Origin of the sequence: Streptomyces sp. MspMP-M5 (genome assembly GCF_000373585.1) — a bacterium.
In the GTDB taxonomy this organism is placed as follows: Bacteria; Actinomycetota; Actinomycetes; order Streptomycetales; family Streptomycetaceae; genus Streptomyces.
Genome location: NZ_KB891883.1, coordinates 55982 through 113652, shown reverse-complemented (window position 1 = coordinate 113652; position 57671 = coordinate 55982). Strand labels below are relative to the sequence as shown.

Sequence of the window (57671 nt, the reverse complement as noted above, 5' to 3'; positions counted from 1 at the left end):
CAAACCACCGTCCAGTGAACTCGCCCCGCTTCCTGACTTCCTACCTGTCTCCCTTTCGGAATTTCCCGCGGATTGGCAAATTCCGAGCCAGTCGAGGATTTGGTACCGCAGCTGCCGCCACGAAAAGGCCCGCAGGGTCTCTTTTGCCATGCGACGGGCATTGTCCCGCTGCGGAGAGGGAGTTGGAGGGGGACCCGACGGCCTGGACGTATCGATAGGTCCAGGTCAGCGTCGAGTTCCTCGCCAGGAACGGCCCTACGTCTGACCCGGTGGGTGACCTTGTGCGGAATGTGCCAGGCAGCTCCGCGCATTCGGTTGGCGGATGTGACACGATCACGATGGCCGGGTTTTCCATCCGATACTGTCGGTCGCGATGGCGGCCATAAAGTGCCCGCTATTCCGATTCCGGATTCGAGAGGGGTTCAAGCTATGGGTATGTCCATTCGCAACCAGATTCCCGGTACCGTCACCGCTGTCACCATCGGTGCGGCCATGGCTTCCGTGAAGGTGCGCCTGGCGGGCGGTCAGGACATCACCGCCGCCATCACCGCCGATGCCGTCAAGGACCTGGGGCTGGCCGAGGGCTCCGCCGTCAGGGCCCTGGTGAAGTCAACCGAGGTCGCCCTCGCAACCGGTCCGGTCGAAGGCGTCTCGATCCGCAACCAGATTCCCGGCACCGTCGCCGACGTCACGACCGGCGAGGCCATGGGCTCGGTGAAGGTCACCGTGGAGGGCGGCGAACTGACCGCCGCCATCACCAAGGACGCCGTCGAGGCCCTCGGCCTGGCCTCCGGGACCTCCGTCGTCGCGCTGATCAAGTCGACCGAGGTCTCCCTCGCCGCCGCCTGACCCTCCGGCCAAAAGGAAGGCAGTCCACGCCGCAAGCCATCTCCAGGGTGCACCGGACGTGCAACGGGGTAGGTCGAAACGACAGCACGGCACAGCACCGCACCACCCCGCCGCACACGTGGAGCTGCTTGTGAGGATCTTTGTGTCGTCCGACATGGAAGGCACCGCAGGCGTCGTCGACTGGACGCAGTGCCGGCCGCCGGAGCCCGAATACGCCCACTACCGGGGCCTGTTACAACAGGAGGTCAACGCCGCCATCGAGGGGGCCATGGCCGGCGGCGCGACCGGGTTCCTGGTCAACGACTCGCACGGGAAGATGGCGAACCTGCGCCCCGACGCCCTGGCCGGCCGGGCGCGTTACCTCTCCGGCCGGCACAAACCCCTGTACATGATGCAGGGCCTCGACTCGTCGTTCGACGGCGTCTTCTTCGTCTCGTACCACGGCTCGATGGCGGGCGGGCCGGCCACCCTCTCGCACACCTACAACCCGCTGGCGATCAGCGAGGTGCTGCTCAACGGAGTCACCGCGGGGGAGAGCGGGATCAACGCACTGGTGGCGCGCGGGCACGGCGTACCCGTGGTGCTGATCACCGGGGACGACACGACGGCCGCCGAGATCGAGCCGTTCTGCCCGGGCATCCACAGCGCCGTGGTCAAGTCGTCGGTGTCCCGGTTCGCCGCCGACAGTCTGCACCCCACCGAGGCCCGCGCACTGATACGCCAGGTCGCCCACGAAGCGGTGCGCGCCCTGCCCCAGGCCACCCCGCCGAGCATCGCGCTGCCGGCCACGCTCACCGTACGTTTCCGCAACCCCGATCTTGCGGAGATGGCCACCTGGATCAACGGCATCGAACGCGCCGACGCCGTCACCGTCCGCCTGACCGACGAGGACCCGATCCGCCTCTACCGCAGGTTCGTCACCGCCGTCCTGCTCACACGGGGCATCGCCGAGTGACCATGCATGCGGTGAGGCGAACGGGCGGGGTCGGGCAGGGATTTGCATCAAAGCCACCCACTGTGACGCGACGACTCCCGAACGTTGCCGCGTGGGCGCCGCCTCTCCCCGAGCGGGACGGGGCCGAACGAGTGACGATGGAACGGAACCGGAATGCCCTGCCTGATCAAGCTGGGCCCTGAGAGAGGGAGGCAGCATGACATTCCCCTCCGATCCCGCGGGCGGCGGCCCGCCACGTGAGCCCCGGCCGGAGGCGACGACCGCACCGGCCGACGAAGCCCTGGGCGCCATGGCGAACCTCGGCTGGCAAGCCCTGATCACCATCGGCCTGGCATCGATCGCGTTGGGTGTGGTCGTTCTGGCCTGGCCGGGCGAGACACTGCGCGTCGTCGGAGTGGTCTTCGGCAGCTACCTGTTGGTCAGCGGTGTCTTCCAACTCGCCGCGGCCTTCGGCGCGCACGTCCCCGGGCATCTGCGGGCGCTGCACTTCATCACGGGCGCGGTCAGCGTGTTGCTCGGGCTCATCTGCTTCCGGGGCACCCTGCAGTCGATCTTCCTGCTCGCCCTCTGGATCGGCTTCGGCTGGTTGCTGCGCGGCATCATGATGACTGCAGCGGCCGGGTCTGCACCCGCCATGCCCGCGCGCGGGTGGCAAATGTTCCTGGGGATCATCACCCTCCTCGCGGGCATCGTGTTGGTCGTGTCGCCGTTCTCGTCGATCGCCGTGCTCACCTTGGTGGCCGGAATCATGGCCATCGTCCTGGGCGCGGTCGAGGTGTTCCACGCCATCCGGCTACGCGTCGAAGCCGGTCGCCTCACTCCTGGAACCGCCGGCAGGCACCGCAAGTCCCTGCGGTCGCTGTTCCACCCGCACCCGCACCCGCAGCACTGACCCACCCCGCATTCCCCCAGCACTGACCCCGCAGCAGTGAACACCTGCTGCGGGGTCAGTGCTGCCGGTGCTGCCAGTCCCGCCGGGGGTGAGCCCGTTGAGCCAGCGGGCAGTTGGGTCAGTTCCGCCGGCTGTGTCGGCTGGGTCAGCTGCGGAGGAAGCTCTCCAGGGCGGTGGCGAAGGCCACTGGGACTTCGTACATGGGGTAGTGGCCGGAGTTGGCGAGGATCTCCAGTTCAGCCTGTGGGTAGTGGGTGAGCCAGGTGCTACGCATCGCCTCCGGGGTCAGGGCGAGGTCGTGTTCGCCGACGAAGACCTTCACGGGGTGGGGGCTGCCGGCCACTTTGGCGGCGAAGTCCTGGGTGGTCCACTCGGTCAGGTAGGCGGCGAAGGCATCCGGCCGGGAGACTGCGACCGAGCGGGACGTCATCGCATCCAGCCACCGGTCGCATGCCCGGTGGCCGGTGACCAGGTCGAGAATGGCCCGCCGATTGGCCGGGTTCTGCGCCGCGCCGTGGAACAGCTCGTAGGCGTCGCCCTCCAGCGCGTAGGTGCTGGCGGGGACCGGTGCGACTCCCACCAGCTTGCGCACCCGCCGCGGTGACTGGGCCAGTACGCGCTGCGCCGCCTTGCCGCCCATCGAGTGCCCGACCACGGAAAAGGTGTCCCAGCCCAGCTGGTCGGCCAGGGCGTGCGCGTCCGAGGCGATCTCGGCAAGCGTGAACTCGCCGGCCACGTCCTGCCGGTCGCCGTAGCCGCGGTAGTCAAGGAAGGCGTAGCCGAATTCCTCCGGATCCAGGTGGTCGAGGAACTGCCCCCAGGTCGCACTGGTGCCGAACCAGTCATGCAGGACCAGGACCTTGTGCGCGCCGTTTCCCATAGTGCGGTGACTAATCGTCATGCCGAGAGCTCCCGTCGCGTGGAGTGACGGCCGATATTTTCCCCGCCGACGCAGCCCTACTCCGCTTTCCCCCGGATGCCGACCATCGGCCCATCGTCCGAGATTTGGCATGTGCATGCCTATTCGCCGGATGTGACGTGGCTTCACGGCGCGGGATGTGGCGGCGAGTTCCCTGTCGGTGTCCATCGTGTGCCCGCCCAAGCCCATGAGAGAGGAAAGAGAAGGAAAAGAAGGGGGGTGTGATGGGTGGTGGGTTCATCGTCCACCGGGCAGGCCCCGTCATTCGATGTCGCCCCTCTCGACGGTTGCGCCAACCCCATCCAACTGCTTCTCCTCAACCGCATCTCCCCTGGCCACGCATGTGAACCCACGGCCGGCGCCACCCCGCAAGCACCACCAGTACCACGTGCAGCAACAACGGATATCCCTCCCTCATCACCACACACCAACATGCTTGAGATCTTTGGGGTATTCATGCCACACACGCCTCAACTGGCCGCCGCACAAGGGGTTTCGGCGAGATTGACGTGCGGTGCCGGGGCCGCATAACTTCCCACCCCAAGTCGGCCCGCCGAACAGAAGTTCCACCGGAATTCACCGATGGAACGTCCGGCATCGGCAGTCCGGCGTTGCAGGCTCCTTACCCCCCACCCATGGGAGCCGCCCGAGCACCGCGGTCATTTCCTGACGGCCGACGCGCACAGGCTGCTTCCCTATGCAAGGAGACTCCGTTGCGGACCTCGCCTGGATCCCGAACGCGCCGCTCCGGCGTACTCGCCGCCGCTCCGCTTCACTGGCGGGGTTGTCCCACTTAACTCGCCTGTCGTCCAAGGTCGTTGAGACGCCCACTTGCCGCAGGTCGACAGGTGTAAGTGGATGTCAGCGGGTCAGGCCCAGTGCGGGCCCGTCCGCCTCAGTCACCACGGTAGGGCAGACCTCGCAACGGTTCCGTACCGGTACCGGCCTACGTGACTCCGTTCCCCACCCCAGTCACGCACCACCGGATGCCAGGCACGCCTACCCCGTCGCCGTTCAAGCTCCGCCGGCCGGCCCCGGTCGGCGGCCCTGACCCGCATCGGGTCAACAGAAACATCGTCCCCCTGAGGAGACCCCCCACATGAACCCCTCGCACAAGAAGACGACGAACAAGAGAGCGCGCGCCGTCATCGCCGTGGCCGCCGGCGGTGCCATCGTCGCCGTGTCCGGCAGCATTGCCCTGGCCTCGGGCGCGCCCGACAACCCCACCACCGCACACCAGCACTACGCACTCGGTGCCAAGCTGCCGGCCGGCGGCAAGGTGAGCACATTCGCCACGCACACCTCAGTCGCCTCCCGCCTCGCGGCCCTCTCGCCGCACAAGGACGGCGCGCCCGCGAACGTTCCGGACAGCGTGGACCTGAGCAAGTACGCGATCGACCCGGGCAACCAGGGGCAGGTAGGTTCCTGCGTGTCGTGGGCCATCGACTACTCCGGCTACAGCATCCAGGAGAAGCAACAGGGCATCACCACCGGCCCGCAGGCGCCCATGTACACCTACGCCCAGATAGCCAAGGGCAACGACCAGGGCAGCACCCCGGACGCGACGTTCAGCATCGCGGAGTCGCAGGGCGTCGACTCGAAGGCGGACTACACCCAGGGCGACTTCGACTTCACCACGCAGCCGACCGACGCCGAGCGCCAGAACGCCGCGCACTGGAAGCTGTCGGGCCACACCCAACTGCACACCGGCAACCAGATCCAGGCCGACGTGAAGCAGGCCCTCGCCGACGGCGAACCGGTCGCCATCTCCCTCCCGGTCCACCAGAGCTTCCAGGACATCAACAAGCAGCAGGCGGCGGACTACTCCTATCAACCCGGCGGCGCCGAGGACCCGGTGCTCGGCGGTCACGAGATCACCATCGTCGGCTACAACAACCAGGGCGTCCGCGTCGAGAACTCCTGGGGCGGCAACTGGGGCGACGGCGGCTACATCAACCTGTCCTGGGACTTCCTGGCCAGTCAGGTCCAGGAGGCCAACGCCATCGGCAAACTCGTCCAGTAGCGTCGGCTGGACGATCGGTGGTGCCTGCGGGTCGCACACCGTTCCTCCTCCACCACGCCGTATCGCATCGTCCAACCCCTGATCGATAGTGGCCAGCAGGCAAGGCCCGCACAGGCCCGCACGGAGATCCCGTGCGGGCCTGTGCTGCCGGGCATGCGAGCGCCGAGAGCCTTCAGTTCCGCCATGGCGGATCGGGACCCGCGGATGTTGTTGGCCACGGCCGGCAGGTCGTGGAGGCCCGCGTCCTCGTACGTATCCAGGTCCCGGGAAGCAACTCCTCCACCGTCGTCCGCCGCGCTGCTTACTGGCCCACCCTTCCGTCGATGCACTCGCGCAACAGGTCGGCGTGCCCGCAGTGGCGGGCGTACTCGTCGACCCTGTGCACCAACAGCTCCCGAACCGCGATGCCGTCCCTCCCCACGCGCTCGCCCAGGTCCGGATGCTCGGCCAGCGCGGCGTCGGTCGCGGCCTGTTCGCGCTCCAAGTCGCGGAACGCCGCCTCGACCACGGCCGGTTCGGCAACCGCTCCGTGGAAGTCCGAGTCCCTCTCGCCGTACAGCTTCGGCAGTGGGGCGCCGTCGCTGATCCAGTTGCGCCAGTTCCGTTCCACTTCGGCGAGGTGTCGAACCAGGCCGAGCAGTGACATCGTCGACGGTGGTACCGACCGACGCGCCAGTTGCTCCGCATCCAGGCCCTCGCACTTCATCCGCAAGGTCAGGCGGTAGTCCGTCAGGACGTCTTGTACCGTCGCCAGCTCGCCGTCCGGACTGTGTCCATCGTTGTTGCGGGGGTCGTCGTCCGGATCGACCCACATGTCGGGGTAGACGGTTGCCGTGGTCCATCGCGCGGGTTGTTCACTCATGCGTTGCATGCTGGTGTGCGACGGTCCGAGATCGCTACCGGGTTTTCGTATCGGGAGCCGGCCGGGTCGTCGCCGTGAAGACGTACGCGGCTCTCAGCTCAGGACAGCACAGCGCCTGGCCCTATCCCGCCCCACGGCTCCTCCACAGCCGTCCAGGGCGACAACTTCCGGTCGAGTGGGAGCAATTGGTTGCGACGTGATCAGATCACCACGTCCTACATTGCTGAAAACCTTGGAGTGTGTCCCAAAAAATGGCCTTACGCAGAGCGATTACCGCTGAGCCGATACCTTCGCATGGGTCCGCGCTGGACTACGTCATCTGCCCGGCCCTCGAACAGGGCCACCAGGTCGCGCTCCACGCCCCAGTCATGTTCCGCCGCGAAGCCCGGCGACGCGGGGTGGAGTTGCCCGCGCACGTTGGTCGTTGCGCGGGACGTCGGCGTTCTCCGTTCGGGCTCGACTGTGCCGGCATCAGGTGCTTTCATCGATGACCAGCGGTAGTTGATCGAGCCGTATCCGCCGATGGGTGAGTACGGTCCGTACGCTCACCACGACGCCGCCGGGATGCGCATCTCGCACAGCGCACAGCCCCTAATGCCCGGCCCGCCGAAGCACGCAGTCACCGCACAGTCCTCCGCCTGGAACGCGGTAGTACAGGCAGCAACTGCGTCGGGAGAACTCCGGAACGGCAGGATCCAGCGTGCCCGAGTCGCGCAGAAGTGGGTCGTCGAGCACGGAGGCGGTCAGTGCCACGGCTCGCTCCGCCGCCTTCCTGCGGCCCGTCCGGCGACACCAACCATCCAGCACACGGAGGGCTCCGACCAGCGCCGAGGCCGCGTTGCCCCAGAGCAGCCGGGAAGAGATCGGGCACACGGTGCCGATGGCCCGGTGCAGCGGCACCAGATGACCCTGCAGAACCGTTGTCTGCAGTTGGCCCGTCAGGTCTTGCTCTGAGGTCGCCGGTAGTGCGGTCGAGGAGGGGAGCCAGAGTTCGTCCGGTACGCTCCGGGCCGGATGCCACCACAGTGTGTCGCTGCCGAGGTCCGGGACGCGTCCCGCCAGTACCGCCGGTGCGAGGGCGATCGACCACAGGCGTCCGGCGAGTCCCTGGTGAACGAGGGACGCGGCGACCCGACGCTCCGCTGTGCCGAGCCGCGTGGCCACGACTTCCACCCGCTTGTGCAGCGCCGGTGCGGAGTCCGAGTCCTGTCGGTACAGCTCGGGCAGGGGGAGAAAGCCCTGTTCCCGTGGTGCTCCGGTGTTGGTCCGTACGGAGAAGAACGCCCCCACGGTGGCGGTGCGGCAGAGGGTTTCCGTCATCGATTCCGGTGGCAACGGTCCTCCTCGGTTCGGGTTGGGTCGTCCGGGCCGGATCAGGTGGGTGTTTCCTGAGCCGTCTCGCGGTGCCCGACCCTATCGGCTCCTTGTCGGCCTCCACCTCGGGCAGGTGGATTGCCCTTGCCTCACCTGCCCAGGAGTTGGGAACGCCCAGCAGTAGTGATCGGGGCCGGCGCCACTGCCCAGCACCGAGAAGCGATATGTCTTGGCGTATCTCTGTGCGCCCCCGCCATGCTGCAATGCGCCGTGTAATACCGGTATTTGCTCTGGTGCGGAGAGGTCATAGCGAATTCCGTGGCTTGGGATGGGTACCGGTGATTCTGCGCAACGGGTTGTCGAAGGTGGCCACTCCACGTTCCCCGTAGACAGATGCAGTCTCCGCGAGGTTGATGGACACCGAGGCAAGGACCCGAAGCTTGGGACCTGGAAGCGTAGGGCGGGCCTCACACAGGAAAGGGATCCCCATGGTCAGAGGTTCGGTCGTCGGGTGCGAGGCGATAGCCATCGTGGGTATGGCCTGCCGATTCCCCGGTGGCGCGATCTCACCTCAGGCTTTTTGGACAATTCTCGACGAAGGCCGGGACGTGCTCTCGCCCTTTCCCACGGACCGGGGCTGGGAACGTGGTCTCTATGACCCTGATCCGGAGGCATCCGGCAAGGTCTCGCTGCCGAAGAGCGGATTCCTGCACGATGCGGCCGAATTCGATGCCGAGTTCTTCGGGTTGTCCCCGCGCGAAGCCGCGGCAACGGACCCGCAGCAACGACTGTGGCTGGAGATCTGCTGGGAGGCACTGGAACACGCCCGGCTGGATCCGCACTCTCTGCGCGGCAGCCGGACTGGCGTCTTCGCGGGGTTGACGAATACGGATTACGGTATGCGGTGGATGACCGGCGGCCGCGGGCTCGAGGAATATCAGGGGCATCTGCTGGTCGGCAGCACCAACGCGGTCGCCTCGGGCCGGGTGTCGTACCTGCTCGACCTGGCAGGGCCCGCACTGACGGTGGACACGGCGTGCTCGTCGTCCCTGGTGACCCTGCACCTGGCCTGCCAGTCGTTGCGGCGCCAGGAGTGCACGCTGGCACTCGCGGGCGGCGTCACTTTGCAGGCCACGCCCGGAGTTCTGCAGGATTTCAGCCGTCAACGCGGATTCTCCGCCGACGGCCGGGTGAAGTCCTTCGCGGCGTCCGCCGACGGTACGGCCTTCGGCGAGGGGGCCGGCGTGCTGGTCCTGGAACGATTACCGGACGCCCGGCGAAACGGGCACCGCGTTCTGGCGGTCATACGGGGCACTGCCGTCAACCAGGACGGTGCCAGCGCTCAGTTGACCGCCCCCAGCGGGTCGGCCCAGGCAGGCGTGATCCGCAGTGCGCTGGCGGACGCGGCCATGGCACCGACCGACATCGACGCACTGGAGGGGCACGGCACGGCCACCCTGCTGGGGGACCAGCATGAGCTGCAGGCGGTGTTGGACACCTACGGACAGCGACGCCCGCCCGAACGGCCCTTGTGGTTGGGTTCGGTGAAATCCAACATCAGTCACACGATGTCGGCTGCCGGTGCTGCTGGGGTCATCAAGATGGTCTTGGCGCTCCAACACGAACTGCTGCCACGCACTCTGCATGTGGATGCGCCCACCTCGCGGGTGGACTGGGGCAAGGGCACCGTCCGGCTCCTGACCGAGCCGAGGGAATGGCCCCACCATCCTGGGCGGCCGCGCCGCTGCGCCGTGTCGGGCTTCGGAATCAGCGGCACCAACGCCCATGTCGTGCTGGAAGAGGCGCCACCCGAGCTTCCGTCCACCACAGGCGCCCCCGCCACACCACTGCCCCTCATTCCTTGGGCCGTCTCCGCGAAGTCCCGTACGGCGCTGCGTGCCCAGGCACGCGCTCTGGCGGCACACGCCGAAGAGCACCCTGAGCTCAGCGCTCTCGACATCGGGTATGCGCTGGCCACCACGCGCAGCCACTTCAACCATCGCGCACTGTTCCTGGCCCGTGAGCGCGACGAACTCATCAGCGCAGTTCGCGCCCTCACCGAGGACACCCCGACGCCCGACACCTTCTCCGCCGCCACCTCGCTGCCTTCCGCCGGGCCGGTGATGATCTTCCCGGGGCAGGGCGCTCAGTGGCCGGGCATGGCGGCGGAGCTGTTGGACAGCTGCGTTCCGTTCGCCGACCACATGGAGCGTTGCACCGAGGCGCTCGCTCCTTTCGCGGACTTCTCCCTGATCGATGTGGTGCGCGAGCGGCCGGGGGCTCCGCCGGTCGACCGGATCGACGTACTGAGCCACACCATGTTCGCTGTGCTGACCTCGCTGGCCGAGCTGTGGCGCCACTACGGGGTGGAGCCGGCGGCCGTGGTAGGGCATTCGCAAGGGGAGATAGCGGCCGCGTATATCGCAGGGGTGCTCTCCTTGGAGGATGCCGCCAGGGTCGTGGGGATCCGCGGTAACGCTCTGTCGAAACTCGCCGGTGCCGGCGGCATGTTGGCGACAGCGATGCCGCTACCGTCGCTGCAGCCGCGGATCGAGAGCGCGGGGGGCAGCCTGTCGCTGTGCGCGGTCAACAGCCCGCACAGCACGGTGGTGTGCGGGAGCGACGACGCCCTGGACGCGATGGAACGGGAACTCACCGCCGTCGGCGTGCGAACCCGTCGCCTGGATACCGACGTTGCCGTGCACTCGGCCCAGGTGGAGCAGATCCGGGACGAGATCCTCAACGGCCTGGCGGGCATCACTCCCCACTCCGCGCGGATTCCGCTCTACTCCACGGTGACCGGGGGACGGGCGGACGGCTCGGAGATGAGTGCCGGATTCTGGTACCGCAACACCAGGGCACCCGTCTACTTCGAAGCCGCCACCCGGACCATGCTGCGGCACGGATTCCGGCACTTCATCCAGTGCAGTGCGCATCCGGTACTCATCGCCGCGCTCGAAGAGATCGCCGAGGACCAGAACACCGAGATCATGGCGCACGGCACGTTGCGGCGCGGCCACGGTGACCGGACACAGATGCTGCGGGCGATCGGCGAAGCGCATGTCTGCGGGGCAGAGGTGAACTGGACTTCCGTGTTCGCCGGCACCCGCGCCCAGGCAGTGGATCTCCCCACCTATCCGTTCCAGCGTCGGCGCTACTGGTTGCCGCTGCCCGACCTCGGTCCGCGAACGACTTCCCCCGCCGCGGATCATCCGCTTCTGGACACAGCCGTGGAGAACGCGGAGACGGGCCAGACGCTGTTCTCCGGTGTGATCTCGCGGGATGCACCTGCCTGGCTCGCCGACCACATGCTCATGGGAAGAGCGGTGGTGCCCAGCACCGCACTGGTGGAGATGGCCCTGCACGCGGGGGCGGTCTGCGGATTTCCCACTCTGGACGAATTGACCGTGCAGACCCCGCTGGTGCTCCCCGAACACGGAGCGGTACGGCTCCAGATCGCGGTGGCGCCACCGGAGGAGGGCCGGTGCCGCATCAGTGTGTTCGCGTGCAAGGACCAGGGCATACCGGCCGCGGGTGGCGCGGCCGGCACTCGGGCCGCCTGGACCTGCCATGCCGAGGGAAGGGTGTCGGCCCGGGAAGCGGTGGCGCACTCCGGTCCCGAAGCGTGGCCGCCACCCCGGGCGCACGCGGTCGACCTCAGCGCGCTGTATGAACGCCTCCGTGCCCGGGGCTACGATTACGGGCCGGCCTTCCAGGGAGTGCGACGGGTCTGGCGCGACGGCGACGTGCTGTATGCCGAAGTGGTCGCAGCGCAGGAGGCAGGGAATGACTGCGGTCGGTACGGGGTACATCCGGCACTTCTCGACTCAGCCCTGCAGACGCTGACGGCCGCTCACCTGTCCGGGACTCCCGAGGGCGCGGCGAGCCCCCTGGTGCCCTTTGCCTGGAGTGGGGTCTCTCTGCACCAACGGGGTGCGACCGCGTTGCGCGTCATGATCGCCCCCGCGCCTGGGGACCGCAGCAGGATGCGGTTCGCCGTCTTCGACCAGGCAGGTCGGTCCGTGCTGCACGTGGACACTCTCGTGGGCCGGTCCGTGACAGCCGACCAATTGGAGTTCGCCACCGGACGATGGCGCGCAGACCTGTACCGCCTGACGTGGGCGGACGCTCCTCCCGCCGCCGACCGTCCCGCAGCGGCTCGGTTGGCGGTTGTGGGGGACGGTATGGAGTGGCTGCGGGCCACCGGCACGGATATCGATAGCACTGCCCACCCGGACTGGACGGCCATCCGCGCGGCAGCGAAAGAAGGTGATGGCCTGCCCGAAACGGTGTGCTGCACCGTCGGCGGCGGAGACGTGCATGCCGCAACGCATCGCACTCTGCGCAGAGTTCAGGAGTGGCTGGACGACGAACGGTTCCGGTCCTCCCGCCTGGTGCTGGTGACACGGGAGGCCGTGGCGCTGGCCGCCGGCCAGGATGCGGCCGACCTCGCGGGTGCGGCCTGTGCGGGACTGGTCCGGGCAGCGGAGTCCGAACACCCCGGACGGTTCGCCGTGATCGACGTCGACGCTGATGCCACCCCTGCCGCCTTCGCACGCGCCCTGTCCCTACGGGAGCCGTCGACAGCGGTGCGAGGCAGCCGGGTGTTCGTCCCCCGGCTCTCCCGGGCACGCGTGGCCGCCGCCCACACGGAGCCACTGCTCGACCCTGAGGGCACCGTACTGATCACCGGGGGAACCGGTGCCCTGGGCGGTCTGCTCGCCCGCCACCTCGTCACCCGGCATGGCGCCCGCCACCTCCTGCTGCTCAGCCGACGCGGCGCACAAGCTCCTGGCGCCGCCGAACTGGCCGACCACCTGCGCGAAGCGGGAGCGCAGGTGAGCATCGTCGCGGCCGACGCCGGTGAGCGGCGAGCGCTGGCACAGGTGCTGGCCGACATCCCTGCCGCGCACCCGCTCACCGCGGTGGTCCATGCCGCGGGAATCGTCGACGACGGTGTGGTGGGTGCCATGACGGCGGAGAGGATGGACACGGTGCTGCGGCCCAAGGCGGACGCGGCCGTGCTCCTGCACGAACTCACCGAGCACCTCGACCTGTCGATGTTCGTACTGTTCTCGTCGGCAAGTGGGCTGCTGGGCAACGCCGGGCAGGCCAACTACGCGGCGGCCAACGCCTGTCTGGACGCGCTGGCCTGTCATCGGGCCAGCCTGGGTCTGCCCGCGACAGCGCTCGCCTGGGGCCTGTGGGAACCCGAACACGGCATGGGCGCGGGGCTGAGCGAGGCGAACCGTGCTCGCCTGGCACATCTCGGAATGACCGCACTGCCGGGGCGCGACGGCCTGGCTCTCTTCGACGCTGCCGTGGGCCTGGGAGAGCCCCTGCTCCTCCCCATGCGTCTGGACGAACTGGACGAACAGCCGCTGTCGACCGGAGGAACGGCACTGAGCCGGCCCGCGCTCTTCCAAGGGCTGGCAAGGACAGGCAGGACGCCTTCGGACAGGACTTCGCAGCAGGGCTCTTCCCAGCAGGATGCGTCCCGGGAGGAGACGCAGACGGCCGACCAGATGGAGACCATCCGCGGCCTGCCCCAGAGCGAGCAGGGAGCGGCCGTGCTGGCCTTCGTCCGCGAGCATGCGGCAGCGGTACTGGCGCACTCCCGGCCCACGAGCCTTGACGTCGACGCCCCCTTCACCTCGCTGGGCTTCGATTCCCTGATCGCGATTCAGTTCCGCAACCGGATCAACAAGTCCAGCGGCCTGGAGCTGCCCGCCACGCTGGTCTTCGAGCACCCGGACATCCGAGCGGTCAGCCACCTGATCCTCCAAAAGCTCCCCGCCCGCCCGTCCCGACCGGCCGACAAAGGTCAGGCCACCCCGCAGAGCGAAGTGGAGACCATCCAAGCCATGAGCGCGGAGGAACTCATCCGCCTGGCGCTGCCCGACACTCCGTCCTGAACACGATCGGAGAAACCTGTGTCCACCGTTGCGTCAGAGCGGCTCGTGGAAGCGCTGCGGGCGGCTCTCACCGAGAATCAACGACTCAAGGAACAGGCCGCCCGGTACTCCTCCCACCACGATCCCATCGCCATCGTGGGGATGGGCTGCCGGTTCCCTGGAAACGTCAACTCACCGGAGGCCATGTGGGACTTCGTCTCGGCCGGTAGGGACGCCGCAGGCCCGCTGCCGCGCGGACGGCACTGGGAGACCTGGAGGCCGGATCCCACGGGCCAGGCCGACCCACTGCAGGTCGAGGCCGGCTGCTTCCTCGACAACGCGGCTGACTTCGACGCTCCGTTCTTCGGTATGACGGCGACGGAAGCCCTCGTCACCGATCCTCAACAGCGCCTTCTTCTGGAGGTGGCATGGCAGGCACTGGAACATGCGCGACTTGATCCGGCAAGCCTCCGGGGCACCGCTACGGGCGTCTACTTCGGCGCCATGTACCACGACTATCTCACTCTCCTGACGTCCCTGCCCGACCGGGAGAAGGAGGCCGTCGAGTACCTCTTCACAGGCAATCTGGGCAGCCTCCTCGCCGGTCGCGTCGCCTACGCACTCGGCCTGGAAGGACCGGGCATCACCTTGGACACCGCGTGCTCCTCCTCGCTGGTGGCCCTTCATCTGGCCTGCCAGGCACTGCGCGACGGGGAGTGCACCCTGGCGTTGGCCGGCGGCACCACGGTCATGGCGACACCGATGCTGTTCAGTTCCCTCGGACACATCGCCGGTCTTGCCCGGGACGGCCGCAGCAAGTCCTTCGCCGCAGGGGCCGACGGGGTGGCCTTCGGCGAAGGCGCAGGCGTGTTGGTGCTGGAACGGCTGGCGGACGCACACCGTCACGGGCACCGCGTGCTGGCGGTGATCCGGGGCTCGGCCGTCCAGCAGGAAGGCCCCCGGAACGCCATGGTCGTCCCCGGCGAAGAAGCCTGTCGCAGGCTCATCCACCAGGCGCTCTCGCGAGCGGAACTCGGGCCCGCCGACATCGACGCCGTGGAAGGACACGGCAGCGGAACCCCGGTGGTGGATCCCCTGGAGGTCAAGGCACTCCTGGACACCTACGGGCAGCACCACACGCCGGAGCGCCCCCTGTGGCTCGGGTCGGTCAAGTCCAACCTGGGCCATGCGCAAGCCGCCGGCGGCGCCGCCGGGATCATCAAAATGGTCCTGGCTCTGCAACACGGCATGCTTCCGCCCACTCTCCACGCCGACGAACCCACACCCCACGTGGACTGGAGTTCAGGCACCGTCCGGCTTCTGACCGAGCCGCGTGACTGGCCCCACCAACCGGACCGACCACGCCGCTGTGCCGTGTCAGGCATCGGCATCGGGGGCACCAACGCCCACGTCATCCTCGAAGAAGCGTCACCGACACCGGAACACGTGGCGACCACCACCGCACCACTGCCCCTCATACCCTGGGTCATCACCGCCAGGACCCCCGGCGCCCTGCGCGCACAGGCCCGCAGTCTCGCCGCACACGCCGAACGCCACCGCCACCTCAGCGCCCTGGACATCGCCTACTCGCTGGCCACCACCCGCAGTCATTTCCCCCACCGTGCCCTTCTGCTGGCTCCCGATCGGGACGAACTCCTCGACGCCACCCGCGCCCTCGCCGACAACACCCCGCACCCCTGCGTTGTGATCTACCCGGGTGATGCCCGGCCCTCTTCGCGGCTCCTTCCCGCACCGGTGGGATCCGCGCTGGCGGAGCTGTGCCGTTCCTTCGCCGAGGGAGCTCAGGCGGACTGGAAAACCCTCTTCGAGGGAACCGGTGCTCGTGCGGTGGACCTGCCCACGTATGCGTTTCAGCGGCAGCCCTACTGGCCGCCTGCCCCAGCCCCACATCCCTCGTACGACGAAGCGAGCGGGGTGGTCGAGGCATGCTGACGCTGCAGGGGAAAGTCGCTCTGATCACCGGAGCCGCGCGCGGTCAGGGCGAGGCGGCAGCCAGGCTCTTCGCCGGTCTGGGTGGCCAGGTGGTCCTCGGGGATGTGCTGGACAAGGAAGGGCAGGAAGTCGCCGCCTCACTGGGAGACACCGCACGCTATGTGCATCTGGACGTCACCCGGGAATCCGACTGGCAGCACGCCCTGAGCGAGGCGACCCATGAGTTCGGACGGGTGGACGCCCTGGTGAACAATGCGGGGATCTTTCACATGAGGTCTCTGGAGAACGAATCCCTGGAGTCCTTCGAACGGGTGCTGCAGACCAACCTGCTCGGTGCCTTCCTCGGAATCCAGGCGGTGCTTCCGACGATGCGTTCCGCTCGCCAAGGCACCATCGTCAATGTCTCCTCGGCCGCCGGACTGATGGGCATTGCCTACAGCGGCGCCTACTCGGCGTCGAAATGGGCGCTCCGAGGTCTGACGAAGGTGGCCGCCCTGGAACTGGGCGAATACGGAATCCGCGTCAACAGCGTTCACCCCGGGATCATCGACACGCCCATGGTCAAGGGCGTCGCGCCGCCGGCCGGCCCCGGAAACCATCCCGGAGTCCCGCTGCGCCGTATCGGGCAGGCCCACGAAGTCGCCTCGCTCGTGGCCTTCCTGGTATCCGACGCCGCCTCCTACATCAACGGCGCCGAGATCAGCACGGACGGCGGATTCACCGCGGGCCCCACACCGCCGTCGCTAGACACCTGATGTTCCGAACTCGGGCTCTGTATCGAGAGAAAGCGGAGTGGCCATGCACGTCGGATACCACCTGGGGTGGCAGAACTGGCGACAGAACCTCACCGACGAAGGGATGTACCGCGCGGAACTGAAACTGCTCGACCAGGTCGAGGAGCAGGGGTTTGATTCGATCTGGTCGGTGGAGCACCACTTCGACGACTTCGCGATGTGCCCGGACGCGACGCAGGTGCTGTCGTATCTGGCCGCCCGCACCAGCACCATCGCCCTGGGTACGGGGGCGGTGATTCTGCCGTGGAACGACCCGCTGCGGGTGGTGGAGAAGCTGATCATGCTGGATCACCTCAGTGAGGGCAGGCTGCTGGTCGGCCTCGGCCGCGGGCTGGCGAAGCGGGAGTTCGACGGATTCCGGGTGGATATGAAGGAGGCCCGGGAGCGGTTCGACGAGGCGGCTCGTATGGTGCTGCGCGGCCTGGAGAGCGGTGTTGTGGAAAACGACGGCCCCTATTACCCCCAGCCCCGGGTCGAGGTCCGACCGCGCCCCACCAGATCGTTCGCCGACCGGCTCTTCTGCGTGGCGATGTCGCCGGACTCTCAGCTCATCGCCGCCGAACTCGGGGCGACGATGATGACCTTCGTCCAATACCCCGCCGAAGTACACGCCGCAGCGATCGCCCGATATCGTGCCCTGTTTGTCGAGTGGCACGGCCGTCCTCCCGGACCACCCGTAATGACCGACTTCACCTACTGCCACGCCGACCCGGCCGAAGCCGAACGACGTGCCAGAGAAGCGATCGGCAACTACTTCGTATCCGTGGTCCAGCATTACGACTTCGCCGGTGAGCACTTCGCCGGGATCAAGGGCTACACGGATTACGCGGCGGGCGCGGCGGCGATCCGCGAGGCCGGAATGGAGAACGCCGCCCGCGCCTTTGTGGACTCGCAGATCTGGGGCACGCCCGACCAGATCGTCGAGAAATACAGGAGGCGACTTGAGGTGACGGGACCGGTGCAGGCCAACGTCGTGTTCTCCCATGGCGGCCTCGGCTACGGCGAGATCGAAGCCAGCCAGCGCCTGTTCGCGGCCGAAGTACTCCCGCAACTCAAAGAACTCACCGCCCCGCTGCCCTCGGGGATGCCCTAGCGACCCGCCGCGGGCTCACCCGGCTCGGTTGCCGTGCGGCTGTGCGGCTGGGCGCAGGTGGATCACTGCGTCCAGGCCGCCGGTGGGATGGGGGTGGAGTTCGATGGAGCCGCCGCTGGCCTGGGCGAGTTGGCGGGCGATGGTCAGGCCGAGTCCGGTGCCGCCGGGGGAGGTGTTGGGCGCGCGCCAGAAGCGGTCGAAGGCACGCTCGCATTCGGTGGTGGTCATGCCGGGGCCTTGGTCGATGATGTGGAGATGGACGGGTGGGGCGGTCCGGTGGTGTGGGGTGGGAGCCGGGGTGCGGTGGAGGGTGATGGTGCTGCCGGGGGGTGTGGCGCGCAGCGCGTTGGCCAGAAGGTTGTCGAGGATCTGTTCCAGCGCTCCGGGGATGGCCTGGACGTGGCCGGTGGTTGCGCCGGTGAGGCGGAGGGTGACGTTGTGGTCGGTGGCGAAGGCCGACCACGTCTCGACCCGGTCGTGCACGACGGCGTCGGCGTTCACGGGGGTGGGGGCGGTGTGGTCCTCCTCCAGGCGGGCCAGGGCGAGCAGCCCGTGGATCATGCGCACGAGACGGTCGGTTTCGGCGATGGCCTGGTCGAGGTGGTGACGGGCGTCGGCGTTGATGTCGGGTTCGAGGTTCTCCAGGCGCAGGCGGAGCGCGGTCAGGGGGGTCTTGAGCTGGTGGGAGGCGTCGGCGGCGAACCGGTGCTGGGCGCGGAGGAGGTGCTGCAGGCGGGTCGCGGTGTGGTTGAAGGTGGCGGCGAGGCGGCGGAGTTCGCGTGGCCCGACGTCGGCCGCGGGTGGCTCGGTCAGGGTGCCGCCGGCGAGCTGGGCGGTGGCGCGTTCGAGCTTGCGTACCGGCCGGGTGGTCCAGCGGGCGAGGGTGAGCCCTATCGCGGTCATGGCGGCGAGGACGGCGAGCCCGGCGCCGGCCAGCAAGGCCCAGGCGGTGTGGATGCGTGCCGTGGTGTCGCGGGTGGGGGCGGTGATCCGGACGGCTCCGCGGACGAGGGGCCCGGAGGCGGCGGGCACGGTGACGTAGCGGGCCTCGCCGCCGGAGAGGGGGTCGCGGGTGGTGCCACTGGTGCGGTGGTTGTGCAGTGCGGCGATGATGTCCGGTGCCCCGGCGAGGTTCCGTGCCGGTGGGGGCGGGTCCGCCGGGGCGGTGGTGAGAATGGTTCCGTGCCGGTCGACGACGACGGCCTGGGTGTGGTCGCGTCGGATGGCGCCGTTCAGCAGGTGGGGCAGCGCACGGGTGTCGGCGTTCTCGATGTCCTCCTCGGCGAGTTCGGCCAGGACCACGGCGTCGCGTTCGAGGGTGGTGGTGAGCGCGGAGGTCCGGCTGCGGGCGTAGAGGATCCCGAAGGGGATCTCCAGGGTGAGCAGGACGAGCACGGTGAGGGTGAGGTAGCTGAGCAGGACGCGGTGGATCACCGGTGGTCCTCGCCTCCGTCGGCGGGCGCGGTCAGCCGGAAGCCGACTCCCCGGACGGTCTCGATCCAGGCGGGGTTGCCGAGTTTGCGGCGCAGGGCGGCGATGTGGACGTCGAGGGTCTTGGTCGGGCCGAAGTAGTTGGGGTCCCAGACGGTGTCGAGAATGTGCTGCCGTGAGTAGACGGCGCCGGGATCCTCGCAGAGGAGGGCGAGGAGGCCGAACTCCTTTGGAGCCAGCGCGACATGCTCCCCCGCGACGTGTACTTTCCTGGTCCGCCGGTCGATGACGAGGTCTCCGACGCGCTGCGGTGTGCCGTTGGCGGGCCGCATCCCGTCACCGGGGGCCATGTCGTGGGCCATCGGGTCGGTGAGGTGGGCGCGGCGGGTGACGGCGCGCATGCGGGCGACGAGTTCCCTGATTCCGAAGGGCTTGGAGAGGTAGTCGTCGGCGCCCAGTTCGAGGCCGACGACGCGGTCGGTCTCGTCACCCCGCGCGGTGATCATGATGATCGGCACGCGGGAGCGACTGCGCAGCGTACGGCAGACATCGATGCCGTCCATGTCGGGCAGCCCGAGGTCGAGCAGGACCATGTCGGGCACCGGAGCGGCGAGGGCGGCCGCTCCGGTGCCGACCCGGTCGATCGTGAAGCCATAGCGGCCCAGGCCCACGGCCAGGGGTTCGGCGATGGCGTTGTCGTCCTCGATGAGCAGCACCCGCATGGCCGCAGCGTCACACATCTCGGAGACCGGCGGTGGCTGGATCACGGGAGGCTTCCCCTTTCGGGTGAGCGGAAGCCTGGCAGGTCGCGGCCACGGCCCCGGCGGCCAGCAGGCCGGCCGACCCGCCGAGGACGAGCCCGTACCGGGCGCCGAAGGTCTGGGCGATCCAGCCGATCAGGGGGGCGCCGAGGGGGGTGCCCCCGAGGAGGACGAGGAAGTAGACGGACAGCACCCGGCCGCGCATGTCCGGATCGGTGCTGAGCTGGACGAGGGTGTTCGCCATGGTGGTGACCAGGACGGCGGCGACTCCGGTCGGAACGAGCATCACGGCACAGGCGACGGGCGTGGGCATGACGCCGGTCGCGGCTTCGAGCAGACCGAATGCCGCGGCCCATCCCACGAGCAGCCGCAGCGAGGGCGGTCGGCTGCGGCCCGCGGCCCGCAGCGCCCCGAGCAGACTGCCCGCGGCATAGGCGGCGGACAGCGCGCCGAACGCCGCCGCACCGGTGTGGAATTCGGTGGTGGCCATGAGGGAGATCGTCACCTGGAAGTTCAGGCAGAACGTACCGATGACGGCGGTCAGGGCGATCGTCCGGCGCAGTGGGGGAGTGGTGCGGATGTGCCGCAGGGCGTCGGTCAGCCGCACGGCGTTCGCCGCCCGGCGGTGGGCGGGGGCGCGACCGTGCGGGCGCATGGTGGCCAGCCCGGCGAGGACCGCCGCGTAGGAGACGGCGTTCAGCAGGAAGACCCAGCCGCTGCCGAGGGCCGCGATGACCAGCCCGGCCACGGCGGGTCCGAGGATGCGGGCGGCGTTGAACTGCGCCGCGTTCACGCTGACCGCGCTGGGCAGCCGTGCGCGGCCGACCAGCTCGCCGATGAAGGCGTTGCGCGCCGGCCCGTCCAGCGCGGTCGCCGTCCCAAGGGCGGTGGCCAGGACGTAGACGTGCCAGACACGCACCGTGCCGCCGAGCGTCAGCGTTCCCAGGAGCAGGGCCTGACCGGCCATGAGGCTCTGGGTGAGGAGCAACAGGGTGCGTTTGGGGTAGCGGTCGGCGATGACGCCTCCCCACAGGCCGAGCAGGCTCTGGGGGAGGAACTGAAGCGCCGTCACGATGCCGACGGCGGTGCCGCTGTGCCCGGTGAGCTGGAGGACCAGCCAGTCCTGCGCGGCCCGGTGCATCCACGTTCCGGTGTTGGACACCAACTGCCCGAGCAGGTAACGGCGGAAGGCACGGACGTGGAGTGCATGCGGCGCGGCGCGCTCGGGCGGTGCGGTCGCCGCCTCCGTGGCCTCAGCCGCGGCGCCGGACAACGCGGCCTCCCCCGGACGGCTGGGCGTGCAGGGCGGGTCGCGGCGCCCCGAAACCAGGGCGAGCGGAATCCGGGGGCCCGGAATCCGGGGGCGCGGTATCCGGGAACGCGGTGTCCAGGTAGTGGAATCCGGGTGCCGGGTGCATGAGGAAGTCGTGGTGGGAGATGTTCCACGCGTACGCCCCGGCCATCGCGAACGCCACGCGGTCGCCCGCCCGCAGCCGCCCGACGGGCACGCGTCGGGCCAGGACGTCCTTGGGCGTGCACAACTGTCCGGCCAGCGTCACCGGTTCGCCGGCGACGGCCGGTCGCGCCCACGACCAGGGCCAGTCCTCACGGGCCACGACCTCGAAGGGCTGGTTGTGGCCCTTGGCGGCCGGAGTGCGCAGATGGTGGGTGCCCCCGGCCAGCACGGCGAACGCCTCGCCCTGACTGTGCTTGACGTCGAGGACCCGGGTCACGTACCAGCCGCAGTACGCGCTCACCGACCGGCCTGGTTCGATGCGCACCGTCAGCCCGGGGCGCTCGTCCAGGACGCGGCGCAGGCCACGCCCGAAGACCTGCCAGTCGAAGTGGCGCCCCGGGTCGGCGTAGTCGACGCTCATTCCGCCGCCGATGTTGACTTCGCGCAGCCGGATGTCCCGGGAGCGGGCCCACCCCACGGCCCAGGAGATGACGTGCTCGGCGACCCGCAGCTGTTCCCCGGCATCCAGGCCGGAGGCCAGGTGAGCGTGCACACCCCGCAGCCGGATGCCGGGGTGGGCGGCCAGGATCCGCAGACAGGCATCCAGACGGGTGGGATCGATGCCGAAGGGACTGGGCCGCCCTCCCATCGCCAGCGACACCTCGCCCAGACCGACGGGCAGATTGACCCGCAGGAGCACCTCTACGGGGCGGCCCGCGGCAAGCTCGCCGAGCATTCGCAGTTCGTGCTCGCTCTCGACGTGCAGTCGCTCCACCCCGAGGTCCAGGGCCTGTGCCACTTCGGGCGCCGACTTTCCCGGTCCACCGAAGGCGAGGCGGGCCCGGGGCAACTCCTGGCGGGTATGCCGGAGTTCGCCGCCGGAGGCGACCTCGAAGCCGTCGACGACCTCCCGCAGGGCCTGCAGCAGCCGGGGATCCGGGTTCGCCTTGGCCGCGTAGAACACCTCCACCCGTTCGGGCAGCGCTTCCCGGATGGCGCGGACATGTCTGCGCAGTCCGGCCAAATCGTAGACGTATGCGGGGAGTTCGTCGTCGGCCAGGTGCCGCAGTCGGTCTTCCAGGTGTGGCATCACGGGGTCACCTGCCGGGGGAAGTCGTCGGACAGCGGACTGGGCAGTGGCACGTAGGTGGCGTGCCGGTCGGCCTGGCGGGCCCAGCGCAGCAGGAGGTTGGCCTTGGCGGGCAGTGGCACCCCGGACAGCAGCGCCCGCAGCCTGGGTGGGTTGCCCGTGTCGGCCGCGTAGGCCGCGATGTGGTCGTGGACCAGCCCCCACAAGGACGCCTCCAGCGCGGGCGCGGTGTCGGCCAGTGCGCTGACCATTTCCGCGACATGGTTGACCAGCAGGCAGTATGCGACGCGGTCCCAGCCGCGGGCGGCGCTGTAGGTGAGCGGTCCTCTGGTCTCCTCGTCCAGCGCGGCCAGCGTCCGGTGGTGGCGTTCGGGGACGAGCTTGGTGCCTTCCAGGTCGCGGAAGAGGACGTGTGCGGGCATGCCGTCCGCGCGCACGCCGACGACCACGTTCTGCAGATGCGGTTCCAGGACCAGGCCGTGCTCGAAGTACGCGGCCAGGACCGGCGGCAGCAGCAGTCCGAGATAGGCGTCCCACCAAGCCAGCGGATCGGAGCCCCGGCGGGCCAGGAGCCGGGAGACGTGCGCCGGGCTGTTGGGATACTCGTCGGCGACGGCGGCGGCCAGCAGGGGCGTGACGGCGGGCGGCAGATGCCGGCCGAAGCCCTCGCGCACGATCACCCCGAAACCCTCGTGGAGGTCGCGGCTGCCGTCGAGGTCGAGACTGCGGTAGCCCGGCTCGCCCAACATGCCGCACCCCGGGTACCGCGCGCGCAACGCCGCGAACACCGGCTGGACGACCTCGTGCAGGACGACGGCACCGGCCAGCTCGTAGGCGGAGTTCTTTCGTACGCAGTTGGTCAGGCGCACATTCAGACTGAACTTCAGGAACACGTCGGCGGCCGGCTCGTACACGGTGCGCACCGATGCCGTGGGCGCCACCAGGGGACCGCAGCTGCCCAGATCGTGCACGTCGCCGCGGGCGAGCGCCGCACGCAGGGCACGGTGGCCGGACAGCATCCGGTACTGCCACGGGTGGGCGGGCAGGACGAGGTGGCCCGGCCGGGCCGGCCCCAGGGCGTCCAGGGCGCTGGAGTCGCCTTCTCCGTAGAGCAGTTCGGGTCGTACGGCGAGATGGCGCAGGGCGAACCGGCTGCCGGTCTCCGGCCCGTACTCCAGCCACTCGTGCGGGTCGCCGCTACGGGACTTGGGGGTGGGGTGGAAGCGGTGCCCGTAGACGAGGGACTGCTCGGAGGCGAGATAGGCGTCGGGCGAGGGCCGGTGCGCGCGCCGGGCCGTCAGCACGGTGCGGATGGTGGCACGGCTGGCGGCGACCTGGGCGGTGAACTCCCCGTTGTCGGCGCCGGTGCACGAGGTGAGTTCCGCGCGGATCAGGTCCGCGAGCGCGGCCGAGCCGAGCGGGGACCAGGCGGCGCCCTCGCAGCGCTCGGGCGGCCCGCTGAAGCGGTGGGCGCCGATCAGCGACTGACGACGCAGCGCCACCCGCAGCAGCACTCCGCGGCGCGGCAGACGCACCAGCAGGTGCCCGTCGGCGACGATGACTTGGCGCTCGGGCCCGGAGACCTCACGAACCAGGCAGTTGAGCAGGGTGTGTGCGGTCACCACGTCCGCGGTGGCGCCGTCGACGTCGGAGGCGGCGGTGCCGGGGGCCGGCGTGCCGAGCGTCGGAGAGGTCATCGCCGGACCTCCCGTCGGGTACTGCCGCGGTGGGCGGCCACCGGGTTGGGCACCTCCACCCACTGGGCCTTGCCGGGGGTGCCGGCCAGCCGCATCGCGGTGGTGGCCTTCAACGGCCAGGCGGTGGCGAAGAACGCTTCCTCGTCACCGTCCTCGGCCCGCAGCGCGGCGAAGACCCTCCGGGCGACGCCGGCGATCACGGCCCACAGGTCGCCGGGATCGGCTCCGCGCGCCCGGGACAGCACTGCCACCAGCTCGCCGAACACGCCGCTCAGCAGCCCGCCGAACAGCTTGGCCCGCAGCGCGAACGGGTCCTCTCCCGCACGGCTCCCGGCCAGGCGCGGCAGTTCGAAGCCGCAGGCGGCCAGGCGCCGGCCGCTCACCCGCACGCCGTCCAGATCCCGGTACAGCACGCGTACCGGGCGGCCCTGCCGCAGCACCACCAGCGTGTTCTGCCCGTGCGCCTCCAGCGCGACCCCCATGGACAGCAGCGTCAGCGCGGGCGGCAACACCAACTCCGCGAACTCGCCGAGCCAGTCCACCGCTTCACCGGAGATCAGGGCGGCTTCGGTGGCGTAGACGGCGGTCAGGGGAGCCGCGATCTCGTCCGGGCCCGTGTACCGGTCGGCCGACTCCCGCACCATCGAGCCCAAGGACGAGCACGGCTGTCCGTCCACGCGCACGGCTCCGCCGCCCAGCTCCCGCAGCACGCTCAGCCGGTCCGCGTGACCGGACTTCTCGACGACCGCCGCCACCAGGTCGGACAGCACGGGACCGTCGGCGACCTCCGCCGGAGCGATGGTGCGTCGGTAGTTCGTCAGCTGCACGTCCAGCGATGTCTTGACGTGGCAGCCAGGCAGGGCGTCCAGCGGAGCGAGGGTCCGCAGGGACATCAGCGGACGCGCCGTGACCGACCTCCCGGACAGCGACAGGCCGGCGAACCGCGGGAGGACATGGTCGCGCTGCCAGGGATGCAGCGGCATCAGCACCGTGTCGCCGTCGCGCAGCTCCGCCGGCCAGGTGCCGGCCTGCTGCCACCGGCCGGCGGGCACGGCCAGCAGGGACATCTCGATCACGGGCCGGTACTCGGGTGCGTAGGCCAGCACCTCGGCTACCGACAGGCCGGTGCGGGTCCGGCAGCACGGGTGCTGGGGGTGGCCGTCGACCACGGCCTGCTCGGCGTCCACACTGTCGCGCACCACGGGCCGGCCGGTCCCGGCGGCGGCCCGGGCCAAGGCAAGGTTGGCCACGCTGTTGGCCAACTCGGCACTCAGCGTGCGGGCCGCCGGCGTGCGCAGGCCCAGCGCGGCGAGGAGCCGCACCGGGTCCGACACCGCTCCCGCGGGTGTTCCCACGGTGAAGCCGGGCGGCGTCCGAGCGAACCGCTCCGCGGCGGCCGCATCGCCCGACAGGCATCCGCCGCCCTCCAGGGAGACGGTCAGATCACCCCCGGTGCGGCGCCGGCCGGTGATTCCCGGCAGTGGCTCCCGGGCGAAGGCCCCCCACAGACGCCCCAGCACCGTGGCCTGCGCCCCGGGCAGGGAACGTAAGAAGGGCCCCGCCAACTCGGGCCGGGACGCTCGTACTTCATCAGCCGCTACCAGGAGCGGGTCGTCGTGCTCCATGGACGGGGACGGGCGGAGGTCTTGGAGGTCGCGCATCACGTGTCCCTTCGAGCCGGGTGATCTCGGGCATGAGCCATCCGCGCCAAGAGCCGCTGCGAGCTCCGCTCCGCCTCGGCTCTTCACGTGTTGACAACGCTACGCAGCGGCAGGTGAACACTCCGCCAGCAAAGGGAGAGGGGACGGACAGCACCAAGCCAAGAAACCGAAGCCCGTCCGTAGGAACCGGGCCGGGGCCGGCGTTCAGCAGCGGGCCGGCGGTTCGTCGGCGAGGTAGGGAGGTGCGGGCTCGTACTGGATGTAGCGGCGTACCGCGCGGGCGTGGTCGCGGCCGTGCAGCCGGCCGATCAGCCACAGGGCCATGTCGATGCCGGCGGACACGCCCTGGCTGGTGACCAGTCGGCCGTCGACCACATAGCGTGCGTCGCGGACGACGGTGATGTCCTCGCGTGCCTGAAGGGTGTCTTCGAAGGCATGGTGGGTGGCCACGCGGCGGCCGCGGGCCGGACCGGCCTCGTGCAGCAGCAGGGCTCCGGTGCAGACGCTGGTGGTCCAGGTGGCCTGGGCGGAGGTCTTGCTGATCCACTCGATGAGTGCGGGGTTGGACACCTGAGTCCGGGTGCCGTTCCCGCCGGGCACGAGCAGCACGTCGAGCGGCGGGTGATCGTCGAAGGTGTGGTCGGGCAGGACCCGCATGCCTTTGTTGCAGCGGATGATGCCCGGCCGTTCGGCGATCAGGACGGTGGTGTCCTGCTGCTCGGTGGTGTCCTGTTGCTCGCGGATCATGGCGGAGGAGGTGAACACCTCCCAGGGCCCGACGAAGTCCAGTTCTTCGGCTGCCTCGAACAGCAGCAGTCCATAGGTCGTCATGCATCCTCTTTCAGGTTCATGGATCGGAAACGGTTTCGGTACTCGGACGGCGCGACGCCGACGTGCCGGTGGAAGGAGCGGCGCAGTGTCTCCGCGGTGCCGAAGCCGCAGTGGTGGGCGATGGTCTCGACGGGGTCGTCGCCTTCGACCAGGGCCCGGCGTGCCGCCTCGACGCGCACCCGCTCCACGTAGGCGGCCGGAGGTGTGCCGAGTTCGGCGGTGAACCGGCGCTGGAGGTGACGGGTGCTCAGGCCGGCGTGTGTGGCCAGGTCGGATATGCCGTGCCGGGCCCGGGGGTTCGCGTGGATCGCGGAGACCGCGGCCCGGATCGGGTCGGTGGACGGCTGGCGCGACCACAGTGGCACGCTGAACTGCGACTGGCTGCCCGGCCGGCGCAGGAAGAGCACCAGTTCCTGGGCGACGGCGCGGGCGATGTCCTGGCCGAGGTCGTCCTCCACCAGGGCGAGCGCGAGGTCCATACCGGCGGTCACTCCGGCCGAGGTCCACACCCGGCCGTCCCTGATGAAGATCGGGTCGCAGTCCACCCGCAGTTCAGGATGCTGCCGGACCAGCTGCCCGGCCCGGGACCAATGGGTGGTGACCCGGCGGCCGTCGACGAGCCCGGCGGCCGCCAGCAGGAACACTCCGCTGCACACGGACGTGACGCGGCGGGCGGACTTCCCGGCCGCGGCGATCCACCCGGTCAGCGTGCCGACCTCTGCGGCGTGGTCGACGCCGTTGCCGCCCACGACCACCAGGGTGTCGATTCCGTCCGGTCCCAGGTCGGCCACGCCGTGTCCGGCGTGTACGGACAGGCCGCTGGACGACTGGACCGGTCCGGCGGTGGGCGCCAGGATCTGGCAGTCGTAACCGCCTGCGAGCTTTCCCGCGTACTGGAACACCTCCCGCGGGCCGACCAGATCCAGGGCCTGGAAGCCGTCGAAGACCACGAAGACAATGCGGCGTTGTTGCACGTCTTCAGCCTGCTGGCTCCGGCGTGAGGGCGTCAACGACACGCATCCCACGATTCGCGCCATCGCCCGAAAGCGCTTGCAGGCCCTGGCCGTTGCCGACTACGACGTGCCGGCGGCAGGGTCAGGCGGGAGCAGGGCCGGCGGTGAGGGGTTCGAGGAACTCCAGGCGGTTGCCGACCGGGTCCGTGGTGTGGAAGCGGCGGTGGCCGCGCACGCTGACGTTCCAGACGACCGGTGCGCCGTGGGTCTCCAGGCGGGCGGCGAGCGCGTCGAGGCCGGTGACCTTGATCGCGGGGTGTGCCTTGCGGGGCGGGCGGTAGCCGTCCTCGATCCCGATGTGGATCTCCAGCCGTCCGCCGTCCGCCGCGGCGAACCAGCAGCCGCCCCGCCGGGCGACCCCCGGCGGCCTGGGGATTTCCGTCATCTGCAGCGTGCTGAGGTAGAAGCGGCGCAGCACGTCCTCGGAACCGGCCGGGGCGGCGAGCTGGACGTGGGCGAGTGCGGTGAGCATGGCGAACGGGCCTCCGTTCGGTGAGGAGAGGGGGCCGGGGCGCAGTCGACGCGCCCCGGACCGTGGGGTGTTCGGCTGCCTCAGCTCCCGAAGGCGACCTGAGCGATCTTGATGACGACCAGGACCATCGCGATGAGGAGATAGGTGCGCAGCGCGCCCATGCCGATCTTGCGCGCGGTGGACATGGTCGGCCTGGTCAGGGTGGCGAGCGCGGGCATGCGCCAGGTGTCCCGGCCGGTGCGGTCGATCGGGTCCTCCTTGGTGCCCGTGCGGCGGCGGGTGAAGGCGTACCCGGCGGCCAGCACTCCGACGATGCCGCAGGCGGCCATGATGTCCAGGATCGCGCCCGCGGAGATGTCCGGGAAGAGGACCGAGGCGGTCAGGACGATCGACAGGGCGACCAGGACACCCACGACGGCCGAGGTGAACGCGTTGGTCTTGGGACCGTTGACCCAGGGGCCGAGGACGGCCTTGTCGTTGCAGAGGAGGAGCAGGAAGACGGAGGCGGAGGGCAGCAGCACCCCGGCCAGGGTCTGGACGCCTTCGGTGAGCAGGCCCAGCGGGGAGCCGGGGATCAGCACGATCGTGGCGGCGGCCGCGACCAGGCCGGCGTAGACGGCGTAGAAGCCCTTGGCGCCCTTGACGCCGCGGTGCAGGGAGTGCCGGATGCCGAAGACGTCGCCGATGGCGTAGGCGGTGGACAGGGAGACGGCGAAGGCGCCGATGATCGAGGCGTCCAGCAGGGCGATGGCGAACAGGACTCCGGCGAGCTTGCCGGCGTGCGCGGCCAGGCCGTGGGCGATGCCCGCGGTGTCGGTGAAGTTGCCGGCCTGGTGCGTCCCGGCGAAGGCGGCGGCGGTGAAGCCCATCATGGCCGCGGCACCGATGACCACCACCGCGATGCCGATGACCAGGTCCACCTTCTCGTACTTCATGAAGCGCGGGGTGATCCGCTTGTCGATCACGTAGGACTGCTGGAAGAACAGCTGCCAGGGGGCGACGGTGGTGCCCACGATGCCGATGATCAGCAGCATGACGGTCGACAACTCACCCGTACCGCCGGGCATGTTCGGGATGACGAAGTCCCGGGCCATCTGTGACGCGGCGGGGTGGATCATGAAGTAGATCGGCACCAGCAGCAGCGAGGCGGCGCACAGCGCGATGGCGATCCGCTCGAAGCGCCGGAAGGAACCGGTGAACGCGGACGCGACGATGATCGCGGCGGCCAGTACCACCGACGCTTCCCTCGGCAGGCCCAGGTAGCCGGTGGCCAGGGTGATGCCGATGAACTCGGTCACCAGCGTCAGCGCGTTGAGCAGGAACAGGTCGATGACCGAGAACGCGCCCCAGAACTTCCCGAACCGCTCCAGGATGAGCCGGGCGTGCCCGACGCCGGTGACGGCGCCCAGGCGCAGCACCATCTCCTGGTTGACGTACAGGACCGGTATGAGCAGCAGCAGGGTCCACAGCAGGTGTGTGCCGTAGTTCTGGCCGGCCTGGCCGTAGGTCGCGAACGCACCGGCATCGTTGTCGCCGACCATCACGATCAGACCGGGACCGACGATGGCCAGCAGGGTCTTGAGCCTGGCCGACAAACCGGTGCGGGGTGCGGTGTCGTCGAGCCTGATGGTGCCCAGGGCGCCCTGGATGTCGCCGACGTGGGCGTCGTCCAGGACCGCCGCGGGGGGCGTGCGGACGGCGGTGTCGTCGAGGGCGGTGTGGCCGACGGCGGTGTGGTCGATGGTCGTTTCCGTCATGCTGACGTACCTCCCAAATCCCCCCAGCAGGGGAGGTGTTGGGGGCACGCGGCGGCCATCCCCCCTGCGCGGGCGCGCAGGACGGCGGCCCGTCACGGCGCAGGGCCGTACGGGGCGCAGGGCGCGGAGGTGAATGCGCGCAGGGGGGTGGTTACCGCGTGCCGGAAGAGTGCGAGGACAAGCGGGTAAGGGGCCGACTGTGGCCCGGACTACTGCAACTGCAGTCCATGTCACTCGCCTCCTTCCGGTCGGGACGCGTACGCGCGTCGTCGTCGACTCGGCAAGGAGCGGACCGGCCCGCACGACTTGCGGCCGGTTCACCCCAACTCGTCAGAGCTTTGGCACTGCACGGCGTAATCCACTGTGGGGGAAGCCACTTGGGGTCACCCCTTAGGCCGGGGAGACCTGTCCTGACCCTGGGCGTCTCTCGACGTCGTGGGGTCAGTGGCCTGTGTCCGTGCAGACGCCTCACCGAACGAGGTGCCTCTTCTTCAAACCTCTCAGAGTGTAGACCAATACTTGCGCAGATGTGCAATCGTTTGGCCGACTCTTGACCGTCCGCCGAGCCGCTGAGGGCGCTCAGCCGCCTCGTCGAGCGCAGTCGTAGAGGGTGAAACTTCCGTCCGAGGCGCGGTCGTAGGCGGTCGGCGGGACGCCGGTGCAGTGGCTCTTCACCCAGGCCGTGGCCGGTGTGGACGGGCGGCGTGTGGTCAGCAGGACGTAGCGCAACTGGTGGGTGGAGACCAGGTCACGGAGTCCGCGCGGGGCCGGGTACGGGGTCAGGCCGGTGAAGCCGCCCATCACCAGCATGGGGTGGGAGGCCGCACGCAGCAGGGGCTCGGCGCCGTAGGCGGCCTGGGTGGCCAGCAGGTACTTCTCTCCGGAGCGGTGTCCGGAGAGGTAGTGCAGGAGCGCGGCGTCGCGGGCGGAAGGTTCGCCCAGGGGGTTTCGCAGGATCTTGGGCCGGCGATGGAGCGCATCGTGGTAGCCGGGGCCGACCGGCCCGGCCAGCGGCTCGACCGGCGAGCCGGGGTACCGCGGGTTCAGACAGGAGGCGGCCCAGACGGCCGGGGCGAGCAGGGCCGATGCCAGGCAGGCCGCGAGGGCGCTGGGGACCGCCCGGCGCGCGGTCTGCGGACCACTGGTCCACAGACCGACGGTCCCGCACAGGCCGAGCATCAGGACCATCGGCAGCAGCCAGGGTGCGAAGCGACTGTGCGGGCCGTCGATCACCGCGGCCCACAGTGCCGTGACGCCGACCGCGAGGGGCAGCGCCGCCCGACGCCGGCCGCCGGCACGGTACTCGGCCCAGAAGACGGCGGCTCCGGCACCGGACAGTGCGGCCAGGGCCGGCGCCAGTACGGCCGTGTAGTAGCCGTGATTGCCGTTGGAGTTGCTGAAGACCACGATGTGCGTCAGCAGCCATCCGCCCCAGAGCAGAAAACCCGCCCGTGCCCCGTCGGTGCGCGGGTGTCCGGTGCGCCACCACACGCCCAGCGCCAACGCCAGTGCGGCCAGCGGCAGGAGCCAGGCGATCTGCGGGCCCACGCTCTGGTTGACCAGCATGGTCCAACCGGTGTTGCCGGTGGTGCGGCTGGCGGCGGTGCCGGCGACGGCGCCCAGTGCATGCGGGTCGTGGCCGAAGCGGCTCAGCCCGTTGTAGCCGAAGACCAGGGTGAAGGGGTTGTTGTTGGTGGTGCCGTCGAGGTACGGACGGTCTGCGGCCGGGGTCGCCCAGACCAGCAGGAGCCAGGAGCAGGAGACGACGAGGGCGGTGGTTCCGGCGAGCAGCAGCCGCCGGGCCCGGTCCAGGCGGGAGCCGGGAGCCGCCAGTTGGTAGACGGCGGCGAAGACCGGCAGGACGAGCCATGCCTGGAGCATCTTTGCCTGGAAGGCCAGTCCCACCCATGTCCCGCAGAGGAGCAGCGGCGCCACCCTCCCGGTGGCGACGGCCTTCTGCAACGCCCCCGCCGCGAGCACCAGCAGCAGGACGAGGAGGGTGTCGGGGATGGTGTGCCGGTTGAGGGCGACGGTGATCGGGGTCAGGGCGAGGGCCAGCGCGGCGAGCAGTCCTGCCGTGGGGCCGGCCCAGGCACGGACGATCCGGTGCAGTGCCTGGACGGCGAGCACGCCCTCCAGGACCTGTGGCAGCACCGCCGCCCAGTTGTGCGGTCCGAGCAGCCGGACGGAAAGGGCCTGCGGCCAGAGCGCACCGGGGATCTTGTCCACGGTGATCGAGCCGCTCGGGTCCAGCCCGCCGAAGACGAAGGCATGCCAGTCCGCGGCCATCGACCGCACGGCCGCGCTGTAGTACGGGTGCACCCCGGCACGGTCGATGCCCCAGGCGTAGAGCACCGTGGCGGTTGCCAGGATCAACAGCAGGGCGGTCGACTCCCGGCTGAGGGCGGCCCGTCGGCAGTGCCTGGCGTGGACGGCCCGCGTGGGGCGGCGGCGGTCGGTGGGGTCGTGGGCGGGGGAGGTGGTGGCCACGGTGGGGTCTCTCCGGGGGCGGCGGGCTGGGGTGCGGGAGGAGGGCGTCGGCTTCACAGGCGGCGGGCCAGGCGCAGCCCCCGGGCGTAGAAGCCGTGGCCGTCGAGCGTGGCGCGGCCGGCCAGGTCGCCCATGGTGGGGCCGTTCGCCTGGGAGCGGCTGGAGTAGAAGCGCGGATGCCCGTCGTCGTCCGGCCCCAGGTACATGCCGCAGTGGTCGATGCCGTGCGGTCTGCCGATGTCGATGGAGAAGAAGACCAGGTCGCCGGGGAGCAGGGAGCCGAGGTCGGTGGGCTGCCGGCCGGTGTTCGGGATCAGCAGTACGCCGGGTGCCCGGGCGGCGATGGCGTAGGCCCGGCGGGGCAGGCCGATCCCCGTGCCGTTGGTGGCGTGCAGCGGGTAGCCCATGCGGTAGCCCCAGATCAGGCGCATGAAGCCGGAGCAGTCCACATCCCCGTAGCGCTCCTGCTCCGGGTGCTTGCGGGTGCCGTCCGGGAAGATCCAGGGCACGCCGAGGTAGTCGTAGAAGTCGGACTTCTCGTCGCGCTGGTGGAACGACCCCGGCGGTTGCCCGGGAACGTCCGGCCCGAAGTGGGCCCTGCCGGCGTAGCGCAGGCCCGACGCGGTACGCCGGTCGGGGGCCCCGTCGCCGTACTGGAAGGCCACCGCGAGGACGTCCGGACGGCGGTCGGCCAGGGCCTTGGGAAACCACTCCCGGAACCAGCGGGTTTCCTCCTTGCCCTGGTGCCACACGCCCGGCAGCAGCCGTACCCAGGCATCGCCGCGCACCACGGCGCCGGTGGTGCGCGGCTCGCTCCAGGTGCGGGCCGGGCCGGCCAGCACGGCGGTGCGTGCGCCGTCGGTGAAGGTGGCCAGCACCCGGCCGTCGGCGGCGCGCGCCACCGTGCGGGCGGGCGTGTCGCATCGCTCGAAGTGGTAGCCGCCGGTCGGTACCGGGAAGTCGTCGTCCGGTGCGCCGCTGTGGGAACGGTGCCAGGCATATCCGCCGACCGCTCCCGCGGCGGCCAGGCCGACGGCGGAGCCGAGGATCTGACGGCGACTGGGCCTGCGGGGCGGAGTGGGCGCGGTGCCCATGGAGACCTCCTCGACGTGCGGACGGGTGGGGTGGGCGGGGGCGGCCGGTCAGCCGACGGGCAGCGCCCCCAGCAGCAACCCGGCCACCAGCACCACATACGTGCCCAGGGTGACCGCGGTGGTGGAGATCACGGTGGCCGCCAGCGGTTGCCGCACCAGCTGATAGGCGATCAGGCCGGGCACGATGAACCCCAGGGTCTGGGCGGTGTAGAGCAGCGGGAACTCGTGCTGCAGCGTGAGCGCCACCGTCGTCTGCAGCAGCACGGCGGCGAGCACCACGGCGGCGAACAGCCGCTTCCCGTAAAGGATCACATGGCGCTGAAGGACCTTGGTCGCGAGGAGGGTGAGCGCGGTGACGCCGATCACCATCGCGGCCCGGGCCAGATCGGTGACGAGGGTCAGCGCCAGCCAGCCGGGGGTGATCATGCCGCCCGGAGAGAGGTTGGTGGTCAGGTAGCAGATCAGGGAGAAGACCAGCCCGAGGGCGATCCCCAGTGCGGCGGTCTGCGGAGTGACGTCGACGGGGATCACGGCTGTTTCCTTGCGGGCTGGTGCCGGGCTTCGGCCGGGGCGGAGGACGGGATCGGGACAGGCAGGCCGGGTGCCGGGGCGTTCAGCGACGCCACCCAGCTGTACGGCTCCGGCTCGGGCGGATGCGCCACCGGAAGCGGCTCGCCGACGTCGTCCGGGGGCAGCTCGGCCAGGCACTCCAGGAACAGCTCTCCCTGGCCGTGGATGTTGCCGATGGCCACCAGCGAGGAATCCGGGCCGACTTCGGCGAGGATCGCGCGGGTCAGCTCCGCCGCGCCGCGCCGCTCGCCGCCCAGGTCCACCACCCGCCCCGACGACCAGTCCGGCGGGATGCCGTCGCGGGCGCTCTTGGTCGGATGCCCGATGAGAAAGACCGTCTCCGGGGCCAGGTCGGGCACGATCGCGCCCATCTGCCCGTTGCGTTCCACCCGGTCCGGACGGCAATTGACGACCACGTTCAGCGGGCGGCGGATCGCCCCGAGCTGCTCCAGCTGCCGGACGTTCATCAGCGTCGACTCGGGGTCGTTGGCGGCGAAGACGTTGGCGAAACGCAGCCTTCTCCCGTCGGGGGTGCGGTAGCGCTCGACGGAGAGCACGCCGGGGTCCGGCGGCGCGTCCCACATACCGCGCAGTGCGGTGGCCCGGTCCACACCGAGCAACTCGGCCACCGCCAGCGCGATGGCGACGTTCTCCTTGAAGGTGAACCAGCTGAACCCGCGCAGTTCCTCGTCGGTGACCGACTCCGGATCGACCGTGATCAGCCGGCACCTCCGTTTGTCCGCCTCCTCCTTGAGGATCGGCAGCCGTTCCCGCTCGGCGGTGACACAGATCCCACCGACCGGCATCGAACGGGACAACGAGCGCGCCACGTCGTCCAACGTCGGGCCCATTTCGTCGAGATGGTCCTCGCGCACATTGCACAGCACGCCGATGGTGGAGCGGATCAGTTTCTCCTGGTTGATCTCCTGCAGTGCCGGCATCACCGCCATGCACTCGATCACCAGCGCATCCGGCCGGTACGCCGCCGCGCGCCGCACGATGCCGATCTGCTCGACGACATTGGCGATGCCCAACTTCCGGTACACGGGCTCCTCGGTGGCGTCCGGGTGGATGAACCGGGCGGCGGTACCGGTGGTCTTGGCCACGGTGACCAGACCACCGCCGCGCAGCGCCCCCGCGCACAGCCGGGTGATCGAGCTCTTGCCGCGGATGCCGTTGACCAGCACCCGAGCGGGAATCTGCGCCAGCGCGGCATAGTGGCGCCGCTGTTCCAGTACGCCGGCGACCACCAGCACGGCACAGGTCAGCAGCAGCACAACGTAGAGGAAAAGCACGTCAGTCGGTCCTTTGCTGCCAGGGCGCGCTGCGGCGCTGGGACGAGAGGGCGGAGGTGGGGGCCACGTCGGATCCGGCGCCCCGGTCCCGTTCCACCAGTGCCTGCCGGAGCAGTTCCAGGTTGCGGGTGACCGAGCCGCACTCGTCGTGGTGGACCGGGTACAGCACCGTGCGACGGTCACCACCGGCCAGCCGCTCCGCGCACCTGGTGAGGGCGCGCAGCGGCCTGGCCACGACGATGTGCAGCCAGATCAGACCGGCGACGCCCAGGGACAGGGCGAGCAGTCCGGCCAGCATGGTGCGTGCCTGGAGCTGATAACCCGTCAGCTCAAGGTCGGCGGCGGCCTCGGCGGAGACCACCCGCCAGCCGAGCGCGGCCACCGGACCGGTCCGCGCCAGTGGCGCGGCGGCCGCGACCGAGGGGCCCTCGCCCGGCGCGCTCGCCGCGTCCAGGACGGCCGATGCCGGGCCGCCCGCGCCGCCGGGCGCCGCCTCGGTCCTGGCCACGAGACGGGTGAGGCCCCGGGTGGGAAGCGGCTGGAAGCCACGGAAGTCGATGTTCGCCGTGAGCACCCGGTGACGCTCGTCGGTCACCCACACCCGGCCCAGCCCCGGCCGTGCGACCACGTCGTTCAACGCGCTGACGCCGATCTCGGCGACCACCGCGACCGGCGCGGCGCCCCCCTCGGCGTGCCCGGCCGCCGGAATCCGGGCGTGGGCGGCGATCGTGGGGTTCCTGCCGGACGTGCTGACCTGGGTGAGGCCCTCGCCGGCCGGCGCCTGGGCGAGCGCGCGCAGCGGCCGCTTCCCGGTCCGCAGCACGATCCCGCCGGCGCGGTTCAGCACGTACAGCGACCGGTACGCGGGATGGTCGGCGCGTTCCCGCCGCAGGATCTCCTCCGCCCTTTCCGGTGGCGCGCCGGAGAGGGCCGATGCCACCGCCGCGAGGTCGGCGCGGGTCCGGTCGAGGGATTGCCGGACCCGGTCGGCGGCGGCCGCGGTCCGTGCCTGCTGGTCGGCGACGCTGGTCGCCGGCACTGCCTGGGCGGCCGGTACCCGGTTGAACAGGAACAGCAGCGGCATCGCCCACCCCGCGATCACCAGTGCACAGACGACAAGAACGGACCGCACCCCGAGGCGGCATCGCACCGGTGGCACGGGTTCCGTCCCTGCCCCGCCGACGAGTTGACGACGTATCGACTCCAGCGCCCGGCCCACTCTCCCGGGCTCACCGAACGCCGCGACCGGCACCGGCCGCGCCAGCTCGCCCCGGGCCGCGGCTCTCTCGCCCCGTGCCGCGGAGATGTCGCAGACACCCTCGGCCAGCCGGGCGGCGGACAGATGCAGCCGCAGCAGCGGACGCTGCACGGTGCCCCACAGCACCAGGGTCACCAGCACGGTGATCACCACCAACGCGCCGGCGGCAGCGAGGGCGAACGGCATATGGCCGGCGCCGCCCTTCGCCGATGCCACCTCCCTGAACGTGAGCATCGTCAACCCCAGCCGGGAGCTGTCGTCTTGGCCGCCGTCTTTCCCGCCGCCTTCGCCGTCGTCGTTCCTGTTGTCCTTGCCGTTCGCCGCCGCGACCGATGCCCACCCCGCGACCCGGCGCAACCCGTCGTGCTCGTCGCCGAGCACGCTGCCGGAGGTGTCGCCGGCGGATCGTCCGGCGTCGGCCGTCCGCACCACGGCGGCGGGGCGGGTGCGGTCATCGGTGTCGGGGGCCGGTGCCTGGGCAGCGCCGGCAGCACCGGTCGTGGCGAGCACCTTTCCGTCCCCGTCCACCAGCTGACCGGTGCGCCCACCTCCGTACACCACAGGAGCGGGGAGCTTCTCCGCTACGACCAGCAGGAGTTCATGCCTCGCGTGGGGAACGGTCACCCGGGCGAAGAGCAACAGCCGCGGCCCGGCACCCCCTGACGAGACCAGCCGGGGTGCGGGGTCCGCGGTGCCTGGCCGCATCAGAGCCGCGGCATCCACACCGGCCGGCGGCACCGCTGCGCCGCTGGTCGCGAGGGGCCGGCCCGTGTGCGGGTCGAGCAGCGCACCGCCCAGCACCGCGGGGCCGGTAGGGGCGAGAGCCCTCAGTGCGGCCGCCGGAGTACTGCCGTCGGCAAGCGTGGCGGACGCCGCGGAACGGCGCACTGCCCTGGCTCCGGCGTCGATGGCGGCCCGGACCGAGGCCGCCGCGTCCTCGGCGATGCGTCGCTCCGCAACGCGCACCGCCTGCGGGACTTCCTGGTCATGGACGGTGCCGAGCGCGAGCGTGGGGAACACGGCGACTGCCAGCAGTGCGCAGAGCAGAGCAGCGATCGGTGGGCGGACACCTCCGAGCAGAGGCATGTCGGCACGGCGCCGCGCACGGTGGGGACGGGGCGCGTGAGCTACCGGGGGCAGGGCGAAGTCCTCTCGGCACGTGGGGGATGCGGGCGGATGGCCGTGACATGCCGTCGCGCCGTGCGGTCGTCGGGGACGGCCTTCGGCTGGTTCAGCGCACGAACGCGACCTCTGGGTAGCGGTGCGAGGGGTCGTCGAGCAGGTGACTGTGCCGGTGCCGCAGGTGCTGGTCGAAGAAGGCCGCGAGATAGGTGCGTTGGATGTCGATGGCGCGGTTGGGGTCGAGCGTGCCGAGGATCGGCACCAGTTGAGGCGGGGTCAACCCGTATGCGCCCGGTGCCTGGGGGAACAGGGCCTCGGCGTCGGTGAAGGAGTTGTGCTCGGCGCCGAGCAGCTTCAGGTCGAGCCGCTCTCCGTGCAGGTGTTTCCAGAACCGCGCCCAGCTCCCGTCGGTGTTGCGGTTGTGGTGTTGGGAACTGAACAGCAGGAAGGGGCGGTTGAGTGTCTGGTGAACCTCCGGCCCGAAGAGCTGGCCGTCCAGGTCCGCGCCGGCGCGGATCCTGGAGTCCGCGTGCATGGCGGCCGGCACCGATCCGCCACCGAGGGAGGCGCCGAACATCCCTATGCGGTCCATGTTCACGGCGTGGGTCAGGCCGTGCGGGAGGGGGGCGTGCTCCACGTCCGGGTTGTGGCCGTGGGCGAGCGCGGCCAACTGGTTGATGACGAAGTGGGTGTCCGCCGCCCGGACGGCGATCGTGTGGGACGCATGCGTTCCCGGCGGCATGGTGTTCACCTCACGCCGCCCGCCCGGGAACAGCACCTCGGAGGCGTCGTGGGTGTGGTCGATGGTGACGACCAGATACCCGCGGCTGGCCAGGTCCTGGACCAGCGCGGTCCCCGATGCCCGGCTGCCGTGCAGCCCGGGCGAGTAGAGCAGCACCGGCAGTTTGCCGGCCCGGCGGTCGACCGGGGCGCCGGTGTGACCGGCGGTGGTGGGCAGGGTCACCCCGCCCGGCAGCACCTGCTGACTGCTCGGGAGGCGCGCGGCGGGATAGTGACTGGTGTGCGTGGCCGGATACCACAGCGAGACCATCAGTTCGCGCGGCTGGTTTCCGGGCACCCACGGATCCGCGCGGGTCGCGTCGCGCAGGTGGAGGTCGACCGTGCCGACGCGATAGCGCCCGGTCGGCGCGGGGAGGGTCAACTGGCCCGGGACCGGCGCCGGATCCACGGCCGCGGCCATGGGCGCACCGGCGGTCTTCTCCGCGGCGGTAGCAGGGCCGATACCGGCTCCCAGGACGACGGCCAAGGTCCCGGTGGTGCCAACGACCCGGGCGCGCAAACGCTTCTGGCGCCTGCGTGCGTGTTTCCCCATGGGCAGCTCCTCTCCCCGATGACGAACGCCACCTGACCGGCGATCGGTTGGCGCTCATCGTAATAGGTAATTCGCCGTGGTCCGCCCAAGTGCCTTTCCTGTACGGAGAGTTCTCATTACCGCACAGTTGGCCCGGCTGGGCTCCCCATTCTTGAGCCATGCCATGCACGTGAGGGCGCAGAGCAGAAAAATCAACAGTTTGACTCTCGGTGCCGATCCGCTCTACCCAGTGCGACGTCACGAATTACGCAAACGCGCCCAGGGGGAGCCAATTTGCTGGTCCAGCAAGGGTTCTGCGCGTCGCATATGCCCCTGTGCATTTCACCGAACCCACCAGTAGCCGTGGCCGAGTTGATGGCAGGGCATTTGAACAGCCGGTGAAGATGCGGTACTAATTCCCTGCGGATCGCAAGCGGGAAGCCCGACCAGGCGCCGCCGCTATTCGCCGTCGTGTGCCCTGCACGCGGCCGGGCGTGTGCAGCGGAATTCTGCGGTAACGCGACGCGCACGCCGGACTCGCGATATGCGCGTTCCCCGCGTCGAATCTCCGGGGAAGGTGACCGCATTGCCCGCGCTCCCCACTCCCCACTCCCTGTCCCCGTTGCGACGAGGGCACCGGTCACACTGCCCGCCTGCCAGTCGGACCAGGAGAGGTTGCGGCCGTTTCGCGCCGAACCAGTGCCCGACGACCTTCTGGCCGCTGCTGGAGGACACCGTGATGTGCGATCCGACGTCCCCGGCCGCCGCCCCGACTCCGTTCGCCGGGGACCGGGGACCGGAGACAGGGGAGCCCGGACGCAGGTCTCAATTGCGCCCTATTGCAGGCCGGTTGCGGTGGCTACGGTGCGGCGGGTGGCCAACTCATATACCCCGCTCTCGCAGTACTACGACCTCATCGTGGCCTCGGGCTACTACGACTACCGCGCCTACGACGCCTATGCGCGCACCTTGCTGGCACAGCTCGATGACCGGAAGGACGTCCTGGAGATCGGCGTGGGAAGCGGGCTGGTCTGCGAACGCCTGCTGGAGCTGAGCGGGGCCCGTCTGCGGATCACCGGGATCGACGAAAGCGACAGCATGATCGCCCAGGCACGGGCCAGACTCGGCCACCGCGTACAGCTGATCCGGCACGACATCGCGGAGCTGACCGCACTGCCGGCCTTCGACGCCGCCTACTCCGTCGCCGGTGTCTGGTACCAGGTCGAGCACGCGGCGGACACCGCGCTGTGCAGCCACCTCCTGGAGGAGAGCGACGACATCCGGGCGCTGAAGAACCTCGCCGCCGCGGTCCGGCCCGGCGGGTCGCTGCTGCTCGCCGTCCGACAGGGCCACCGGACCTGTCAACGGCCGCTGCCCGGCGGACTGGTGTACACGCAAGAGGTCCGCAGGGAGGGAGATACGGACGGCGATGGGGAGGGCGAGGGGGAGGGCGCTCGGTATGTGAAGGACTGTTTCGTCCGGCGGGCGGGCGAGGTGGTGGCGCACCAGCGCCGCCGCTTCCGCGTCTACCCGCAGGACCGCGCCGACCAGCTGCTGGCGGAGTGCGGCTTCCCCTTCGAGGCGGCCACCGGTGACGGGCTGCTGCGACAGTACCGGCGTACATAGGCGGCTGGTTGGCCGTGCCGGTGCTTGGTGGGTCAGCTGTCGAGGGCGTGCAGGGTGCGGTGGGCGGTGGTGCGGAGATGGCTGAGGACGTCGGGGTCGGCGTCCAGGGTGTAGTCGGCGTCGAGACCGGTGAGGGTCTGGGCGATGTGCGTCAGGCGGTCGTCGGAGGCGTCGAGAAGGCAGGTGTGGTCGTCGAGGGGCCGGAGACGGGTGCTGAGACCGGGAGTGCGGGCACGTATCCGCTCTGCGGATGCCTGGACGGTGGCGATGGCGCGATAGCGGGTGGGGGCGGTGGAGAGCCGGGCGGCGACGAAGGCGGCGGGATCGTCGCCCGGGACCGGGCGGGGCGGGACGCGTCGGCCGGTGGGGAGGGCGCCGGTGATGCGGTCGAGGCGGAAGAGGCGCCAGTCGTCCCTACTGGTGTCGTGGGCGAGGAGGTACCACAGGTCCCCCGAGGCGACGAGATGGCACGGTTCGGCCCGGCGGCCCGTGGTGGTGCCGCGTCGGGTGGTGTAGTCGAAGGTGACGATCTCGTGATCGCGGCAGGCGACCGCGAGGGTGGCCATCAGCGCGGGGTCGGCACGCGGACCGCGGGTCTCCCAGGCGATGCCGGAAGCGGCGCTCTGGAGGGCGGTGACCTGGCCGCGCAGGCGACGGGGGAGGACCTGTTCGAGCTTGGCCAGGGCGCGCAGGGCGCTTTCCTCGATACCGGTCAGGCCGCCGGCGGCGGTGCGCAGGGCGATGGTGATGGCGACGGCCTCGTCGTCGTCGAGGAGCAGCGGCGGCAGGTCGGTGCCGGGGGCGAGGCGGTAGCCGCCGGCGTGGCCGCGGGCGCTGTCGACGGGGTAGCCGAGCTCCCGCAGGCGGTCGATGTCACGGCGGACGGTGCGCACGGTCACGGAGAGTCGCTCGGCGAGGTCGGCGCCGGACCATTCCCGCCGGGTCTGCAGCAGGGACAGCAGCCGCAGCATGCGGGCGGTCATGTCGCTCGTCATGAATTCCATGATGCCCGCGTCAAAGGACACAGGCTGTCCTGAATGGCTTCTACCGTGGGTCACGTCCGCACGGAGCAAAACGGGAGGTTTCCCCATGAAGATCGCTGTTCTCGGTACCGGTGGCGGTGCCCGCTGCCACATCGCCAAGCTGCTGGAACTCGGACACGAGGTGGTGGTCGGCACCCGCGACGTGCAAGCCACGCTGGCTCGCACCGAACCCGACATGATGGGCAACCCGCCCTTCAAGCAGTTCCTCGCCGAGCACCCGGCCCTCACGCTGCTGTCCTTCGGCGAGGCCGCTGCCGCGGCCGACGAACTGGTCATCAACGGCATCGACGGCCACAACGCGGTCGCGGCCCTGTCCGCCATCGACGACGCGCTGGCCGGCAAGACGCTGATCGACTACGCCGTCCCCTTCGTCTACCGGCATCAGCCGGAGCACCCCTGGCCCACGCCGTGGGGAATCATGCCGAAGCTGGAGCCGGTGGACACCGACAGCCTCGGCGAGCAGATCCAGCGCGCCCTGCCCCGGACCAAGGTCGTGAAGTCCTTCGTCACCCAGGAGCAGAGCACCGTCGTCGACCCGGCCAGTGTCGGCGGCGGGGAACACACCATGTTCGTCGCCGGCGACCATGCCGAAGCCAAGCGGCAGGCCACCGACCTGCTCAAGGAGTACGGCTGGACCGACATCCTCGACCTCGGCGCCCTGGTCTGTGCCCGCGGCATGGAGATGTACGCGCATATGCACTCCGCCATCGGCTTCGGCCTGGGCCAGCAGTTCGGCGGCCACTTCGGCATCAAGGTCGTCCGCTGAGCGGTCGTCCGACCGCACTGCACCCCACCCCCCACCGCACTGCACCCACCGCACCTCACAGGAGCCTTCTCATGCCCCACCAGGCCCCCGCCCCCCTGTCCGGAAAGATCCTCTGCCAGGCCATATGGGCAAGCGACGGTCGCCAACTGGCCGACTTCTACGCCGCCGCCCTGGGCACCGAGGTCCGCCAGACCTTCCCGGACGAGCACGGCAACGAGGCCGCCTGCGCCTTTTACGTCGGCGCGACGATGTACCTCTTCTACACCTCAGGCTCGTTCACCGCCCCCAACTGGCCAGAGGAAGACCTGCCCTTCCACATGGACCTCGCCTTCGACGACGTCACGGCGGCGGAGCAGCGACTGCTGGAAATGGGCGCCACCAGGCCCGACCATCAGCCTGGCGGAGACCACTGGACCGTCCTGCTCGACCCCTCCGGCCAGCCCTTCTGTATCCACGCGGCCCACTGACCCCCGCTCCATCCACGACCATGACTGCCCTGCCCCGCATCACTCCCGCCCAGCGCCGCTCCCGCCTCGTCCGCCGTCACCTCCTGGCACCCGCCCGGCGCAAGGAGACGGCGGAGGCGGTCGCCGAAGCGCTGATCGGCCTGCACGCCACCGACCCCGCCACCGTCTATCTCACCGCCGCGGCCCGCATGCACACCCCGACCGCGGCAGCCATCGACCACTCCCTCTACCACGCTCCCAACGGGGCACCGGGACTGGAACGCATCCGTTGCATGCGCCGCACCATGTTCGTCGTCCCCGCCCACCTGGCCCCGGCCGTCCAGTCCGCCACCGTCCGCGACATCCCTCGTCAACGCGCCAGCACCACAGCCCAGTTGGGCCCAACACCCCGACGGCCACCTCAACCACCACCTCCTGACCGAGCCCGGCAACGAGGCCCGCACCGCCCTCGAAACCGAAATCGACCGCACCCACGCCTTCCTCGCCGGCACCCGCGTCACCCCCTGCTACCGCACCCCCTCGAACGCAGCCTCACCACCTGACGCCACCCCAACACGGCAGGCCGCCCCCGCTGCTCTGCGGTATCCGCTCGACCGTCAGGTTCTCGCCGGCGGGGCCCAGATGCGGATGTGTCCGGACGGTGATGGACGACACCAGCAGCACATGTTCGACCCCTGCCCGGCGGGCGGCATTGAGGATTTCCGCGTCCGAGCCCCTGTGCGGTACAGGAACAGCGAGCGCACGCTCTCCAGCGCGGGCTTCAGCGAAGCGAGGTCGGCGAGGTCGCCCCCACGCGCCTCCACGCCTTCGGGAGGAGAAGCTCCGTGGACCTCGGAGCTGGGAGAACGGCGCGAGATCGTTCGGCCGGATGGGCCCAGGCGTGCACACAGGCAGGACATTCAAGAGCGCCCAAGGAGCCCCGGGAGGCGCAGCGCCACGGCCGCTCGCCGTCGGCGAACCGGGTGCCGGCTTCGCCAGACTGCCCTGGTCCGGCGCGTCAGGGATGCCTGTGACTTATCTCGTATTAGCCTCTTGTTACTGAACGGAGTCCCTATATCACGGATTGCACTGCTCGACCACCGGAGATGAAATGCGCAAGCTTCAAAAGGCCACCGTCGTGGCCGTCGTCCTCGGAAGTTTCGGCTTCCTCGGCGCTCGCACCGCCTATGCCGACGGCGGGCAGCAGGGCGGGAGGGGCGGCACTGGGTTCGAGATCAGGCAGGGCAGCTCGTGTCGGTCGCACGACATGAACGTCGATGTCCTCGGCGAAGTCGGAATCCTCAACGGCGTGCTGGGTAACGCGCTCGGCGGGGAGGGCTCCCCGGGTGCACAGAGCACCACCATGGGCTCGTCCATGGGCTGCAACAACACCTTCGACGGCATGGCGGCCACGGGAGGCACGGGAGGCGGCGGCGAACGGGGCGGAGGCTCGGAGGGCCGAGAAGGCCACGGTGGGGGCGAAGCCGGCGGCGGGGGCGAAGCCAGCGGCGGCGGGAGCGAGGGCAGCGGCAGGGACGAAGGCAGCGGCCGGGGCGGAGACAGCGGCCGGGGCGAAGACAAGGTTGGCAGCTCGGACGGTGGGGAGGGCCACGAGGGCAAGTCGGGCAACGCGGGTAAGGAAGGCGGGGACGAACGGATGGGCGGGGAAGGCCCGGTGCACGCGATCAGTGGGCAAGGCGGGGAATGACGTAGGAGACCTCATCCGCGGTGTGCGGCCCAGGTCGCCTGCGTCGACACCGTGTCCGGTACCGAACCCGCAGGTCCGGGAGGCGTCCGGAACTGGTCCTGGGATGTTCGGACTTGGCCGGAGGGTGGAGCGCGGATCAACGGCGGATTCCTGATCAACTGCGATCTGCCGTAGCACGCCCCGGGCGGCTCCCGCGTCGGCTGCACAGCCACGCGGGTGCCGCCTGTCTCCACTGCCCCCCGCCCACACAGCTATCTGTGACGGTCCCGCTATGGCTTCACAACTCGATTGGTGTGGCGCAGATGTGATGCTCAATCAGTTTTCGTGAGCCCGGTGCGCTTCTCTTGCGAGCCTCCGTTTCTCGTATGTGTTTTTCTGGTTTCCGGGACGTGGCGGGATATGGACGCTCAGGCAACGGGAATCGGGTTCCGGGGAAGGGAGTTTCCGGGAGTGCCTGGGGTGGCCCTGCGATGCGGCTCGGTTAATTTGCCTGCGTTGTAGGGGGATGGCCGGGCCCGCTGCTGGGGGAGCGGAGTGGGCGAGTGAGGGCGTCGGAGATCACGGAGCCCCAGGTCAGGGAGTCATCAAAACCTGATGACGATCCACTTGGGCGGTGGCGCGGGGGATCGCGGTACTACTCGGCGGTAATTTCCGCGAGGGGGAGCGGGTGGGGCGGAGAAAGCGTTGCGGGCCGGCTTTTCGTGCTGTGCGGTGTGCAATTCGTGTGAAGAGGGTCACGTTGCGTCAGGCTGTGTGGCTGCTGCTACGTTGAGGAGCGTTGCAGGGCGACCGAGGGGGCGCACGACCATTTGCCACGTCATTATTGTTGCGGAATCAGATCCCTGCCGGTGTGGTGAATCCGCTATACGGGGAGACCGGAAAACCGGCCGGTGAGTCGGCCGCATGTCGGCGGCAACGACGAGGAGTGCCACGTCAGTTGACGTCACCCCCGCACCCCAACCCCATCACTTCATCACCGTTCCACCGCGACGGTGCCTCGGGCGACCCCCGATGCCCGTCGGTTCGTATGCGTGCCCGACCGGCGCGTGACGGGAAAGGTCCATCCGTTGAGGAACACGGCGCCTGTGCCAGGCACCAGTCAGCATCCGTTACTCGAAGAGCTCTTCCGGGAGCAGGTCGCACGCCACCCCGATGCGCCTGCCGTGGTCGACGGCGAGACCACGCTGTCGTACCGCGAACTCCACGACCGCGCGGGCCGGGTGGCGGCCGGGCTGATCGCGTTGGGTGTGCGCCGGGAGACGCCGGTGGCCATGGCCTTCCCGCGTTCGGCCGACGCGATCGTGTGCACGTTGGCCATCGTGCTGGCCGGCGGCGCCTATCTGCCGGTCAACCCCGACTTCCCCGGTGAGCGCCTGGCGCACATGCTCGGCGACAGCGGCGCCGAACTGCTGGTCTGTGCGCCCGGACTGGCGGGAGCGCTGGGCCCCGCGTTACCGCAGGCGACCCGGGCCATGACGCTCGGGGCCCTGATCGCCGAAGGGGAGCGTGCCGGGATCTCCCCGCCGGCCGAGGCCGTGCCCGGCGTGGGTGAGCGGTCCCCGCTGGCCTACGTGATGTTCACCTCCGGGTCCACCGGTCGTCCCAAGGGCGTGCTGGTGGAGCAGGCCGGCATCGTCCGACTGGTCAGGGACAACGGCTTCTTCCGCTTCTCCGCGGACGAGCGGCTGCTGCTGACCGGCGCTCTGGAGTTCGACGCGGCGACCTTCGAGATCTGGGGGTGCCTGCTCAACGGCGCGACGCTGTATGTGACCGGCAAGGAAACGCTGCTGGTCCCCTCCGCGCTGAAAACCTTCCTGCACCACCACGCCATCACCGTGATGTGGATGACCGCCCCGCTGTTCAGCCAGACCGCGGACGCCGACCCCGCGGTCTTCGCCCGGCTGGGTGCGGTGGTGGTGGGCGGCGATGTGCTCCCCGCCCGCCAGGCACGCGCGCTGCGGACCGCGTACCCGGGATTGCGGATCATCAACGGCTACGGCCCGACGGAGAACACCACCTTCACCACCACCCACGAGGTACGTGACGAGGAACCGGGAGCGGTGCCCATCGGTCGCCCGCTGAACGGCACGACCGTGCGCGTGCTGGACGAGGAACGACGGCCGGTGCCCACCGGCACGCCCGGCGAGTTGTACACCGGCGGGAGCGGACTGGCCCGCGGCTATCTGGGCCGGCCGGACCTGACCGCGGAGCGCTTCGTCATGATCGACGGCGAGCGCTGCTACCGCACCGGCGACCGCGTGACCATGGACGCGGACGGCCTGCTGCACTTCCACGGCAGGGTGGACGACCAGGTCAAGATCCGCGGGCACCGGGTGGAGATCAAGGAGGCCGAGGCGGCTCTGCTGGGCTGCCCCGGTGTCCTGGACGGATGCGTGATCGTCGCGGCGGACGAGGCGGGGAAGCACCTCGTCGGCTATGCGGTCCTCGGCGCAGGCGCGGACGCCGAACAGGTTCGGACGGCACTGGCCGGGCGGCTGCCCGACTACCTGCGGCCGGACCGCCTGGTGGTGCTGGACCGGCTCCCGCTGAACGCCAACGGCAAGGTGGACAAGGCCGCACTTCCCGTGGTGGAGAAGGAGAGTGAGGGGGCGTCAGCTGGCGAAGACGCGTATGCCGGGTTGTCTCCGGAGCAGCGACGGCTTGCCGAGGTGTGGGACGTGGTGCTGCGGCTGAAAGGCCGCGCCGTACGGCCGGAGGACGACTTCTTCGCGTTGGGCGGCAACTCCCTGGCTGCCGGGGCGCTCATCGGGCGACTGGCCGTGCGGGACGGGGTGGCCCTGTCGTACCGGGAGGTGTTCGACAGCCGCACCCTGGCGCGGATGGCGGATGCCGTACGACGGGCCGGACCGGCATCGTCGGGGGCCGGTCTGCCGCCGGTCACGCCGGCTCCGGCCGGTGTCCCCACCGCACTCCACCCGCAGCAGTACGGACTGCACACCCATGCCCAGGTGGCCCCGGCGTCACCGGCCTACCACATTCCGCTCCGTATCGACCTCGACGGGCGGGTGACCGCGTCGGCGGTCAGGGCCGCGCTGAACGAACTGGTGCGTCGGCACGATGCGTTGCGTACGCGACTCGTCGTCACCGGCGAGGGCGTGCGGCAACTGACGGATCCGCATGCGGTGGTGGAGTGGGTGGGGCCACCCGACTCCGACGCGTTCGCCGGTGCGGACGACCGGTCGCTGCCGGCGTCCTTCGTCCGGCCGTTCGACCTGGAGAACGGGCCGCTGTTCCGGGCGCTGCTGATCCGCCTGGACGACAGTTGCCACCGGCTCTACCTCGACGTCCACCATGCGGTGTTCGACGGGGTGTCGTTGCGGATCGTCGCGGAGGAGCTGACGGAGCTGCTGTCCGGCGGCGTTCTGCCGGAGCCCAAGTGGGGCTACGCCGATGCCGCGCAGTGGTACGCCGAGCGGCTCGCCGAGGGGGCGTTCGCGGCGGACGAGCGGTACTGGACGGAGGTCCTGGCCGATCCGCCGCGGCTGGAGCTGCCCACGGATCACCCCCGGCCGCCCGTGCGCGCCGAGAACGGAGCGGTGGTGCGGCTGGCGCCGACACCCGAGCGCGACGCGGCGGTCCGGCGGATAGCCGAACGGTCCGGCAGTACGCCGTTCGCCGTGCTGCTCAGCGCCTACACCGCGGCGCTGATGCAGCTCTCCGGCCAGCGGGACGTGGTGGTCGGCAGCCCGATGAGCGGGCGCATCCACCCCGACTTCGAGTCCGTGGTGGGGATGTTCGTCAACACCGCCCCGCTGCGCCTCACCGTCGGTGAACCCGCCACGCTCGCCGACCTGTTGGACGCCGCCCACCAGCGGCACCAGGAAGCCCTGGAACACCAGGCGTACCCCTTCGACCGGATCGTCGGACAGTTGGGACTGCCCCGGGACACCGCCCGGCTCCCCCTGCTCGACGCCTTCTTCGCCTGGCAGAACATCGACTTCCACACCTTCGCCCGCGACGGGCTGCGGGTGGACGTCACCCTGCTGCATCCGGACTCCTGCCGCTTCGACCTGAACCTCCAGGCGTACCAGCGGCCCGACGGCACGGTGCTCGAATTGGAGTACAGCACCGCACTGTTCACCGCGTCCTCCGCGGAATACCTGCTCCACCGCGTGGCCGAGCTGATCGACGACCTCGACGCCGCCCCGCACACCCCCCTGTTCGACGCCTCGGCGGCCACGAGCGCGGTCACCCCCGCCTACGCCGATTTCTCTTTCTAGAAGGACCCCATGACCAGCGCACTCCAGGTCCAGCAGGCCCTCCGCAACCACCCCCGCCAGCAGGAGTTCTGGGAGACCCGCAGCCAGGGCTGGACCGAACCGGTCCAGGTCATCCGCGACCACCTGCGCCCCGGCGCCGGCGAACACCGCACCATCGGCGCCCCGTTGGACCCGGCGACCTCGGCCGCCCTGACCCGGATCACCTCGGGCGACGCGGTGCTGCTGCGCACCGTCGCCGCCACCGTGCTGGCGCTGCTCGCCGCGCGGACCACCGACCGTGACGACGTCGTCGTCCAACTGCCCGTTCCTCCACAGCACTTCGACGCCCCCAACCGCGCCGTCCCGCTCGATGTGCGCATACCGGCGCAGACCGCGGCCAAGCAGCTCCTCGGGGCCGTCCGCGCCGGATACCTCGACGCGGCGGCCCATCTCGACGTACCCGTACGGCACCTGTTGGAGCGCGCCGGCAGCCGCCCGACCGACTTCATGATCGCGGTCGACGGCGACCTCGGCCCGGAGGACGCCGACCAGGCCGGTGCCCCCCTGCTGTTCACCCTGACCACCGGTGCCGACCCGCACCTGGCCCTGCGGTACGACCCGACGCTGTTCACCGAGGCCACCGCGGAGCGCCTCCTGGACGTCTACCGCACGCTGCTGCACACCCTCACCACCGCGCCGGACACCACCACCGACGCCCTCCGTGCCCCCTCGGATGCCGAACTCGCCCTGCTGGAAGGTGAGTTCAACGACACCCACGCGGAGTTCCCGGGCGGACGGCTGCTGCACAGCTTCCTGGAGGAGCGGGCCCGCGAACACGGTGACCGGATCGCCGTCGCCGACGGCAGCGGGACCACGTACGCCCAGCTCAACGCGGACGCCAACCGCCTGGCCCGCACCCTGCGCGCCCGCGGCGTCACCGCCGGCAGCATCGTCGGCGTCTGCATCCCCCGGTCCGCCGCGATGCTCACCGCCATCTACGCCGTGCTCAAGGCCGGCGGCGCCTACCTGCCGATCGACCCCACCCTGCCCGGCAACCGCATCGCCTACCTGCTGGAGCACAGCCGCACGGAACTGGTGCTCACCACCGGCGACACCGCCCATGTGGTCGGCACCCACCCCACTCTCGACCTCGACGACCCGGCGAACCGGTCGGCCGAGGACGGCGACCTCGACCCCGTCACCGGGCCGGACGACGCCTGCTACGTCATCTACACCTCCGGCTCCACCGGCCGCCCCAAGGGCGTGGTCGTCGAGCACCGCGCCATCGTCAATCGCCTGTGGTGGATGCAGCGCCGGTACCCGCTCGGCGCCGACGACGTCATCCTGCACAAGACGCCGTTCACCTTCGACGTGTCGGTGTGGGAGATCTTCTGGTGGTCGCTGGCCGGCGCCTCGGTCGCCACGCTGCCCAACGGCGCGGAGAAGGACCCCGAGCGGATCGCCGAGCGGATCGCCGAGAGCGGCGCGACCACCCTGCACTTCGTGCCCAGCATGCTGCACGCCTTCCTCACCTTCACCCGGGCCGCCGGTACCACCTCCCGCCTCCGCTCACTGCGGCAGGTCTTCGCCAGCGGTGAGGCACTTGCCGCGGCCCACGTCGAACTGTTCCGCGAGGCGCTGCCGGAGGCCCGGCTGAGCAACCTCTACGGCCCCACCGAGGCCGCCGTGGACGTCAGTTACTTCGACTGCGACACCGTCGACACCACCCGCTCGGTGCCCATCGGCCGGCCCATCGACAACATCAGGCTGCTGGTGCGCACCCGCAGCGGCGCGCCCGCCCCGATCGGGGTGCCCGGCGAACTGTGCATCGCCGGCGTCGGCCTGGCCCGCGGCTATCTGCACGCACCGGAGCTGACCGCGGAACGCTTTGTGACCGGCCCTGAGGGCTTCGGCCGCCTCTACCGCACCGGCGACCTGGCTCGCTGGTTGCCCGGCGGCATCCTGGAGTACCTCGGCCGGCTCGACACCCAGGTGAAGATCCGCGGCTACCGCATCGAACTGGGCGAGATCGAGCACCTCGCCGGCGGCGTCGCCGGGGTCGTGGAGTGCGCGGTCGCGGCCGTCGAGGGCGACCGCGGCGAGAAGGCGCTGTGCGCCTACGTCGTGACCGGGTCCGGCTTCGAGGAGTCGGCGCTGCGCACCGCACTCGCCGCCGAGCTGCCGTCCTACATGGTCCCGCAGTTCGTCGTCACCGTCCCCGCCATCCCCACCAACCACAACGGCAAGCGCGACCTGGCCGCCCTGCCGCGCCCGGCCCAGCAGAACACCGAAGAACAGCACGTCGAGCCGGCCACCGACACCGAGCGGCTGATCGCCGCGGTGTGGGCGGACGTCCTGGGCACCGAACGCATCGGCGCGCAGGACAGCTTCTTCGCGCTGGGCGGCGACTCCATCCTCGGCATCCGCGTGGTGGCCGCCCTGCGGCAGGCCGGCTACGAGGTCACCGTCGGCGAGGTCTTCGCCCACCAGCGGCTCGCCGAACTCGCGACCGTGGTGCGCCCGGCCCAGCAGGCGGCCCGGCCCGAGCCCGCCACCGGGGACACCGGCTCCTGGCCGGCCTCCGCGCTCCAGCAGGGCATGATCTACCACAGCAGCGTGGACACCGAAGTGCCCGTCTACCACGACATCTTCCGCTACCACGTGGACGTCCCCCGCGTCGACGACGACGCCCTGGTGGATGCCTGGCGCCGACTGACGGAGCGTCACCCCGTGCTGCGGGCCCGCTTCGACCTGGAGACGTTCGACCGGCCCCACATGGTCGTCGAGGACACCCCGGAGCTGCCGGTGGAGGTCACCGACCTGCGCACCGCCGCGGACCCGGCCGCCGCCGTCACCGCCTGGGCCGAACAGGAGAAGCGCACCCCCATCGACCCCGGCACCGCCCCCGTCTACCGCGTCCGGATCTTCGTCACCGCCCCCGACCGCGTCGTCCTCGGCCTCAGCTTCCACCACGCCCTCCTGGACGGCTGGAGCGTCGCCTCCCTGGTGGAGGAGTGGGTCCGCGGCTACGGCGACCTGCTCCAGGGCCGGGACGAGGCCCCCGCCCCCGCGGTGACCCTCCAGTCCCAGTACGCCGTCCTGGAACGCCGGGCCGAAGAGGACCCCGCCCAGCGGGACTTCTGGGCGGCCGAACTCGACGGCGCCGAGATGACCGAGGTGCCGCGGCTGGGCACCGACCGCGGCCACGGGGTCACCTCCGAGGTCGTCGTCGCCGCCCGCGCCCTGGACACAGCGCTGCTGGCGACGCTGCGCCGCCGCGCCCAGGAATGGTCCGTCCCGCTCAAGAGCGTCTTCCTCGCCGCCCACCTGCGGGTGCAGGCATTCGTCGCCAACCGGCGCCAAGTGACCACCGGACTGGTCGCCAACGGCCGGCCCGAGGTCGACGGCGCCGAGACCGCGCTCGGCATGTTCCTCAACACCCTGCCGTTCCGGCTCGACCTCGACACCGAACAGAGCTGGCGCGAACTGGCCGAACACTGCTTCGCGTTGGAACAGCGGCTGCAGCCGCACCGCTGGTACCCGCTGCCGGCCATCCAGAAGCTGCACGGCGGCCCGGTCTTCGACGTGCTGTTCAACTTCACCAACTTCCACGTCCACCAGCAGGACGCCCCGGCCGACGGGCCCGCCGTCCGAGCCGTCGACTACTTCGAGCAGACCAACGCGCCCCTCGTCGTCTACGTCGGCGCCAACGCCTACGAGGGCGGCTGGGAGTACCGCATCGGCTACGACCCCGGGCAGTTCACCGCCGAGCAGATCGACCGCTACATGGGCTACTACCGCAGCTGCTTCCAGGCACTGGCCGACGCCGGCGAACGCCCCTGGGCCGACACCGTCCCGCTCACCGCCGACGAGCGCGCCGTGCTGCTGCCCGCCGTCACTCACCCCACCGTCCCCGCACTGGACGGCAGCGCCACCCTCGTCGACCGCTTCACGGCCATGGCCGACAAGCACGGCGACGCCGCCGCCGTCTCCTGCGACGGACGCCGGTTGACCTACCGCGAACTGGACCGCCGCGCCAACGCGTTGGCGCACCACCTGGCCTCCCGCGGCGTGCGCCCCGGCGATCTCGTCGCCCTGGCGCTGGAGCGCGACGTCGAGATGGTCGTCAGCATCCTGGCCACCCTCAAGGCCGGCGCGGTCTACGTGCCGATCGACCCCGGCTACCCCGAGGACCGCATCCGCACCACCGTCGAGGACGCCGGCGTCCGCCTGGTCCTGGCCACCGCCGAGGTCTGCGCGCTCTTCCCGGACCGCGCCACCCTCACCGGCACCGCGGAGGCCCTGGACGCCCTCATCGGCGAGGGCACCGACCACGGCCCCGAGCACGGCCTGACCGCCGACTCCCCGGCCTACGTCATCTACACCTCCGGCTCCACCGGCCGCCCCAAGGGCGTCCTGGTGACCCACGGCAACGTCCTGCGCCTGTTCTCCCGGACCGAGCACTGGTACGGCTTCTCCGAGGACGACACCTGGGCCCTGTTCCACTCCTTCGCCTTCGACTTCTCCGTCTGGGAGCTGTGGGGCGCCCTGCTCTACGGCGGCCACCTCGTGGTCGTCCCCTACTGGGTCAGCCGGTCCGTGGACGACTTCGCCGACCTCGTCGTCACCGAGGGCGTCACCGTCCTCAACCAGACCCCGTCCGCGTTCGGGCAGGTCAAGCAGGCCCTGATGGACCGCGTCGGCCCCGACGACGTCCGCCTGCGGCACATCGTCTTCGGCGGCGAGGCGCTGGACTTCGCCGGCCTGGCCGACTGGTTCGAGCACTTCGGCGACGCCCGCCCCGAGCTGGTCAACATGTACGGCATCACCGAGACCACCGTGCACGTCACCTACCGCCCGGTGCGCACCGCCGACACCCGCGCCCCCGGCAGCATGATCGGCGAACCCCTCCCCGACCTCGGCCTCTACCTCGTCGACGACCTGGGCCGGCCGGTGCCCCTGGGCACCCCCGGCGAGATCGCGGTCACCGGCGGCGGTGTCGCCCTGGGCTACCTCAACCGGCCCGAGGAGAACGCCAAACGGTTCGTCGACCTCGACCTCGGCCACGGCCTGACCCGCGCCTACCGCTCCGGCGACCTGGCCCGCCGGCTGCCCGGCGGCGACGTCGAATACCTCGGCCGCGGCGACGCCCAGGTCAAGATCCAGGGCTACCGCATCGAGACCGGCGACATCGAGTCCGCGCTGGTCGCCCACCCGCGGATCGACTCGGCCCTGGTCGTCGCCTTCACCCGCCGCACCGGCGGCAAGGCCCTGGCCGGCTACTACGTCCCGCTGCCCGGCGAGACCCTCGACCGGCAGGAACTGCGCGCCCACCTCGCCGACCGGCTGCCGGGCTACATGGTGCCCAGCTTCCTGGTCGAGGTCGAGCGCTGGCCGCTGACGATCAACGGCAAGACCGACCGTCGCGCGCTGCCCCACCCCGAGGACCACTCCGGCGGCACCGACCGCGCCCACACCGCGCCGCGCAACGCCACCGAGGCCCGCCTGACCGCCGTCTGGCAGGACGTCCTCGGCCTGGAGCGGGTCGGCATCGACGACGCCTACTACGACCTGGGCGGCGACTCCCTCCAGGGCATCCGACTCGTCGGCGCCCTCCGGCGCGCCGGCTACGAGGTGCCGCTGCACGAGCTGTTCCGCCTGCAGACCATCCGAGCCCTGACCGACCAGGGCATGATCACCGCCGCCGGAGACCCGTCGGCCCAGGCCCCCGAGAGCCGGCCCTTCGACCTGCTCGACGCCGCCGACCGGGACCGCCTCCCGGCGGACGTCGTGGACGCCTACCCCGCCACCCAGCTCCAGCTCGGCATGATCTTCCACACCGACCTCGAACCGGCCCAGGCGGTCTTCCACGACCTGATCCGCTACCGCATCGACCTCCCCTTCGACCAGCAGGCCCTGACCGGGCTGCTGACCGCCATGGTCGACGCCGACGGCCACGAGATCCTCCGCACCTCTTTCGCGCTGGACGGCCACCGCCGGCCGCTGCAACTGGTGCACCCCCGCGGCCGGGTCGAGCTCACCGTCCACGACCTCACCCACCTCGACCAGGCACAGCGCCTCGCGCACGTCGACGCCTGGTTCGAGGACGAGAAGAGCACCGGTTTCGACTGGCACCTGCCGACCCAGATGCGATTCTTCGTGCACCGCGCGACCGAGAACTCCTTCTACCTCTCGGTCAGCTTCCACCACGCGATCATCGACGGCTGGAGCTTCTCCGGCCTGATGGCGCGGCTGCTGGGCGACTACCGCAACACCCTGGCCGGCCGGAACCCGGCCCCGCACCACCCGGCACCGCTGGCCTACCGCGACTACGTCGCCCTGGACCTGGCCGCCCAGCAGGACACCGCGGCCCGGGACTACTGGACCGGTCTGCTGGCCGACGCCCCCGCCACCAGGCTGCCCCGCTCGCCCGAGCCCGGGCGCCGCTGGGCAGAGGCCGAACTCCTCCTGGACGAGGGGCAGTACGACCGCCTGACCGCGCTCGCCGCCCGGCACGGCGTCTCCGTCAAGCACCTGTGCCTGGCCGCGCACTTCCGCGCCCTGTCACTGATCACCCGCACCACCGACGTGACCACCGGCGTCTTCGGCCACGGCCGCCCCGAACACCTGGAAGCCGACCGCATGGTGGGCCTCTTCCTCAACATCGTGCCACTGCGCACGGCCACCGACGGCTCGTGGGACGAACTGATCGGCGCCGTCAACCGCGTCGGCCATGAACACCTCCCGCACCGCCGCTACGCCTACGCCGGCATCCAGCAGGCCATGGGCGGCCGCCGCCTGGTCGAGACCGCGTTCAACTTCGTCAACTTCACCGCGTACTCCGACCAGTTGGGGGACGACGGCGGCCAGGTCATCGGCGACCTGAAGTGGTTCGAGCACGCCGACTTCGCCCTGCTGGTCACCTTCAACGCCGACCTGTTCACCCGCCGCATGCGGATCAACTTCAACGCCGCGGCACACGTCCTCGGCAGCGACGCGGTCCGCACCATCGCCGGCGTCTACCGCGCCGTCCTCGCCGACCTGCTGCACGAGCCGGGGGAGGGGCCGGACCTCACCGCCCTCCTCGCCCAGCTCCCGGCGCCCGCCGACGGCGACCTCGAACCCTACGACCGCCCGGCACCGACCGCGCACCCCGCCGGCCTCGACACCGTCGACCCGGCAGCCCTCCGCGAGCTGTTGACCGAACTCCTTGGCGACACCCCCGCCGACGGCACCGCGCCCGCCCCGGACTCCCTGACCACCCTCCGCCTCGCCCACGCCCTCCAGCACCGCTTCGGCCTCGACGTCCCGCTACCGGCACTGCTCGACGGCACCGCCCTGACCAACGCCCTGGGGCGGTGACATGAAGGCAACGTTCTCCACCATCCTTCTCAGCTCACTGGGTTCGACGGTCCTGTGGCTGCTGCTGGTGCCGAACTTCCAGGCACAGACCCACTCCGACGGACTGGTCGGCCTGCTGGGCATGGAGCGCCAGGTGCTCGGGGTGGTCGGCGCGCTCCTGGTCGGTGTCTGGGCCGACCGGGGCCGCATCGGCCGGAAGTTCGCCCTGCTCCAGACCCTGCAACTGGCCCTGGCGGCGGTCTTCCTCCTGCTGACCTGGCTCGGCACCGCGGGACCGGACTTCGTCCTGGTGTGGACCGCGCTGCGGTTCACGCTGGTGGGCGCGAGCTCCGTCCTCGCCTACCGCCTGCTCGCCGACGCCTCCGGCTCCAGCGCCCAGGGCGCGGTACTCCAGATGGTGACCTCCCCGCAGGGCGCCATGGTCTTCGCCGCCGTCATCTGCGCGGCGGTACCTGCCTGGACCGCACACACCCTGGTCACCGCGCTCGTCTTCGACATCGCCTCCTCGCTCCTGGTGATCTGGCTGCTGCTGGCCCGCCCGGAGCACGGCGAGGGCGAGTTCGGCTTCGAGTGGCGCCACGTCCTGCGCCGCGGCGCCGCCGCCGTGCGCAGCTACTGGCTGCCCCAACTGTGGCCGTGGAACCTCCTGCAACTCGCCTTCCTGGTCAGCCTCTCCGGCATGATGGTCTACGCCAGCGTGATCGCCGAGGCCCAGACACTGGTCCCGACCGGCATCGCCTTCTCCGGTGGCTGGTTCTTCTACGGATTGGCGTTCTGGCTGACCGCCCCCCTGCTGCGGAACCCCGAACGGGCCCGCCGCTGGGCACTGGCCTTCGCCGCCGTCCTGATCGCCTGTGGCGTGCTCGGCACCCTGGTCGGCCGCTCCGCCTTCCCCGTCCACATGGCTCTCTACGTGGCGCTGACCTTCGTCAACGCCTACTGGATCCACTTCACCAACGCCCGCATCCTGGAACCGGCACCCGCCGCCCACCTGGGCCAGATCCGTGCGAGCATGATCTTCTACCTCGGCCTGGTCTTCGGCATCGGCGAACAACTCGTCGGCCTGCTGCTGGAGTTGAAAACCGGACTGCTGCTGCTCGGCCTGGCCCACGTGGTGGGCGGCATCGCCCTGGCCGGCGCCCTGCTGGCCATCCGCACCCGTACCCGCCGCCGCACCCTCGTGCCGGTCGCCTAACAACTTACGGAGTTCCCATGACCCCCGAAGAGATCGTCGACGGCCAGCTCGCCGCCTACAACGCCCGCGACCTCGACGCCTTCCTCAGCTACTACGTCGAGGACGTCCCGGTCCACGCCTTCCCCTCCGGCGAGGTGCTCGCCGACCGCTCGGGTCCGGCCTTCCGCGAGCGCTACCGCGCCCTCTTCGACGCCAGTCCCAACCTGCACGCCGAACTCGTCTCCCGTGTGACCCACGGCCGCATCGTCATCGACCAGGAACGAGTCTCCGGCTTCCAGGGCGACGAGGTCCGCGCCGCCGTCGCCCTCTACGAGGTCGGCGAAACCCACATCGAACGCGTCTGGTTCGCCGTCTGACCACGCCCGCACCGGCCACACCTTCCCGGCGCACGCGCCGGGCACCGCTACCGACCACCACCTCACCGGCCAACTGAACCACCGTCGGACC

37 protein-coding genes, 1 pseudogene and 1 riboswitch are annotated in these 57671 nt (G+C 70.5%); of the genes and pseudogenes, 17 read left to right on the top strand and 21 right to left on the bottom strand.

Going from position 1 to position 57671, the window contains the following annotated elements; translation table 11 throughout:
- Window positions 1-429: 429 nt before the first annotated feature.
- The 3 genes from B073_RS0112240 (at window position 430) to B073_RS0112230 (ending at window position 2696) form a co-directional block, all read left to right on the top strand.
- The gene (locus tag B073_RS0112240) at window positions 430-849 is read left to right on the top strand and encodes a TOBE domain-containing protein (RefSeq protein ID WP_026247302.1); all 420 of its coding nucleotides are present in this window, start codon (window positions 430-432) and stop codon (window positions 847-849) included.
- Window positions 850-979: 130 nt separating this feature from the next.
- A complete protein-coding gene (locus B073_RS0112235) occupies window positions 980-1804 on the top strand; it encodes a M55 family metallopeptidase (protein ID WP_026247301.1) in 825 nt (274 codons plus the stop codon).
- 196 nt (window positions 1805-2000) lie between these two features.
- Complete coding sequence (locus B073_RS0112230) at window positions 2001-2696, top strand: HdeD family acid-resistance protein (protein ID WP_018538386.1); 696 nt, start codon at window positions 2001-2003, stop codon at window positions 2694-2696.
- A gap of 145 nt (window positions 2697-2841) precedes the next feature.
- On the opposite strand, the gene B073_RS0112225 is transcribed toward B073_RS0112230, so the two are convergent.
- A complete protein-coding gene (locus B073_RS0112225) occupies window positions 2842-3597 on the bottom strand; it encodes an alpha/beta fold hydrolase (protein WP_026247300.1) in 756 nt (251 codons plus the stop codon).
- A 1117-nt stretch (window positions 3598-4714) separates the two neighbouring features.
- On the opposite strand from B073_RS0112225, the gene B073_RS0112220 reads away from it, so the two are divergent.
- Window positions 4715-5638, top strand: coding sequence for a C1 family peptidase (locus B073_RS0112220; RefSeq protein ID WP_018538384.1), 924 nt, complete (start codon window positions 4715-4717; stop codon window positions 5636-5638).
- A gap of 301 nt (window positions 5639-5939) precedes the next feature.
- Here B073_RS0112220 and B073_RS0112215 read toward each other — a convergent pair whose 3' ends face one another.
- Together B073_RS0112215 and B073_RS0112210 are read right to left on the bottom strand one after the other, a co-directional pair.
- Window positions 5940-6500: a DinB family protein gene (locus B073_RS0112215; RefSeq protein WP_420706435.1), complete on the bottom strand. Its 561-nt coding sequence runs from the start codon at window positions 6498-6500 to the stop codon at window positions 5940-5942.
- 591 nt (window positions 6501-7091) lie between these two features.
- Window positions 7092-7835: a (2Fe-2S)-binding protein gene (locus B073_RS0112210; RefSeq protein ID WP_234025064.1), complete on the bottom strand. Its 744-nt coding sequence runs from the start codon at window positions 7833-7835 to the stop codon at window positions 7092-7094.
- Between the two features lie 467 nt (window positions 7836-8302).
- Between B073_RS0112210 and B073_RS39880 the strand changes: the two genes are divergently transcribed.
- From B073_RS39880 to B073_RS0112190, 4 genes are read left to right on the top strand one after another with little or no spacing between them, the layout of a single operon-like run.
- Entirely contained in the window at window positions 8303-13729 is a 5427-nt protein-coding gene (locus B073_RS39880) for a type I polyketide synthase (RefSeq protein WP_158690121.1), read from the top strand.
- An 18-nt stretch (window positions 13730-13747) separates the two neighbouring features.
- Window positions 13748-15661 (top strand): type I polyketide synthase, encoded by a 1914-nt coding sequence (locus B073_RS0112200; protein WP_158690120.1) that lies wholly within the window; start codon window positions 13748-13750, stop codon window positions 15659-15661.
- A complete protein-coding gene (locus tag B073_RS0112195) occupies window positions 15655-16416 on the top strand; it encodes a glucose 1-dehydrogenase (RefSeq protein ID WP_018538379.1) in 762 nt (253 codons plus the stop codon). The genes B073_RS0112200 and B073_RS0112195 overlap by 7 nt, the downstream gene beginning before the upstream one ends.
- A gap of 43 nt (window positions 16417-16459) precedes the next feature.
- Window positions 16460-17548 (top strand): LLM class flavin-dependent oxidoreductase, encoded by a 1089-nt coding sequence (locus B073_RS0112190; protein WP_018538378.1) that lies wholly within the window; start codon window positions 16460-16462, stop codon window positions 17546-17548.
- Between the two features lie 15 nt (window positions 17549-17563).
- Here B073_RS0112190 and B073_RS0112185 read toward each other — a convergent pair whose 3' ends face one another.
- The 16 genes from B073_RS0112185 to B073_RS0112110 all read right to left on the bottom strand — a co-directional run bounded on the left by B073_RS0112185 (window position 17564) and on the right by B073_RS0112110 (window position 38879).
- Entirely contained in the window at window positions 17564-18982 is a 1419-nt protein-coding gene (locus tag B073_RS0112185; protein ID WP_018538377.1) for a sensor histidine kinase, read from the bottom strand.
- Window positions 18979-19701, bottom strand: coding sequence for a response regulator transcription factor (locus B073_RS39875; protein ID WP_018538376.1), 723 nt, complete (start codon window positions 19699-19701; stop codon window positions 18979-18981). The genes B073_RS0112185 and B073_RS39875 overlap by 4 nt, the downstream gene beginning before the upstream one ends.
- Window positions 19702-19711: 10 nt before the next feature.
- A complete protein-coding gene (locus B073_RS0112175; protein ID WP_018538375.1) occupies window positions 19712-21013 on the bottom strand; it encodes an MFS transporter in 1302 nt (433 codons plus the stop codon).
- Entirely contained in the window at window positions 20994-22286 is a 1293-nt protein-coding gene (locus B073_RS39870; RefSeq protein ID WP_018538374.1) for a type III PLP-dependent enzyme, read from the bottom strand. The genes B073_RS0112175 and B073_RS39870 overlap by 20 nt, the downstream gene beginning before the upstream one ends.
- Window positions 22286-23983 carry an IucA/IucC family protein gene (locus B073_RS0112165; protein WP_018538373.1) on the bottom strand — a complete coding sequence of 566 codons (1698 nt, stop codon included), beginning with the start codon at window positions 23981-23983 and terminating at the stop codon, window positions 22286-22288. The genes B073_RS39870 and B073_RS0112165 overlap by 1 nt, the downstream gene beginning before the upstream one ends.
- The gene (locus B073_RS0112160) at window positions 23980-25644 is read right to left on the bottom strand and encodes an IucA/IucC family protein (protein WP_234025063.1); all 1665 of its coding nucleotides are present in this window, start codon (window positions 25642-25644) and stop codon (window positions 23980-23982) included. The genes B073_RS0112165 and B073_RS0112160 overlap by 4 nt, the downstream gene beginning before the upstream one ends.
- Window positions 25645-25848: 204 nt before the next feature.
- Window positions 25849-26475: a DJ-1/PfpI family protein gene (locus B073_RS0112155; RefSeq protein ID WP_018538371.1), complete on the bottom strand. Its 627-nt coding sequence runs from the start codon at window positions 26473-26475 to the stop codon at window positions 25849-25851.
- Window positions 26472-27449: a GlxA family transcriptional regulator gene (locus B073_RS0112150; protein WP_018538370.1), complete on the bottom strand. Its 978-nt coding sequence runs from the start codon at window positions 27447-27449 to the stop codon at window positions 26472-26474. Before B073_RS0112150 ends, B073_RS0112155 begins: the two co-directional genes overlap by 4 nt.
- A gap of 121 nt (window positions 27450-27570) precedes the next feature.
- Entirely contained in the window at window positions 27571-27960 is a 390-nt protein-coding gene (locus B073_RS0112145; protein ID WP_018538369.1) for a hypothetical protein, read from the bottom strand.
- Window positions 27961-28040: 80 nt separating this feature from the next.
- A complete protein-coding gene (locus B073_RS0112140; RefSeq protein WP_018538368.1) occupies window positions 28041-29717 on the bottom strand; it encodes an NRAMP family divalent metal transporter in 1677 nt (558 codons plus the stop codon).
- A 314-nt stretch (window positions 29718-30031) separates the two neighbouring features.
- Window positions 30032-30204, bottom strand: a riboswitch (M-box (ykoK) riboswitch).
- A 92-nt stretch (window positions 30205-30296) separates the two neighbouring features.
- On the bottom strand, window positions 30297-32207 hold the full coding sequence (locus B073_RS0112135) for an ArnT family glycosyltransferase (RefSeq protein ID WP_018538367.1): 1911 nt from the start codon (window positions 32205-32207) through the stop codon (window positions 30297-30299).
- Between the two features lie 53 nt (window positions 32208-32260).
- Entirely contained in the window at window positions 32261-33301 is a 1041-nt protein-coding gene (locus tag B073_RS0112130) for an NlpC/P60 family protein (protein WP_018538366.1), read from the bottom strand.
- A 48-nt stretch (window positions 33302-33349) separates the two neighbouring features.
- Window positions 33350-33832 (bottom strand): poly-gamma-glutamate biosynthesis protein PgsC/CapC, encoded by a 483-nt coding sequence (locus B073_RS0112125; RefSeq protein ID WP_018538365.1) that lies wholly within the window; start codon window positions 33830-33832, stop codon window positions 33350-33352.
- Window positions 33829-35166 carry a poly-gamma-glutamate synthase PgsB gene (gene pgsB, locus B073_RS0112120; RefSeq protein WP_026247297.1) on the bottom strand — a complete coding sequence of 446 codons (1338 nt, stop codon included), beginning with the start codon at window positions 35164-35166 and terminating at the stop codon, window positions 33829-33831. Before pgsB ends, B073_RS0112125 begins: the two co-directional genes overlap by 4 nt.
- Before the next feature lies 1 nt (window position 35167).
- Window positions 35168-37510, bottom strand: a complete 2343-nt coding sequence (locus B073_RS0112115; RefSeq protein WP_018538363.1) for a HAMP domain-containing protein — start codon at window positions 37508-37510, stop codon at window positions 35168-35170.
- Between the two features lie 145 nt (window positions 37511-37655).
- Window positions 37656-38879 (bottom strand): alpha/beta hydrolase family protein, encoded by a 1224-nt coding sequence (locus B073_RS0112110; RefSeq protein ID WP_018538362.1) that lies wholly within the window; start codon window positions 38877-38879, stop codon window positions 37656-37658.
- Window positions 38880-39731: 852 nt separating this feature from the next.
- Here B073_RS0112110 and B073_RS0112105 point away from each other — a divergent pair.
- Complete coding sequence (locus B073_RS0112105) at window positions 39732-40484, top strand: class I SAM-dependent methyltransferase (protein WP_018538361.1); 753 nt, start codon at window positions 39732-39734, stop codon at window positions 40482-40484.
- 32 nt (window positions 40485-40516) lie between these two features.
- On the opposite strand, the gene B073_RS0112100 is transcribed toward B073_RS0112105, so the two are convergent.
- The gene (locus B073_RS0112100) at window positions 40517-41479 is read right to left on the bottom strand and encodes a helix-turn-helix transcriptional regulator (RefSeq protein ID WP_026247296.1); all 963 of its coding nucleotides are present in this window, start codon (window positions 41477-41479) and stop codon (window positions 40517-40519) included.
- A 94-nt stretch (window positions 41480-41573) separates the two neighbouring features.
- Between B073_RS0112100 and B073_RS0112095 the strand changes: the two genes are divergently transcribed.
- From B073_RS0112095 to B073_RS46340, 3 genes are all read left to right on the top strand, one after another.
- A complete protein-coding gene (locus tag B073_RS0112095; RefSeq protein WP_018538359.1) occupies window positions 41574-42293 on the top strand; it encodes an NADPH-dependent F420 reductase in 720 nt (239 codons plus the stop codon).
- Between the two features lie 71 nt (window positions 42294-42364).
- On the top strand, window positions 42365-42760 hold the full coding sequence (locus tag B073_RS0112090) for a VOC family protein (protein ID WP_018538358.1): 396 nt from the start codon (window positions 42365-42367) through the stop codon (window positions 42758-42760).
- 20 nt (window positions 42761-42780) lie between these two features.
- On the top strand, window positions 42781-43302 hold the full coding sequence (locus B073_RS46340; protein ID WP_158690119.1) for a DNA glycosylase AlkZ-like family protein: 522 nt from the start codon (window positions 42781-42783) through the stop codon (window positions 43300-43302).
- Between the two features lie 25 nt (window positions 43303-43327).
- Here B073_RS46340 and B073_RS47770 read toward each other — a convergent pair.
- Window positions 43328-43659, bottom strand: a pseudogene (locus B073_RS47770) (hypothetical protein); the annotation flags it as partial.
- Between the two features lie 191 nt (window positions 43660-43850).
- On the opposite strand from B073_RS47770, the gene B073_RS47765 reads away from it, so the two are divergent.
- From B073_RS47765 to B073_RS0112065, 5 genes are all read left to right on the top strand, one after another.
- On the top strand, window positions 43851-44447 hold the full coding sequence (locus B073_RS47765; RefSeq protein WP_018538357.1) for a hypothetical protein: 597 nt from the start codon (window positions 43851-43853) through the stop codon (window positions 44445-44447).
- A gap of 1085 nt (window positions 44448-45532) precedes the next feature.
- Window positions 45533-48688: a non-ribosomal peptide synthetase gene (locus tag B073_RS0112080; protein WP_158690118.1), complete on the top strand. Its 3156-nt coding sequence runs from the start codon at window positions 45533-45535 to the stop codon at window positions 48686-48688.
- A gap of 9 nt (window positions 48689-48697) precedes the next feature.
- The gene (locus B073_RS0112075; RefSeq protein ID WP_018538355.1) at window positions 48698-56029 is read left to right on the top strand and encodes a non-ribosomal peptide synthetase; all 7332 of its coding nucleotides are present in this window, start codon (window positions 48698-48700) and stop codon (window positions 56027-56029) included.
- 1 nt (window position 56030) lies between these two features.
- A complete protein-coding gene (locus tag B073_RS0112070) occupies window positions 56031-57224 on the top strand; it encodes a hypothetical protein (RefSeq protein WP_018538354.1) in 1194 nt (397 codons plus the stop codon).
- A 17-nt stretch (window positions 57225-57241) separates the two neighbouring features.
- Window positions 57242-57580: a nuclear transport factor 2 family protein gene (locus B073_RS0112065; protein WP_018538353.1), complete on the top strand. Its 339-nt coding sequence runs from the start codon at window positions 57242-57244 to the stop codon at window positions 57578-57580.
- Window positions 57581-57671: the final 91 nt, after the last annotated feature.

Excerpts from the sequence above, each read along its gene's own strand:
- B073_RS0112160 (WP_234025063.1), bottom strand. The coding sequence starts at position 25,644 with ATGCGCGACCTCCAAGACCTCCGCCCGTCCCCGTCCATGGAGCACGAC.
- B073_RS0112240 (WP_026247302.1), top strand. The coding sequence starts at position 430 with ATGGGTATGTCCATTCGCAACCAGATTCCCGGTACCGTCACCGCTGTC.
- B073_RS0112190 (WP_018538378.1), top strand. The coding sequence starts at position 16,460 with ATGCACGTCGGATACCACCTGGGGTGGCAGAACTGGCGACAGAACCTC.
- B073_RS0112115 (WP_018538363.1), bottom strand. The coding sequence starts at position 37,510 with ATGCCTCTGCTCGGAGGTGTCCGCCCACCGATCGCTGCTCTGCTCTGC.
- B073_RS0112140 (WP_018538368.1), bottom strand. The coding sequence starts at position 29,717 with ATGACGGAAACGACCATCGACCACACCGCCGTCGGCCACACCGCCCTC.
- B073_RS46340 (WP_158690119.1), top strand. The coding sequence starts at position 42,781 with ATGACTGCCCTGCCCCGCATCACTCCCGCCCAGCGCCGCTCCCGCCTC.
- B073_RS0112220 (WP_018538384.1), top strand. The coding sequence starts at position 4,715 with ATGAACCCCTCGCACAAGAAGACGACGAACAAGAGAGCGCGCGCCGTC.
- B073_RS0112065 (WP_018538353.1), top strand. The coding sequence starts at position 57,242 with ATGACCCCCGAAGAGATCGTCGACGGCCAGCTCGCCGCCTACAACGCC.
- B073_RS0112110 (WP_018538362.1), bottom strand. The coding sequence starts at position 38,879 with ATGGGGAAACACGCACGCAGGCGCCAGAAGCGTTTGCGCGCCCGGGTC.
- B073_RS39870 (WP_018538374.1), bottom strand. The coding sequence starts at position 22,286 with ATGCCACACCTGGAAGACCGACTGCGGCACCTGGCCGACGACGAACTC.
- B073_RS0112100 (WP_026247296.1), bottom strand. The coding sequence starts at position 41,479 with ATGACGAGCGACATGACCGCCCGCATGCTGCGGCTGCTGTCCCTGCTG.
- B073_RS0112095 (WP_018538359.1), top strand. The coding sequence starts at position 41,574 with ATGAAGATCGCTGTTCTCGGTACCGGTGGCGGTGCCCGCTGCCACATC.
- B073_RS0112165 (WP_018538373.1), bottom strand. The coding sequence starts at position 23,983 with ATGACCTCTCCGACGCTCGGCACGCCGGCCCCCGGCACCGCCGCCTCC.
- B073_RS0112090 (WP_018538358.1), top strand. The coding sequence starts at position 42,365 with ATGCCCCACCAGGCCCCCGCCCCCCTGTCCGGAAAGATCCTCTGCCAG.
- B073_RS0112215 (WP_420706435.1), bottom strand. The coding sequence starts at position 6,500 with ATGAGTGAACAACCCGCGCGATGGACCACGGCAACCGTCTACCCCGAC.
- B073_RS0112195 (WP_018538379.1), top strand. The coding sequence starts at position 15,655 with ATGCTGACGCTGCAGGGGAAAGTCGCTCTGATCACCGGAGCCGCGCGC.
- B073_RS47765 (WP_018538357.1), top strand. The coding sequence starts at position 43,851 with ATGCGCAAGCTTCAAAAGGCCACCGTCGTGGCCGTCGTCCTCGGAAGT.
- B073_RS0112230 (WP_018538386.1), top strand. The coding sequence starts at position 2,001 with ATGACATTCCCCTCCGATCCCGCGGGCGGCGGCCCGCCACGTGAGCCC.
- B073_RS0112070 (WP_018538354.1), top strand. The coding sequence starts at position 56,031 with ATGAAGGCAACGTTCTCCACCATCCTTCTCAGCTCACTGGGTTCGACG.
- B073_RS0112075 (WP_018538355.1), top strand. The coding sequence starts at position 48,698 with ATGACCAGCGCACTCCAGGTCCAGCAGGCCCTCCGCAACCACCCCCGC.
- B073_RS39875 (WP_018538376.1), bottom strand. The coding sequence starts at position 19,701 with ATGCGGGTGCTGCTCATCGAGGACGACAACGCCATCGCCGAACCCCTG.
- B073_RS39880 (WP_158690121.1), top strand. The coding sequence starts at position 8,303 with ATGGTCAGAGGTTCGGTCGTCGGGTGCGAGGCGATAGCCATCGTGGGT.
- B073_RS0112155 (WP_018538371.1), bottom strand. The coding sequence starts at position 26,475 with ATGACGACCTATGGACTGCTGCTGTTCGAGGCAGCCGAAGAACTGGAC.
- B073_RS0112225 (WP_026247300.1), bottom strand. The coding sequence starts at position 3,597 with ATGACGATTAGTCACCGCACTATGGGAAACGGCGCGCACAAGGTCCTG.
- B073_RS0112130 (WP_018538366.1), bottom strand. The coding sequence starts at position 33,301 with ATGGGCACCGCGCCCACTCCGCCCCGCAGGCCCAGTCGCCGTCAGATC.
- B073_RS0112145 (WP_018538369.1), bottom strand. The coding sequence starts at position 27,960 with ATGCTCACCGCACTCGCCCACGTCCAGCTCGCCGCCCCGGCCGGTTCC.